The organism is Rhodopseudomonas sp. BR0G17 (assembly GCF_010907025.1).
Taxonomy (GTDB): domain Bacteria; phylum Pseudomonadota; class Alphaproteobacteria; order Rhizobiales; family Xanthobacteraceae; genus Rhodopseudomonas; species Rhodopseudomonas palustris_H.
Genome location: NZ_QUML01000001.1, coordinates 1 through 56872 on the forward strand (window position 1 = coordinate 1; position 56872 = coordinate 56872).

Sequence of the window (56872 nt, forward strand, 5' to 3'; positions counted from 1 at the left end):
CCGGGCGCCGGCGATGGCGAGCGCCGTCGGGAGGCCGCGGACGCTGCCGATCCGGCTCGGATCGCCGAGCGCGGTCTGGCAGGCAGACAGCACGACGAGATCGGCGGCTGACAAATTCCAGTCCATCAGTTCGCGAGCGTAGATCACGCCGTCGTCGCCGTCGCGTCGCGGCGGGCGGTCGAGCAGGGGACGGGCGGCGACGAGGCCGCTGCGCCACAGCGCGTCTGTGCGATCGGTCGCCGCCTTGTAGAAGCCGTGGGTGGCGAGATGTAGCAGCGCGGCGCCTTCGGCCTTGCCACGGATCGCGGTTTCGCCGGCATCACCGGTCATCGTCGTGCTGGCGATATCCCTGCGCTGCAGATCGGGCGCGATGCGATCGATCTCGGTCTTGGTCGAGGGTAACTGACTGGCCGCGCCGGCATAGTCGAGCCCGCCGACCAGCAACGCCTTACTTCCCGCGATCAGTTTGTCGTCCTGCTCGGCGAACACGATCGCGTCGGCGCGGGTCAGGATCCGGGTGTCGTAGATCTCGTCGAGATAGCGGCCGTTGGCATCCTGCAGCATCGCAAACGGCAGGCTGTAGAGGTCTGCATCCGGCACCAGAAACAGCCGCGTGACGCCCGCGAGCTGCGGCTTCAGCGGCCCGATCAGCGTCGCGTACAGTCGCCGGAACGGCTGGGTGCGATCCGCGTCGGCCACGCTGGGGGCGGTGAAGCTGTCGAGCGGGCCGAGGTCGATCACCTGCGGCGGCTTGCCGTGACGGTGGATCACCGCCTGCAGCCGTGCGGCCGGTTTCGGTTCGGCAGGATTGATCCGGCTGCCGCGGCCGCTGACGAAGAAATCGACCAGCGCGTCGGTCGCGCCGAGTTTGTCGGCGACCGAGGGCAGTTGCACGTCGACCGGCGGCTTGGTGCCGGCGCGTGCGGCTAGCTGCTGCCGCGCCTCCTGCAGACGCTTCAGCACGTCGCGGGCATCGTCGTCGAGCTTGCCGGAGGACAGCATCTCCTGCTGCTGGCCGGACAGCCGCAGCACGGTGCGCGCAAGTTCGCGCGTCGGCTCGTCCGGCAACCGGTCGAGCGTCAACCGCAGCAGCGTGCGCTCGCCGTCCTCCATGGTCTTCCAGCGCGACACGGCGTCCGCATAGGCGACCGCCGCCGCCGGATCGATCAGCGCGTAGCGGCCGTATTCGTAGAGGATATCGTCGGCGAGCTTGCGCATCGTCTCGGCGACGTAGCGGTTGCCGGCGGTGCCGACCTCGCGCAGCATCCAGTTGAAGGATTGCTGCTCGACGTCCTTGAATGTCGCCAGCGCATCAGGATCACCGCGCTTCAAGCGTGTCACGGCGACGCCGAGCAGGGCGTCGAACGTGATCGGATGCTGGCGCGCGATGGTTTCCTGCGAGCGGTGATACGCGTCGAGCCGCAGCGCCAGTGCACGCGCGCTATCGCCGCGACGTTCGTAGTGATCGGCGGCAAGTCGCGCGGATTTGATCCGCAGCAGGTCGGGCGCGCCGTTCCAGTCCTTTACCCGTGCCATCGCTTCCAGCTCGGCGGTGCTCAGCGCGCGGTCGGGGTGAAAGTAAGCCTTGGCATAGGCGATCCAGGTATCGGCTTGGGCGACGTGCTCGGAGGTGGGATCGGCGAGCTCCGCGGCGCAGCGCTTCTGCAGCGCGAGCGCCTGCATGGTCTCGGCCTCGTTGCCCATCGCCAGATGATCGAGCGCGAGATTGCTCGCGCTGACCAGCGCCTGGATGCTGCCGACGCCGTAATGGGCGATGCGCTTCTTCAACAGCGGCGCGTCGATCTTGGCGGCGAGGTCGGGATGGCCGACCATGCGCAGCGCTTCGGCGTAGTTGTTCTCGGTGCGCCAGGTCAGCGGCTCCTTGTCGCCGAGCGCCCGGCGCGCCCCGAGATAGGTCTCTTCCGACAGGTTGAGCCCGGCTGCCACGGCGCCGTTGTTGGTCAGCAGCGTCGCGAGGATGTCGCTGCCGGCGATGTCCTGTGCGGTGTTCGGCCCATAGCTTTCGCGCATCCGCTTGCGCGCCTCAACCGCGACCGGAATGCCGCGCTCGTACTGGACCGTGCGTTCGAGGAAGCGGGCGTATTCGAACCACAGCGAGGTGGCCTCAGGGCTTGCCTCGCGCGCGGCGCGGGTGTTGGCGGCCTCGGCGAACAGTTCAGACGCTGTTGCGGTGTCGCGCCGGCGCTCAAACAAAGTGACGGCGCTGAGATAGGCCTGGATGGTCAGCGGGTGATAGCTGCTATCACGCACGGCGCGCAGCGCGGCGGTGAGACGCTGGCGACCGCCGTCGCGATCTCCGGCCTGCAGTGAACGGAATGCATCGTTGATCTTCGCCACCAGTTCGCGCTCGGTCGGCGCCCCGCGCTGCTGCGCTTGGGCTTGCGCGGCGAAGGTCGGAACCAGCACAGGGGGAAGGGCGAGCGCTGCGAGGAGCAGGCGAGCGACAAAACGACTACCGATGAATAGGCGTGGCGGTAACGAAACTGGCATGCCGGACCGGGCGGCCTCGTTACTTGCAGTTCGCGGTGCTGTCGCCCGCGCGTGCCACCGGCTTGCCGTTGATGAATACGCCCGAGCCGCTGCCGATCACCACCCCGCCGCAGCCGGTGCGGCTGCCGCCGATCGCCGCCGGCTTGCCGTTGATGAAGACGTTTTTTGAGCCTTCGACGATGGCGCCGTCGCTGGTGGTGTCGCCCGCGCGGGCCGCCGGCTTGCCGCCGACCATCACGTCCTGACTGCCGCCGGTGACAACGCCCGGCGCCCCGCTTCCCGGCGATTCGGCCAGCGCCGACGCTGTGCTCAGCATCAGCAGCAAAACGACCGCCGACGCTGCGCCACAAGCAGGGCACAGCGCGGCGCCGGCGCTACGCTCGGGTGGTGTGGCCATACCTGACTCCTTGGTGGTTCGGCGATTTCCGTGAATGACCATGACTTGCGATGGACATTCCCCCAGCGGTGGATGATGCTTTCATCGCAACCGTAACGTGTCCGGCGACTTCTCTTCAGGGGAATGGAAATGACACCTTCGGTCAACCTCTACGCCTGGGCGATCCCGGCCTGGTCTTCCGAATCCCCGGTCGACCACACCTGGGTCACCAGCTACGACAACCAGGTTCATCCCTACAGCACCATCGCCGACGTCGTCGTGGCAGGGCAGTCGTTCTGGTACTGCTGGGGATCGTTTCATCCGCAAGGCGGAACGCCGATCAATCCGACCGGCGCGCTCGGCCAGCAGTCCGGCAATCTCAAGCTGGCGCAGTGCCTGGTGCAGCCGAATGCAGACTCCAACACCACGGCGGCGGCGCGCGGCACGATCTACACCTATGGCGTCGACGGCGTGTGCCACCAATTGGCCAATCAGGTGCTGTATGCGACGGCCAACGGCAGCGTTCCGCCGCTGACGGTCAGCAAGGCGCGGGGCTACCCGCTGTCGAGCTTCATCTACGGCACCTACGGGCTTCAGCACACCGCCTGGGCCGCCAAGGTCGCTTCGTGCAGCGGCGCGCAACTGGTGGCGCGGCTGGCGCGGCCGGGCGGGCTGACGGTGGTGGCGGGCGGCGAGGGCATCGCAGTGGACGAATTCGAACGACGCGCGACCGAAGTGCTGGCGACGGAGCCGGCCAAACTGGCCAGCCTGCTGCGGCTGCGCGGCGAGGTGCAGCGCTTTGCGGCGCAGCCTTGGCCCGGCACCGGGCAGCCCAGCGCCGAGGCGCTGAACGCCCGCAATCAGCACCTGATCGACGAAGCGGCCAAACTGCTCGGGCCGGAGCATTTCAGAAAGCTGTTCGGCGCCGAACCCGGCGCCAAGGTGACGCTGGTCGACCCGCGGACCGCGGCCACCGCCGGCGAAATTCCGCCGCCGAAGCCGCGCTGACGCCGCGCCGTTTGCGTCAGCGGACCGGCAGCAATTAGCTGGCCTTCAGCTTCGCTGCCTTGCGCAGCGTCTCGTCGATCCGGGACTGCCAGCCCGGGCCGGTCGCCTTGTAGTGCTCCACCACGTCGGCGCTGAGCCGGATCGACACCGGGACTTTGGTCGGCGCCTTTTGCGGACCGCGGGTGTTCTTGAACTGCGCCAGGATCTCGGGCGGTAGAATTTCTTCTGGCGGCCGCGCGTTGGCGAAGTCCTGTTCGGTCCACTCAGGATTATCGTCGTCGAAGACCGGTTCTTTCGATCTAGGTGACATAGCGGCTAATCTCCTTCATGTGAGCACGACGAAGACTGATGGGCCGGACCTTTCCATGTCGGTCGGCGAAGACCAAACAGTATGGCAGGCCGTCGATATAGCCGTAGGCACGATAGCGATCTTCGCCATAGTCGCGCCGTTTATCCTTGATGGTCACCTGCATATCGATATCGACCCAACGCGCCAGGGAGATGCCGTGCTTGGCACGGTTGATCGCATCCTTGGCCGGGTCGAAATCCGACATTGCTGTATATACAATTTGCTATGGCAATGCGCAACTCTGCTCCTTGCGCGGCGGGCAAGACAACCCCCGTCGCTTACCGCTATAAGCGCCACAACGATGTGGAGGGCGTCATGATCTACGAGTCGCGAGTCTATCGCTGTGTGCCGGGCAAGCTGCCGGCGATCCTCAAGCGGTTCGAGACCATCACCTTAAAGCTGTTCGAGAAGCACGGCATCCGTCAGGCCGGATTCTTCACCACGCTGGTCGGCGCTTCCAACCAGGAATTGACCTATCTGCTGGCCTGGGAGAGCCTTGCCGAGCGCGAGCAGAAATGGACCGCATTCGCCACCGATCCGGAATGGCTCGCCGCCAAGGCCGAAACCGAGAAGGATGGCCAGATCGTCGACACCATCACCAATCAGCTGTTGGTGCCGACCGCGTTCTCGGCGCTGAAGTAATTCGGATGAGTATCAGTTTCGATCGTCATTGCGAGCGAAGCGAAACAATCCAGCGCCGAGCACGGGGCTGGATTGCTTCGTCGCTGCGCTCCTCGCAATGACGGCCTCGTTGATGTCCACCGGTTTCGACCATATCGTTCATGCGGTGCGCGATCTCGATGCGGCCGCGGATCTGTATCAGCGGCTCGGCTTCATCGTCGGCGCGCGCAACGTTCATCCCTGGGGAACACATAACCGTATCGTCCAGTTCGATCGCTTCTTCATCGAGCTGCTGACGATCGGCGAGCCGGACAAGATTCCGCCGCACCGCGACGGCGCGTTTTCGTTCGGGGCGTTTCAACGCGATTACCTGGTGGCCCGCGAAGGCCTGTCGATGCTGCTGCTGGCGAGCGACGATGCGGCAGCCGACCTGTGCCGGTTCAGCGCCAGCGGCATTGCGGCCGGCGAGGTGTTCACGTTCGGACGGGAAGGGCGGCGTCCCGACGGCAGCGTGGTGAAGCTGCAGTTTTCGCTGGCGTTCGCGCGCGATGCGCTGTCGCCGCAGGCCGGCTTCGCCACCTGTCAGCATCACTACCCGGAGAATTTCTGGAATCCGGCGTTCCAGGCGCATGCCAATGGCGCGCGCGCTGCGACGGCGGTGGTGATGGTCGCCGACAATCCGACCGATCATCACATCTTCCTCGAAGCCTTCACCGGCAGCCGCGATCTGCGTTCGACGTCGATCGGCGTCACCGCGCCCACCAAGCGCGGCGAGATCGATATCGTCGAACCGGTGTCGCTGCGCGACCAATACGGCATCTCCGTTCCATCCGAAGGCGAGGGCGCAAGCTTCGTCGGATTACGGATTGCCGCCGATGATCTCGGCGTGGTTGAACGGCTGCTGCAAGACCACAAGATCCCGGCGGCGCGCCATGTCGGCCGCCTGGTGGTGCCGAATGTCTGCGGCGCGACCCTGATCTTCGAACAAGGAACAGTGCGGTGAACAAGAGCATTGCGCCCGCGACCAGCGTCGTGGCGGGCAACGTCAAATTCGGCAACGCTTTGCCGCTGTCGATCATTGCCGGCCCGTGCCAGCTCGAAAGCCGCGCACACGCGCTGGAAGTCGCCTCGGCACTGAAGGAGATCGCGACGCGGCTCGGCATCGGGCTCGTCTACAAGACCTCGTTCGACAAGGCCAACCGGACCAGCGCCGCCAGCGCCCGTGGTCTCGGCCTCGACGCCGCGCTGCCGATCTTCGCCGAGATCCGCGACAGCCTCGGCCTGCCGGTGCTGACCGACGTGCACGAGAACGAGCAATGCGCCCGCGCCGCCGAAGCGGTCGATATCCTGCAGATCCCGGCTTTCCTGTGTCGGCAGACCGACCTGCTGCTCGCGGCCGCGGCGACCGGCAAGATCGTCAACGTCAAGAAGGGGCAGTTCCTGGCGCCGTGGGACATGGGCAATGTGGTGTCCAAGATCACCTACGCCGGCAACACGAAGGTGCTGGTGACCGAGCGCGGCGTGTCGTTCGGCTACAACACGCTGGTGTCGGACATGCGCGCGCTGCCGATCATGGCCAAGACCACCGGTGCGCCGGTGATCTTCGACGCCACCCATTCGGTGCAGCAGCCCGGCGGCAAGGGCACCTCGTCGGGCGGCGAGCGTGAATACGTCCCGGTGCTGGCGCGCGCGGCGGTCGCGGTCGGCGTTGCCGGCGTGTTCATCGAGACCCATCCGGATCCGGATCACGCGCCGTCAGACGGGCCGAACATGGTGCCGCTGCGCGAATTCGAAGCGCTGATCAAGACGCTGATGGAATTCGACGCGCTCGCCAAGAAGCGGCCCGCGGTCGGGGCCGTTTGATGCCGTCAGCCGGTGGTGCAGCCTCCTCATCGCGGCTGCCGCCGGCGCTCAACATCATCGCTCTATCAAGCTTCGCCGCGTCGCTGTCGACGCGCGCGCTCGATCCGGTGCTGCCGCGGATCGCCGAGGAGTTCTCGGTGACGATCACCACCGCGGCGGGTCTCGCCGCGGTCACCGCGTTTACTTTCGCGGTGGTGCAGCCGGCGATCGGTGCGCTCGGCGATCTGTTCGGCAAAGCGCGGCTGATGATCGTCTGCCTGGCACTGCTCGGCTTCGCCAGCCTGCTCGGCGCGTTGTCATCGTCGTTCACCGTGCTGTTCGTCTGCCGCATCCTCGCCGGCATCGGCTCGGGCGGGGTATTTCCGGTGGCGCTGGGCCTTGCCAGCGATCTCGTCACCGTCGATCGCCGACAGATTGCGATCGGCCGTGTGCTCGGCGGCTCGATGGCCGGCAATCTGCTCGGCGCGTCAGCCTCGGGCGTGATCGGTGATTTCCTCGGTTGGCGCGGCGTGCTGGCGATCCTCGGCGTGCTGGTGATCGTCGCCGCCATCGCGGTGGCGTTCGGCGCCCGCGGCGCCAAGATGCCGCCGCGCAGCGCCGAGATGGACCTGCCGGCGCTACGCCGCGGCTATCGCACCATCTTCAGTAATCCCAACGCGGCGATCTGCTTCACCGCGGTGCTGATCGAAGGCACCTGCGTCATGGGCGTGTTTCCTTATGTCGCGGCGTTCCTGCACGAGCAGGGCGAGCAGAGCCTTGCGATCGCCGGCCTGGTGATCGCCGGTTTTGCGATCGGCGGGCTGATCTACACGCTGACGGTGTCGCAACTGCTGCCGCGGCTACGCACCACCGGCATGATGATCGGCGGCGGTCTTCTGGTGGCGCTGCAGCTCGCGGCGATCATGCTCGGCCCGCATTGGCAGGCGCAGATGTTCGCCTTCGTCCTGATGGGGATGGGGTTCTACATGCTGCACGGCTGCATCCAGGTGTTCGCCTCCGAACTCACCGAGACCGCGCGCGGCACCGCGATGTCGCTGCACTCGTTCTTCTTCTTCATCGGCCAGACCACCGGCCCGATCGCCTACGGCTTTGGCCTGTCGCATCTCGGCAAGACCGCAACGCTCACCCTGACCTCGCTGACCATGGCCACGCTCGGAATCGTGCTGGCCCGCATCCTCAAACCGCGCCCGCCGGCGGATGCGATCGGGGCGGTCGAGGTCGGCGATTAGAATGGACGCTCGTTAGTCGGAGCTTCCGACGCCGACTCAGGTCGATCGCCGCCACCACAAGTCGCAGGTTCGTCAGCTCGCCGATTATCTCGGCGTGCCGCACGACGTCCGGCGGTGGTCGCCGGCCACTGAGGCTTGGTCAAGTATCTCGCGAGAGGCGGATCAGTCCCGTGGAGCGCGTTCAGAGCGACAGGCGCCCTGCGGCATTGGCCAGAGCGCAAAACCCGCGACGCGGTTGATGTCGGCAAGCCTCCGCTCGGAATCGCCGTGCAGTTCAAGTGACGCCAACAATTGTAGCAGCCGATGATGCACGTCGCGTGCAAGCTCGGCCGGCAGAGGCGCTTCATCGAACGCCTCGATGTAATCCTGCACCAGATGAGACAGCACACGGCACAGACCGCGTTGCGCCGGATGATCTTCGGCGAACTGCTCAAGCTTGTCTTGGAATGATTTGAAGGTGTGCAAGCCGTGGTGCTGATGCGCAGTCCACGAATATAAATCGTTCATGTCAGCCTCTTCAGATAACAGAAGAAGCTGCAATTGATTACCTGTTCTTGCGCCGCTGCGCAACCCCGCGGGCGAAACGCTATTCGCGGCGGGGGGCGCATAGCGCCCCCCGAATGCTAAGGCTAACCCCGTCCGCGATACGGCTGCACGCCCTGATCGGGCACCCAGACGTCCTTCGGCAGATTGCCGGTCTGCCAGAACACGTCGATCGGGATGCCGCCGCGCGGATACCAGTAGCCGCCGATGCGCAGCCATTTCGGCTTGATCTCGGCGGCGATCCGTTTGCCGATCGCCACGGTGCAGTCTTCGTGGAAGGCGCCGTGGTTGCGGAAGGAGGCGAGGTACAGCTTCAGCGATTTCGACTCGAGGAGCCACGGGCCCGGAACGTAGTCGATCACCAGATGCGCGAAATCCGGCTGGCCGGTCACCGGGCACAGCGAGGTGAATTCCGGCGCGGTGAAGCGCGCCAGGAAGTTGGTGTCCTTCTGCGGGTTCGGCACCCGGTCGAGCTTGGCGGCTTCCGGCCGGTCCGGCCATTCGACGGCCTGGCCGAGTTGCAGGGATGGGGAGGCGGCGGATTTGCGAGGTGTTTTCGACATGGCTTGAACTTGTGGTCTCCGTTACCGCCGTCCTAAAGCATTTTCCGGGGCAGGGGAATCCGTTGCAAAACCGGTGCGTTCGCCGTTGGTCGGGCCCCATGGAGCGGCCGGGCGGCCTTTTCGTGCCCGGAGCCATGCTGTAGAAGCGGCGCAACTCCATTCCCTCCATCCGATCAAGAGGCATTCATGACCGCCATCGTCGACATCATCGGCCGCGAAATTCTCGACAGCCGCGGCAATCCGACCGTCGAAGTCGACGTGGTGCTCGAGGACGGCTCCGTCGGCCGCGCCGCGGTGCCGTCGGGCGCCTCCACCGGCGCCCATGAGGCGGTCGAGCTGCGCGACGGCGACAAGGCCCGCTATCTCGGCAAGGGCGTGCAGAAGGCGGTCGAGGCGGTCAACGGCGAGCTGTTCGACGCTCTCGGCGGCATGGACGCCGAACAGCAGGTGCAGCTCGATCAGACCATGATCGAGCTCGACGGCACCCCGAACAAGGGCCGGATCGGCGCCAACGCCATCCTCGGCGTGTCGCTGGCCGCGGCGAAGGCGGCGGCGGCGTCCTACGACATGCCGCTGTATCGCTATGTCGGCGGCACCTCGGCCCGCACCCTGCCGGTGCCGATGATGAACATCGTCAACGGCGGCGTGCATGCCGACAATCCGATCGACTTCCAGGAATTCATGATCATGCCGGTCGGCGCGCCGACCTTTGCCGACGCGCTGCGCTGCGGCTCGGAGATCTTCCACACCCTCAAGGGTGAGTTGAAGAAGGCCGGCCACAACACCAATGTCGGCGACGAAGGCGGCTTCGCGCCGAACCTGCCGTCGGCCGATGCGGCGCTCGACTTCGTCATGGCTGCGATCGGCAAGGCCGGCTACAAGGCCGGTGACGACGTGATGCTGGCGCTCGACTGCGCCGCCACCGAGTTCTTCAAGGACGGCTCCTACGTCTATGGCGGCGAGAACAAGACCCGCTCGCGCTCGGAGCAGGCCAAGTACCTCGCCGATCTCGTCGCGCGCTATCCGATCGTGTCGATCGAAGACGGCATGAGCGAAGACGACATGGACGGCTGGAAGGAGCTGACCGATCTGATCGGCGGCAAGTGCCAGCTCGTCGGCGACGACCTGTTCGTTACCAACGTCACCCGGCTCGCGGACGGCATTAAGAACGGCCGCGCCAACTCGATCCTGATCAAGGTCAACCAGATCGGCACGCTGACCGAGACGCTCGCCGCCGTCGAGATGGCGCACAAGGCCGGCTACACCGCGGTGATGTCGCATCGCTCGGGCGAGACCGAGGATTCCACCATCGCCGACCTCGCGGTCGCCACCAATTGCGGGCAGATCAAGACCGGCTCGCTGGCGCGCGCCGACCGCACCTCGAAGTACAACCAGCTGCTGCGCATCGAGCAGGAGCTCGGCTCCAGCGCGCACTACGCCGGCAAGGCGGCGCTGAAGGCGTTCCGCTGAACTAGAACCGCGTCATTGCGAGCGAAGCGAAGCAATCCAGAGGCTGGATGTCGGAACTGGATTGCTTCGTCGCGGAGCCTGTACTCGGACGGCGCGAAGCGCCGATCCGGGTGCTCCTCGCAATGACGGATAGGTTATCAGCGCGGCCTTGAACCCTGCGCGCGGCTGCCCCAAGGTGCGGCCGCGCTGACAACAAGCAGGGAGACGACGCGTGAGTGAGACCACCGGACTGCAACTGCGCTCGCTGATCAAGGCGAGCGGTGACCTCGAAGTTTCGCTGCTGCCGGTGAGCATTCCCGAGCCCGGCCCCGACGAGGTCGTGGTCCGGGTCGAAGCCACCCCGATCAATCCCTCCGATCTCGGCCTGCTGTTCGGCGCCGCCGACATGTCGACCGCAAAAGCGTCTGGCACGGCGGACGCGCCGGTGATCACCGCCAAGGTGCCCGAAGCGGCCATGAAGGCAATGGCCGCGCGGCTCGACGAGTCGATGCCCGTGGGCAATGAAGGCGCCGGCACGGTCATCAAGGCCGGCAGCTCGGATGCAGCGCAGGCACTGCTCGGCAAGACCGTGGCGATGATCGGCGGCGCGATGTACGCGCAGTATCGCCTGATCAAAGCGGCCGACTGCCTGAAGCTGGCGGACGGCACCACCGCGGCCGAAGGCGCCTCGTGCTTCGTCAATCCGCTGACCGCACTCGGCATGACCGAGACGATGAAGCGCGAGGGCCACAAGGCGTTGGTGCACACCGCCGCGGCGTCGAACCTCGGGCAGATGCTGAACCGGATTTGCCTCAAGGACGGCATCGATCTGGTCAACATCGTCCGCAGCGAGGCGCAGGCCAAGCTGCTCCGCGATATCGGCGCCAAGTACGTGGTCGACTCCACGGCGCCGACCTTCCTCGATGATCTCACAGACGCCCTGGTCAAGACAGGTGCCACCATCGCGTTCGACGCGATCGGCGGCGGCCGGCTTGCAGGCCAAATCCTGAGCTGCATGGAAGCTGCGGTCGGCAAGACCGCGACCGGACCCTACAGCCGCTACGGCTCGAACGTGATGAAGCAGGTGTACATCTACGGCAGCCTCGATACCAAGCCGACCGAGATCGTGCGGAATTTCGGATTTGCCTGGGCGGCCGGCGGCTGGCTGCTGTTCCCGTTCCTGCAGAAGATCGGTGCCGCCGACGCGGCCAAGCTCCGGGCCCGCGTCGCCGCCGAGCTGAAGACCACCTTCGCCAGCCACTACACCAAGATCGTGTCGCTGAAGGAAGCTCTGACCCTCGACGCCATCGCCGCCTACAACAAGCGCGCCACCGGCGAGAAGTACCTGATCGATCCGACCAAATAATCGCCGCGATCGCCTGCGAAACATGCTGGCTCTGGTTGAGAACAAGAGTTAGTCTCAACCAGAGCGGCAAGCAGGGAAAGCAGCATGGATCAGATGGCTGAGCAGCGCCCGTCGGAACTGGCGGAGGCGACCGCTGCGTTGATCAACCACATCGTCGGTGCGATCGAGGCCGCCGCTGTGGTGATGGAGCCGTTCTATCACCTCGAATTTGTCGGGATCTTTCCCGCGCTGGTGTACGCGGCGATGCTCCAGGCGCTGCCGCGCAACACCGACTACCGGCCGATGCACGGCCGCAGCAAAGGCAACGATCTTGCCGACGGCACGCATACCCGCGTGAAGATCGATTTGTTTCCCGAGTACATCCGGCACCTGCCGCCGCAGCAGCGCTCGGTCTGGCGCGTGGTCGGAGATGCGCTGTGTTCGGAGCCGGTGAAGAACGCATTCCGCCGCAAGCTGGCCCCGGCGCTGGAGAAGCGATTTGGCCCAGACGCGCAGGACGTCGGAATGTTTCCGATCCCGATCCTGACCCGCGATGTGCCCGGCTACAAAATTACGCCGCACACCGACACGCATTGGAAGGGCATCACCGTGCAGCTGTATCTGCCGCGGGACGAAGCCCACACCGACATCGGCACGATCTTCCATGATGTTCTGCCGGACGGGTCGATGCCGAAGGCGCGGCAAATGAAGTTCGCGCCGAATTCGGGCTATGCTTTCGCGGTCGACAAGCACAGTTGGCATTCGGCCGACACCGTGCCTGCTGGCGTCGAGACGCGGGACAGCATTCTGCTGACCTATTTCGTCGATCAGGGCGTCCTCAAGGTGCTGCGCAATCGCGGCAAGCGGCTCGGCAACTTCCTGCTCAACGAAATCCGCGCGCGGACGTGATACACTTCGTCATTGCGGGGCGGCGTAGCCGACGAAGCAATCCAGCGGGCAGTGCGCCGGATTCCTGGATTGCTTCGCTTCGCTCGCAATGACGCTGGATGAGCTCACCGCTCCGCGGTCGCCAGCTTGGCGCCGAGCGCCACGAAGGCGGCGGCGAAGCTGCGGCGGAGCCAGGTCATGACTTGCGGCCGGGTGATGACATGGTCGCGCAGCCACGCGGCGAACAGGCCGTAGATCACGAACACCACGAACGTCATCAGCATGAAGATGCCGCTGAGCTCGATCATTCGGCCGAGCGGATGGGCGTCATCGGCGGAGACGAACTGCGGCAGGAAGGCGAGGAAGAAGATCGACAGCTTCGGATTGAGGATGTTGATCAGCACGCCGGTCACCGTCATCTGCAGCGCCGACGGTGCTCCGACATCGCTGTCGACGCTGAGCGGCCCGCGCTCGCCGAGCGTCTTCCACGCCATGTACAGCAGATAGGCGACGCCGAGATACTTGAAGAGCTGGAACGCCACCGCGCTGGTGTGGAGCAGGGCGGCCAGGCCGAGGATCGCCGCCGCCATGTGCGGCACGATGCCGATGGTCGAGCCGAACGCTGCGATGGCGCTGGCCCGCGGCCCGCGGGACAGCCCGGTGGCGACTGTGTAGAGCACGCCGGTTCCGGGCGAGGCGACCACGATCAGCGAGGTGATGAGAAATTCGGCGGTCACCATTGCACGCTCCGCTCCTGCCAGACACTTGCAATTTGCCTCGCACCCCTGAAACAGTGCGCGCCAACAGACATAACACGAAATCGGAGACCGCAATGGGTGGACCGCTCGCCGGCATCAAAGTGATCGAGATCGCGCAGGCGATCGCCGGGCCAATGGCCGGTATGATCCTCGGCGACATGGGCGCCGAAGTGATCAAGGTCGAGAAGCACGACGGCGGCGACGATGCCCGGCACTGGGGCCCGCCCTTCATCGACGGCGACTCTCTGCTGTTTCACACCTACAACCGCAACAAGCGCTCGGTGACTCTGGACATCAAGAACCCGGATGATGTCGAGCGGCTCAAACGGCTTGTCCAGGATGCGGATATCCTGATCCAGAACCTGCGCTCCGGCGTGGTCGCGTCGTGCGGCATCGGGCCGGACGTGATGTGCGCGGTCAATCCACGTCTGATCTATTGCTCGGTCTGGGCGTTCGGCAAAGCCGGTCCGCTGAGCAAGGAGCCGGGCTTCGATCCGCTGCTGCAGGCCTATGGCGGGGTGATGTCGCTCACCGGCGGTCCCGAGCATCCGCCGACCTTCTGCGCGCCGCCGATCAACGATCGCGCCACTGCGCAGTGGTGCGTGATCGGCGCGCTGGCGGCGCTTCAGCAGCGCCACGTCACCGGCAAAGGCTGCGTGATCGACACCTCGCTGTTCGACACCGCGGTCGGCTGGGTCGACATGTCGCTGAGCGGCTATCTGCTCGACGGCGAGCCGCCGGCCCGCCATGGCACCGCCAGCGGTACGCTGGCGCCGTATCAGGTGTTCGAGACTGCCGATCGTCCGATCGTGATCGCCGCCGGTAACGACCGGCTGTTCGCGCGCTGTGCGGCCGTGCTCGGCCATCCGGAATGGAGCGCCGACCAGCGCTTTGCGCGGGTGCGCGACCGGCAGGCGCATCGGCCCGTATTGATCCCATTGATGCAGGAGGTGCTGAGAACCCGCGGTGCCGCCGATTGGCTCGCGGCCTTCAAGAGCGCGGGCGTGCCGGTCAGTCCGGTCAATGACATTCCCGAGCTCGCCGCCACCGAACAGCTCGCCGCGGCCGATCTGCTGCGCACGATGCCGGACACCGGCCTCAAGGTCGCCGGCCTGCCGATTCTGTTCGACGGCCAGCGGCCTGATCCCGAACTCGCCACGCCCAAGCTTGGCGCGCACAACCATGAGGTGCTGGGTAACCGCGCTGCGGCCGAATAGGGCGGCGCGCGCACCGAGTTAGGTGAGGGGACCATCAAAACCGCGTCATCGCCACACGACTGTCGCATGTTGCGCTTTCTCCGTCATCGCGGCGGGCTAGGCTCGCCGCGACTGTTCGTGGCTTACGGAGGATTTTGAATGGCCCCACCATATCGCGTCGCCGCCGTCGTCGGCAGTTTGCGCAAGCAGGCGTATTCGCTGCGCACTGCACAGGCCCTGAGCAAGCTCGCGCCGGACACGCTGAAGCTGGACATCGTTACGCTGCACGGCCTGTCGATGTACAACCAGGATCTCGAGACCGACGCGCCGCCTGCCGACTGGACCGCGTTCCGCGACAGCATCAAGGCCTCTGATGCGGTGCTGTTCGTGACGCCGGAATACAACCGCTCGATCCCGGGCGTGCTGAAGAACGCCATCGACGTCGGTTCGCGTCCGTACGGCAAGAGCTGCTTCGACAAGAAGCCGGCGGGTGTGTTGTCGAATTCGCCCGGTGCGATCGGCGGCTTCGGCGCCAACCACCATTTGCGGCAGTGCCTGGTGTTTCTCAACATGCCGACGCTGCAGCAGCCGGAGGCTTATGTCGGCGGCATCGGCGATGCGTTCGGCGAGGACGGTGCGCTGGTCAAGGACTCGCTGCGCGAGTTCCTGCAGAAGTACATCGACGAGTTCGCCGGCTTTGTCGCCCAGCAATACAAATAGCGTCCGACACCTGTCCCGCCGGTTGTAAAGCTGGCGGGACAGGTGCGCGCGTTAGCCGCGCGTTAACCGCGCTGTCCCATGGTCCGGCCATGGTCACCCGCAGTCGCCTCAAATCGATCCTCGCCGGCATCGCGCTGTACGCGATCGCTGCGGCCGTGATCGGCTATTTCGGCGTCAACGCCTACACCGGCCGCTACGGCCTGACGGCGCAGCAGGAGCTCGACCAGGAAATCACCGCGCTCACTGCGGAACTGGTGCAACTCCGTCAGCAGCGCGCCGAGGCCGAGCAGCGAGTCTCGCTGCTGCGCTCCGACCGGATCGACCCGGATATGCTCGACGAGCGCGTGCGCTATCAGCTCGACTTCGCCAATCCGGCGGACTTGGTGCGGATGCTGCCCGAGCGCTGAGTGCGCAAATTCCAAAAATCTGGACGAACGATTTCGAAAGTTTCGTGTCGCTGCACTGCGGCATATTGATTTGCGCGCAGCGACATAGCGATCCTTTCAAGCCGCTATAAGTTACGATAGAGAGGCTCATCTCATCTCTAATCGGAATCGCCATGGCCGCACCCAAGAAGAGCGCCGCGAAGGAAACAGCACAGGACAAGGCTGGAGGAGCGACACCATCGAACGTGCCGCCTTTCACCAAGGAACAGGAGCTCGGCGCTTTTCGTGAAATGCTGCTGATCCGCCGCTTCGAAGAGAAGGCCGGTCAGCTCTACGGCATGGGTGCGATCGGCGGTTTCTGTCATCTCTATATCGGTCAGGAAGCCGTCGTCGTCGGCATGCAGATGGCGTTGCGCGAAGGTGATCAGGTGATCACCGGTTATCGCGATCACGGCCACATGCTCGCCTGCGGCATGGAAGCCAACGGCGTGATGGCCGAACTCACCGGACGCCGCGGCGGCTACTCCAAGGGCAAGGGTGGCTCGATGCACATGTTCAGCCGGGAGAAGAGTTTCTTCGGCGGACACGGCATCGTCGGCGCGCAAGTCTCGCTCGGCACCGGCATCGCCTTCGCCAACCGCTATCGCGGCGATGGCCGCGTCTGCCTCGCTTATTTCGGCGACGGCGCCGCCAATCAGGGCCAAGTGTACGAGAGCTTCAACATGGCGGAGTTGTGGAAACTCCCCGTGGTGTACGTGATCGAGAACAACCGCTACGCGATGGGCACCTCGGTGACGCGCTCCTCGGCGCAGACCGATTTCTCCAAGCGCGGCGTGTCGTTCAACATTCCGGGCGAGCAGGTCGACGGCATGGACGTGCGTGCGGTGAAGGCCGCCGGCGACACGGCGGTTGCACATTGCCGCGCCGGCAACGGCCCGTTCATCCTCGAGATGCAGACCTATCGCTATCGCGGCCACTCGATGTCGGACCCGGCGAAGTATCGGTCGCGCGAAGAAGTCGACAAGATCCGCAACGATCAGGATCCGATCGAGCAGGTCCGCAAGCGTCTGCTCGCGCTGGATATGACCGAAGACGATCTGAAGGCGATCGATGCCGAGGTACGCAAGGTCGTCAACGAGTCGGCGGACTTCGCGCAGCACGATCCCGAACCCGATCCGTCCGAACTGTACACCGATGTGTATCGCTGATCCCCGCCTTGCCGTGTCGCGGCTGCTTCCCGCCTGACTGAATGACTGCGGAGCCCCAATGCCAATCCAAGTTCTGATGCCCGCGCTGTCGCCGACCATGGAGAAGGGCAACCTGTCGAAATGGCTCAAGAAGGAAGGCGACAAAGTCAAAAGCGGTGACGTCATCGCCGAGATCGAGACCGACAAGGCGACGATGGAAGTCGAAGCCGCCGACGAAGGCACGCTCGGCAAGATCCTGATCCCGGAAGGTACCAACGACGTCGCGGTCAACACCCCGATCGCCACCATTCTCGGTGACGGCGAAAGCGCGGCTGATGCCGACAAGGCGTCGGACCCGGCCGCGCAGAACAAGGCCTCGCAATCGGCCCCGCCGGCGGCGGAGCCTGAAGCCTCACAGGCCAAGTCCGCAGCGACGCCGGCGCAGCACGCTCCCGAAGCACCGACGGTGTCGGCTGCTGCCGATCCGGAGATTCCGGCCGGCACCGAGATGGTGACTGTGACGATCCGCGAAGCGCTGCGCGACGCGATGGCCGAGGAAATGCGCCGCGATCCCGACGTGTTCGTGATGGGCGAAGAGGTCGCCGAGTATCAGGGCGCCTACAAGGTCACGCAGGGACTGCTGCAGGAATTCGGCGACCGCCGCGTGATCGACACTCCGATCACCGAGCACGGCTTTGCCGGCGTCGGCGTCGGTGCCGGCTTTGCCGGGCTGAAGCCGATCGTCGAGTTCATGACCTTCAACTTCGCCATGCAGGCGATCGATCAGATCATCAACTCGGCGGCGAAGACGCTGTACATGTCGGGCGGCCAGCTCGGCTGCTCGATCGTGTTCCGCGGCCCGAACGGCGCCGCCTCGCGCGTCGCCGCGCAGCACAGCCAGGACTACTCGGCCTGGTACGCGCAGATCCCCGGCCTCAAGGTGGTGGCGCCGTATTCGGCCGCCGACGCCAAGGGCCTGCTCAAGGCGGCGATCCGCGATCCCAATCCGGTGATCTTCCTCGAGCACGAAATGCTGTACGGCCAGCACGGCGAAGTGCCGAAGCTCGAGGACTACGTGATCCCGATCGGCAAGGCGCGCATCGTCCGCGAGGGCAAGGATGTCACGCTGATCTCGTGGTCGCACGGCATGACCTACACGCTGAAAGCCGCCGACGAACTGGCGAAGGACGGCATCTCGGCCGAAGTGATCGACCTGCGCACGCTGCGTCCGCTCGACACCGAAACGATCATCGCCTCGGTGAAGAAGACCGGGCGCGCCGTGACGGTCGAAGAGGGCTGGCAGCAGAACGGCGTCGGCGCCGAACTCTCCGCCCGGATCATGGAGCACGCGTTCGATTACTTGGATGCGCCGGTGACGCGCGTATCCGGCAAGGACGTGCCGATGCCGTATGCCGCCAATCTCGAAAAGCTGGCACTGCCCAGCGTCGCCGAGGTGGTCGAGGCCGCCAAAGCCGTCTGCTATCGGTGAGCCAATGACCGGACCCAAGCAACAGCCGCTGCCGCCCGACGTCGCAAACCGCGAAGACGCGATCGAGGTGCTGCGCGCCTTCGTGCTCGACGGCGGTCTGTCGATCGCTTTCATGCGCGCGTTCGAAGATCCGGAGATGTGGGGGCTGCTGCTGGTCGACATCGCCCGCCACGCCGCGCGCGCCTATGCGCGCGAGAGCGAATACACCGAGGACGAGGCGCTGGAGCGCATCGTCGAGATGTTCGAGGCCGAGCTGTCGCGCCCGACCGACACCGGCGCCACCACCGAACGGCCGCAGTAAGGTTCTGTCCTCATGCCGATCAACATTCTGATGCCCGCGCTGTCGCCGACCATGGAGAAGGGCAACCTTGCGAAGTGGCTGAAGAAGGAGGGCGACAAGGTCAAAAGCGGCGACGTCATCGCCGAGATCGAGACCGATAAGGCGACGATGGAAGTCGAGGCCGCCGACGAAGGCACGCTGGCCAAGATCATCGTGCCCGAAGGCACCCAGGACGTTCCGGTCAACGACGTGATCGCGGTGCTGGCCGCGGACGGCGAGGACGTGAAAGCGGCTGGGGCAGGAGCCGGCAAGGCCGAGGCGCCGAAGCCACCAGCATCATCCTTCGAGACGCCCGCTGCGCGGGCTCCTCAGGATGAGGGCAGTGCGGGCGGCAAGACAGAGGCTCCGACAAAGCCAACAACAAACCCAGCTCCTCGCCCTGAGGAGGGCGCGCCAGCGCCGGTCTCGAAGGGCGAAGCCACGCATAACGGCGCCCGCGTGTTCGCCTCGCCGTTGGCGCGGCGGATGGCGAAGGATGCCGGCATCGATATCGCCCGCGTCACCGGCACCGGCCCGCACGGCCGCGTCATCGCCCGCGACGTCGAGCAGGCCAAGAGCGGCGGCGGCCTGAGGTCGCCGGCGGCAGCCCCTGCGGCCGGTCCGGCGATCGCGCCGGCGATGTCGGATCAGCAAATCCGCGCGCTGTATCCGGAAGGCTCCTACGAAGTCGTGCCGCACGACGGCATGCGCCGGACCATTGCGCAAAGGTTGACGCAGTCGACCCAGACCATTCCGCATTTCTATCTGACGATCGACTGCAACCTCGATCGGCTGCTCGCCGCGCGCGAGGACATCAACGCCGCCGCGCCGAAGGACAAGGACGGCAAGCCGGCCTACAAGCTGTCGGTCAACGACTTCATCATCAAGGCGATGGCGATCGCCCTGCAGCGCGTCCCCGACGCCAACGTGTCGTGGACCGAAGGCGGAATGCTGAAGCACAAGCATTCCGATATCGGCGTCGCGGTGGCGATGCCGGGCGGGCTGATCACCCCGATCATCCGCAGTGCGGAGACAGCGTCGCTGTCGTCGATCTCGGCGCAGATGAAGGACTTCGCCGCGCGCGCCCGCGCCCGCAAGCTGAAGCCCGAAGAGTATCAGGGCGGCACCACCGCGGTGTCCAATCTCGGCATGTTCGGCATCAAGGACTTCACCGCGGTGATCAACCCGCCGCACGCCACCATCCTGGCCGTCGGCACCGGCGAGCAGCGCCCGATCGTCAAGGACGGCAAGATCGAGATCGCCACCATGATGAGCGTGACGCTGTCTTGCGATCACCGCGCCGTCGATGGTGCGCTCGGCGCCGAACTGATCGGCGCCTTCAAGACGCTGATCGAAAATCCCGTGATGATGATGGTGTGAACGTCTTCCCCTCTCTCCTTGTGGGAGAGGGTGCCACCTGTGGCCGGGTGAAGGGAAGAAGAGCGAGTAGTTATGTCCGACACCTCCTTCGACGTCATCATCATCGGCTCCGGACCAGGCGGCTATGTCGCGGCGATCCGGGCGGCGCAGCTCGGGTTCAAGACTGCGATCGTCGAGAAGTCGTATCTCGGCGGCATCTGCCTGAACTGGGGCTGCATCCCGACCAAGGCGCTGCTGCGTTCGGCGGAAATCTATCACTACATGCAGCACGCCAAGGATTACGGGCTGTCGGCCGACAACATCTCGTTCGATCCGAAGGCGATCGTGCAGCGCTCGCGCGGGGTGTCGAAGCGCCTGAACGACGGCGTCGGCTTCCTGATGAAGAAGAACAAGATTTCGATCATCTGGGGCCAGGCGACCATCGAGGCGCCGGGCAAGCTCACGGTCGCTGCCTCCAAGACCGAGGTGCCGAAGGGCGCGCTGCCGCCGGGCAGCTATCAGGCCAAGCACATCATCGTCGCCACCGGGGCGCGGCCGCGGGTGTTGCCGGGGCTCGAGCCGGACAAGAAGCTGGTCTGGACCTATTTCGAGGCGATGGTGCCGGAAGTGATGCCGAAGTCGCTGCTGGTGGTCGGCTCAGGCGCGATCGGCATCGAGTTCGCCTCGTTCTTCCACACCATGGGTGCCAAGGTCACCGTGGTCGAGGTGTTGCCGCAGATTCTCCCGGTCGAGGACGCCGAGATCGCCGCGCTCGCCCGCAAGCGGTTCGAGAAGCAGGGCATCAAGATCCTGACCGGCGCCAAGGTCACCAAGCTCGACAAGAAGGCAGATAGCGTCGTTGCCACCATCGATCCCGGCAACGGCAAGCCGGAGACTGCCGAATTCGACCGTGTGATCTCGGCGGTCGGCGTGGTCGGCAATGTCGAGAATCTCGGCCTCGACAAGCTCGGGGTGAAGCTCGATCGCGGCACCATCGTCACCGACGGGCTCGGCAAGACCAATGTCCCCGGCATCTATGCGATCGGCGACGTCGCCGGGCCGCCGATGCTGGCGCACAAGGCCGAGCATGAGGGGGTGATCTGTGTCGAGGCCATCAAGGGCCTGCATCCGCATCCGCTCGACAAGAGCCTGATCCCGGGCTGCACCTACTGCCAGCCTCAAATCGCCTCCGTGGGCCTCACAGAGGCCAAGGCGAAGGAGCAGGGCCGGGAGATCCGGGTCGGCCGCTTCCCGTTCACCGCCAACGGCAAGGCGATTGCGCTCGGCGAGGACCAGGGCCTGGTCAAGGTGATCTTCGACAAGAAGACTGGGCAGCTCTTGGGCGCGCACATGATCGGCGCCGAAGTCACCGAGCTGATCCAGGGCTACGTGGTGGCGATGAACCTCGAAACCACCGAGGAAGAGCTGATGCACACCGTCTTCCCGCATCCGACCCTGTCGGAGATGATGAAGGAAGCCGTGCTCGACGCCTACGGCAAGGTGCTCAACGCCTGACCCCAGCGGCTACTAAGTGCACCTGAAAAGGGTGTCCGCCAGGACACTCTTGTTGCTATGTCGCAACAGTTCCGCATCATTTAACCGTCTTTGACGGTCGCTCTTGCACACGCCGCTTTTTGGCCACACCGGTCAATGAGATCATCAGACCTAAGCCGAGCGCAGGTCGATGGTCTTACCGGGAGGGTCCGGAAGCCCGATAGCGAGGCGGCCGGAAAGACGAGTTCGCGAATGTTCGCCACGACGCCGATGAGGTCGATGCCGACGAGCCACCAGGTCACTGGCGGCGCCGCGAACCTGTCGGGAGCGGTTAGTGCGGGCCTGCTCGGCCTCGGCTCCCAACTTCACGTCTTCAAAAAGTCACTGTCTGCCGCGGATTTGCAGCGGCTCGGCCGTCATCTCGCCAAACAGCAGGGCGATGGTGAGGTTGCCCAGCTCCCGGCGACGATCTTGCGCAATCATGGCCACATAAGGTGCGATCACCTGACCGTCGAACAGCCGACGGCCGGTCGCGGCCGTGACAGAAATTTGACCGCCGCAGCGTTGGCAACCGACCCGTCCGAAACGGGTGTTGCCGCGACAGAGGAGAGGGCGGGAGCGTGTTGGATGGAAAGCCGGCGGGTCGTTGCGACCACACCGGGGGTGACCCGCGAGATGTGCGATGCGGAATTTTAAGAGTAGCGTTTTTGCCGCGTTGCTGATCGGCGCAGGAGCGAGCGCCGTCCCGGCGGCTGCGTTCGAAGGCACCCCGGTTCGCCCGGAGGACACCGCCATCCCGGTCGCCACCAGCCAGCCGGCCACCGCGCCGGCGCTGAAGAAGGCGCTGCCGGCGGCGCCCTCGACCACTTCGCTCACCGCCTTGCAGTATGCCGCCGAAGGCGGTCACCCGATCGCGCAGTGGCGGCTCGGGAAGATGTATGCCGACGGCAACGGCGTCGACCAGGACGATCTGCGCGCGTTCGACTATTTCAGCAAGATCGCCAACGCCCACGCCGAGGACAGCCCGTCGGCGCCGCAGGCCGCGATCGTCGCCAACGCCTTTGTGGCGCTCGGCCGCTATTATCTCGACGGCATCCCGAATTCGAAGGTCAAGCGCGATCCGGAGCGGGCGCGCGAGATGTTCTCCTACGCCGCCTCGTATTTCGGCAATGCCGACGCTCAGTACGATCTCGCGCGGCTGTACATCGACGGCGTCGGCGTGCCGCGCGACTTCCGCTATGGCGCGCGCTGGCTCGGCCTCGCCGCCCAGAAGGGCCAGCACCAGGCTCAGGCCATGCTAGGCCAGCTGCTGTTCAACGGCGAGAAGCTGCCCCGCCAGGCCGCCCGCGGCCTGATGTGGCTGACCCTGGCCCGCGATGCCGCGACGCCGGAAGAGGCCTGGATCAAGGACAGCTACAACAAGGCCTTCTCCAAGGCGTCCGACGACGACCGGGTGATGGCGCTGCAGATGCTCGAGCACTGGGTCCAGGGCCGCCGGGACTGATTGATCCCGCCACGTTCGCCGTCTCCAGAGGTGGCGAACGACGCGAGCCGTCGATAGCGACGGTGAGCGCAGGGCCTTCGGCCATCCTTCGAGGCCGCCGCTGCGCGGCGGCGCCTCCGAATGCCACTCAGATTTGCGCGTACGTCGTTACGGTGCTTCGAGGTCGAGATCCGCCCAGACCGGGACGTGGTCCGAGGGCTTTTCCCAATTGCGCACATAGCTGTCGATGCCGACGTGGCGCAGCCGGTCGGCGGCCTGCGGCGACAGCAGCAGGTGGTCGATCCGCAGCCCCCAGTTCTTTTGCCAGGCGCCGGCCTGGTAGTCCCAGAAGGTGTACTGGCCGGGCGCATCGGTGGTGGCACGCAGGGCGTCGGTGAGGCCGAGGCCGAGCAGGGTCTGGAAGCTCTCGCGGGTCTCCGGGCGGAATAGCGCGTCCTCGGTCCAGGCGGCCGGATTATGGACGTCCTCCGGCTGCGGGATGACGTTGAAATCGCCGGCCAGGATCAGCGGCTCCTCGGTCTTCAGCCGCTGCTGGGCATAGTCGCGCAGCCGCGCCATCCAGCTCAGCTTGTAGGGATACTTCTCGGTGCCGACCGGGTTGCCGTTCGGCAGGTACAGGCAGGCGACGCGGACGACGCCGCGCTTCAAAGACACCACACCTTCGAGAAACCGGGCATGGACGTCGGCGTCGTCGCCGGCGAGGCCCGGATTGGCTTCTTCCAGCGGATATTTCGACAGCAGCGCCACGCCGTTGAAGGTCTTCTGGCCGTGGGTGACGACGTTGTAGCCGAGCGCCTCGATCGGCTCGCGCGGAAACGCCTCGTCAACGCATTTGATTTCCTGCAGGCAGACCACGTCGGGCTGGCAGTCCTGCAGCCAGCTGACCAGATGGTCCAGCCGCTGCCGGACCGAGTTGACGTTCCAAGTCGCAATCCGCATCGCGCCGTCCGTTGCCCGGGATGATTTGCGCCGCGGCAGATCGTGCCGTGCAGCGCTGTGATAGAGCAATCCGCGTCGGACGCAAATCCAGCGCGGCAGTCGCTTTAAGCGCTGCGCGATCGTCCACGGCAGCGCGAACAGCCGAGAGCGGAGCGCCGGGCATGTCGAGTCGCGGAGCACGGATGGTCGAAGCCATGCAGCTCAGGGGCATGACCAAGCAACATGCCTTGGCCTTCGCCATGGGCGTCAACGAAAGCACCGTGACCCGCTGGAAGAACAACGGCCCGATCTCGGTCGATCACGCCGTGCTGCTGTGCGGCGTTCTCGACATCTCGCTGGACTGGTTCCTGACCGGCCGCGGCCGGATCGACGGCCACGCCCTCCAGCCGCGTGCCGAGCCGGCTGATTCGAGACTCGTCAGCTGCGTCCGGCGAGCCGAGATGCGGATGTCGGAGCGCTCCAAGACGCTCCTGATTGCCTTCATAGCCTCGTTATTCCCCGAGGTCACGGACCTCTGAGCGCCCGAAGTTGCCGCCCGCGCAAGTTGAGCGGCTGTAGTTTGCACGCAATGCAATCATAAGTTGCATTTCGCGATGCCTGCCTGCGTTACGGTTACACAACCCCCGGTTGCAAAAAGTCCGAGGGTTCAACCCCACCCCGTAGCCCGCCAGGAGGGACCATCATGGCCACCAAGATCACCATCAACGTCACAAACAACAGCGCTTCGACACAGAATTTCTTCTTCTTCCAGCAGCCGGCCGTCTATTCCGGCGGCCCCAAGGTCTACACCAACAGCCTCTACAGTCAGACGCTGCTGCCGTATGCGACCTCGGGGTCGGTGCTGAGCTTCACTATGATCCTGCAGTACTACGCCGGCGTGCAGCAGCAGGTGGATCCGCCGCAGGTAGGGCAGCCGTCCGGGCAGCTCGGCGCGATTCAGCCGATCGAGCTCACGCCTGCGTCCGGCGGTACGCCGACGAAGAACACCACAAACATGACGGTTGATCCATCACTGGGCCTGACCGTACCGACTTCGACCGATGGTCCGCAGGCCGGTTCGTTCCGGATCATCACGCCGGTGTACGACCCGGTGCTGATGAACTACAGCGCGGGCTCGGCGGTGCAATCACTGACCGGCGCCATCACGCTGTCGAACTTCGTCACCGCTCAGCCGAACACCAATCTGGACTGTCAGCCGATCATCAAATTCTACGTTCAGACCGGCACCTACACCGCCGGAACGGTGATGAACTTCACCTCGTCGTCGGTGGGCGCGGCGCTCTGCGACGCCACCCCTGGCTTCACCACGTTCAACGTCAGCTACAACAACAACGGCACCTGGACGGTGAAGAACATGGCGGTGTCTCAGCTCGCCAACGGCAGCCGCGGTCTGCTCGAGAAGTCTTCCTTCACGACCGAGCTGAACGCGGCGGCCCAGGCCGCGGAGGTTCTCAACGAGGCAGGTACGGCAGTTGTGTCGACGGGCCAGGCGGCGAACTTCCTGCGCCCGATTACCGTGACCAACCTCACGGCGCCGGGAGCGATCATTCTGAATCGCGACTACCAGGTCGGCCCGGCCGGTGGCCGGTATCAGGGTTTGACCTGCACGGATATCACCGGAAATACCGCGGTGTTCGACTAAGAGCGAGCTAAGCTCTTGGTCGGTTAAAGCCTGAACCGGCGGTACTGCTTAGTCACGGCCGGAGGCGATGGCGCCTCCGGCCATTCGCGTTGACGAAGACGACGGAAGCGACGCGACAGTCATGGCGACGACGATCACCATCAATCTCAAGAATAACAGCGATACTTCGCAGGATTTCTGCTTCTTCCAGCAGCCCGCGCAGTATTCGACCGCCGTTCAGGTCTATGTCAGCAGCCTGTGCGGTCAGCCTTTGCTGCCTTACACCACGTCCGGCGCGGTGCTCAGTTTTATGTTCACGCCGAAATCCTTTGCCGGCGTTCAGCAGCAGATTGCCCCGCCAACGCCGGGCCAACCGGTCGGGCAGGCGGGCGCTCTTCGCGCGATCGAGCTGACGCCGGCGCAAGGGACGCCGATCAACAACACCACGACGATGTCGGTGTCGCCGTCGCTCGGCCTGTCGATGCCGACGTCGACAGACGACGTGCCGGTCGGCGCGTTCCGGATCGTCACCGCGGTGTTCGACCCGACGCTGACCAACTACAACGCCGGCGTGGCCATGCAGTCGCTCGCCGGCGGGGTCCTGCTGTCCAATTTCGTGACAGCGCCGCCGAATGCTCGGCTCGACTGCGCCCCGTCGCTGAAATTCTACGTCCAGACCGGCAAGTACGTCGCCGGCACGGTGTTGAGCTTTGCATCCCTGTCGCCGACCGCAGCGCTGTGCGATGCCGCGGCGGGCTACACGGCGTTCGATGTCAGCTACAATGCCGATGGCACCTGGACGGTGAAAAACATGGTGGCCGCGCGCCTCAAGGACGGCAAGCTCGGTCTGGTCGTGAAGTCCGAATTTACAACGTCCTGACGCGCGCGCCGCGCGAAAACGCTCTGCTATCCCGGCAGTCCCCGCAACACCAGCGCGAGGCAGACGATCACCATGATCGACGGTAGCGCCCAGCGGCAGTGCGAACGCAGTCCCATGGCGAGGACGTGATAGCGCGAGGCCGGATCGCTGCGCGGCTTCCATAGCAGCGCGTCGATCAGCACGACCACCACGAGATAGAAATAGCCGAGCGAAATGATCTTCGCGATCGGCGTGTTCAGCGAGATCGAGCCGGGGAAGCTCGCCTCGTAGGTGAAGCTGATCGCGGCCAGCGCCAGCAGGGCGGAGAACACCAGGCTGCCGTGATCCTTGGGGGCGGTACCGGGGATCCACAGCACGAACAGCGACACCGCCAAGGTCGAGACGATCGGGATGAACAGCCGCAGCAGATAGCGCTCCGACAGCCGCTCGATCCCGACGGTCGCGTTCAGCCGCGAATACGCCCGCGCGTTCCAGCCGGCTGCTTCGTCGTAGAAGAACGTCAGGTCGAGCGGGCGCCAATCGATCACCGATAGTTTCGGTTCGATCCGCGAGAACAGCCGGTCGGTCTCGGTGGTCACCAGCATCGCGTCCTGCTTGGCGTAGCGCGGCAGCGAGAACGACAGCGACAGCCGCTGGCGGTCGAATGGAAACGCCGCCATGTCGACGCCGACCCGGAAATCGGCCTCCTAGCGTTCCACCAGCACGACGCTGCCGTCCGAATAGACCGAGACGGCGTCGGCCTTGGCACGGGGCTCGCCGAGCTGATTGTCGATCGCCAGACCCGGCGTCCAGATCCCGGCGATATACTGCCGCGCTTCGGCGCCGACGCGGTCGATCCGCGAGGTGCCGGCGTCGAGCGGATCGAACCGCCGGCGCGGATCGGTCCAGCGCTGGGTGACTTCGATGTACAGCCGCGCGCGGCCGATCACCTCGCGGATTTCGGTGATGTCGAGTACGCGCAGGCCGATGCGGACCTTGACCGGCAGCTCGACGCCTTCGGGCAGCCCTTCCGACTGCGCCCCAGCGGCGGATGCGGGTGCTCCGCACAGCGCAACGAAAACGATCAGTAGAGCCGCGAGCAGTGACCTCATGCCTGCGCCTCATCGCGCGGCCTCAGCATCCGGGCCAACACCGAGAAGGCGACAAAGGCGAGCACGGTGCCGATCAGCGCCGCCGCGATCAGTTCGATCCGGGTCCGCTGCAATGCTGCGCCGTGCGACGGGAAGCTCTTTACCGCTGCGATGTTGCCGATCATCCGGCCGGAGAAGTCGATCAACGGCTGCACCAGGATCGCGCCGGTTTCGCCACCGATCCGATACGGGCTGATCTCGCGGGTTCGGGCGAGGCGGATCGCGCCGTCGCGCAACAGACCGGTGAACAGCGGCGTATCGGTCGAGGCGAGTGCGATCAGGTCGCCGAATTGTTCTCCCTTGTCGCCGGGCCCGCGCGGCGGCAGCTCGGCGAGCGACTGGCTCAGCACCACCGCGATGTCGGCATTGGTCAGCGTCTTCACCTGTTCGAGGATCGGCTCGAGGTTGAGGCCGGCCTCGACGGTGCCGACGAAGCGGTCGCCATCGTTGATCACCGCGATGCCGCGTACGAAGGTGCCGGCGACGCCGATCTCCAAGCCGACCTGCGAGCGCCGCGTCTTGTTGGCGGCGAGCACCATCTGCCGAAACTTCGTCAGGTCGTCGCCGAACTTGTCCGGCAGATGCAGCCGCAACAGATAGGTCATGTCGGCGGCGTGAAAGCCGAATACCGGCACGCCCTGGCTTTTCAGATACGCATAGGGCGCGGCCGTGAGCTCTGTCAGCGCGGCGCGGTCACCGGCGGCAAGCGCGCGCGCGACGGCGCGCTGCCGCGCCGTGGTCTCCGCCTGGGTCAGCGCGAACCGTCCGGCTTCGTCGAGCGCGGCGGTGATCGCCTGGCTGACCGCCGCCATCTGGTGATCGCGGTCGCGCGCGATCACGTCGTTCTGCATCGAGAAGGTGAGGGCGAGCATCGCGCCGAAGCTCAGCGCCAGCACCAGCGCTGTGATCATGCCGGCTTGGACGCTGGAGACGCGCAGAGGCACACGGGGAACGCTGAGAGGCGACGACATCGAGGTTTCCGGGGGCTGTTGACCCATCCTCGACATGGCGCGCAGCGCGCGGGGCATCGCGCGCTGCCAAAAGGTCGTTCGGAGGGTTCTTTGGCCGCGCCTTAGCGGAATTGGGAACCGGAACCAAGAGCAGAAGGTACGGCAGGGGACGTTTGTCTTGACCTAGCGTCTCAAAGCCAACGGCTGCGGGTGCCACCCAGCCGCCGCAACCGTCCTGTCGGTAAGGTCGTCAGATCGAGAAGCTGGTGCCGCAGCCGCAGGAGGCGGTGGCATTCGGGTTGTTGACCCGGAACGAGGCGCCGATCAGGTCGTCGACGAAGTCGACTTCCGAGCCGGCGAGGAACGGCACCGAGGCGGAATCGACCAGCACCACCGCGCCATCCCTGGCGATCACCAGATCGTCCTCGGTCTTGGTGCGGTCGACGTCGAATTTGTACTGGAAGCCGGAGCAACCGCCGCCTTCGACGCTGATCCGCAGCATCGCGCCCTGGCCTTCGCCCTTGAGGATTTCGCCGATCCGGCGCGCCGCGCGTTCGCTGATGGTGACGCTCGATTCCGTCATCTCGCCGCTCCGTGTCGTTGGGCAGGGCCCGTCATTGGATTTCTTTGCCAACAATAGTTAAGTGCGCCGCACCGCAGAATCAAACGTTGAAGGACGAGTCGCGCGCGTGTCGGTCGGTATGGCAGCTCCCCGTGCAGCTTTTGGCTGCGATCCGGACCACAGCCGCGGCCGGCAATTCCATGAGCCGCCGAGCCGGACCCGCAGTGCGTTTCGCCGCGATTGCGACCGCGTCATCCATTCCAACGCGTTTCGCCGGCTGAAGCACAAGACCCAGGTCTTCGTGTTTCACGAAGGCGATCACTACCGAACCCGGCTGACCCACAGCCTCGAAGTGGCGCAGATCGCCCGCGCGCTGGCGCGTCAGCTCGGGCTGGATGAAGATCTCACCGAAACCCTCGCGCTCGCCCACGACCTCGGCCATCCGCCGTTCGGCCACGCCGGCGAGCGGGCGCTCGATGCCTGCCTGAAGGATGCCGGCGGCTTCGACCACAATGCGCAGACGCTGCGGGTGCTGACGGCACTCGAACACCGCTATCCCGAGTTCGACGGGCTCAACCTGACCTGGGAGACGCTGGAAGGCGTGGTCAAGCACAACGGCCCGCTGACCGACCGCGCCGGCGCGCCGCTGCCGCGTTATGCCGAGCATGGCGTGCCGCGCGGCATCACCGAGTTCAACCAGCGCTTCGATCTGCAGCTGTGGAGCTTCGCCTCGCTGGAGGCCCAGGTCGCGGCGATTGCCGACGACATCGCCTACGACGCCCACGACATCGACGACGGCCTGCGCGCCGGGCTGTTCGGCATCGACGATCTGGTGGAGGTGCCGCTGGTGGCGCGGATCATCGCCGCGATCGATAAGCGCTATCCGGGACTTGACGACGGCCGGCGCGGCGCCGAGCTGGTGCGCGAACTGATCTCGCACTTCATCGGCGCGGTCGCGGCCGAGGCGGAGCGCCGGATCAGCGAAGCGGGGCCAGGTTCGGCGGACGACGTTCGCCGTGCGGAGCGGGCGCTGGTCGCGTTTCCGGCCGAGACGGCCAAAGCCGAAGCCGAGATCAAGGCGTTCCTGTGGACCCGGATGTACCGCGCCGAGCGGGTGATGAAGGTGATGCGCGACGCCGAGGCGATCGTCGCCGACCTGTTTCAGCGCTATTGCGACCATCCGTCGGACCTGCCGCCGGACTGGCTGCCGGCCAACGGCCCGGTGGCCGAGTGCGAAGCCGACCGGCTGCTGCGGATTCGCAATTTCATCGCCGGGATGACCGACCGTTACGCGCTCGCCGAGCATCAGCGGCTTTTTGACTCGACCCCGGATTTGCGTTAGGCGGCGCCTCGACCGGCCCGAAACGGCCGCTCCATTTTCCCCTTGTCAGATATGGCCGAGCTCCCGATGTCCACGCATCTTTTCGCCCGTCTCCTGTCGCGCGTGCACGCTGTGTGCGGGGCGCTGATCGAAGAGGGCGCGCTGCCCGCCGGGATCGACCTGTCGCGTATCGTGGTCGAGCCGCCCAAGGACGCCTCCCACGGCGACATGGCGACCAATGCGGCGATGGTGCTGGCCAAGGACGCCAAGGCCAAGCCGCGCGACCTCGCCGACAAGATCGCCGACAAGCTGCGCGCCGAGGAGCTGATCGATCAGGTGGCGATCGCCGGCCCTGGCTTCATCAACCTGACGCTGAAGCCGGCGGTGTGGGCGGAGGCGCTGCGCGCCGTGCTCGACGCCGGCACAGGTTACGGCCGCAGTAGCATCGGCGGCGGTGAGAAGGTCAACGTCGAATACGTCTCGGCCAATCCGACCGGGCCGATGCATGTCGGCCACTGCCGCGGCGCGGTGTTCGGCGATGCGCTGGCCAATCTGCTCGATACCGCGGGCTTTGCCGTCACCCGCGAGTACTACATCAACGACGCCGGCGCACAGGTCGATGTGCTGGCACGCTCCGCCTTCCTGCGCTACCGCGAAGCGCTCGGCGAGGCGATCGGTGAAATTCCCGAAGGGCTGTATCCGGGCGATTACCTCAAGCCGGTCGGCGAGGCGCTGAAGGCCGAGCACGGCGCGGCGCTCAAGGAGCTGCCGGAAGCCCAGTGGCTGCCGACCGTCCGCGCCAAGGCGATCGCGATGATGATGGAAGCGATCAAGGGCGACCTTGCCGCGCTGAACATCACCCACGAGGTATTCTTCTCGGAGCGCTCGCTGATCGAGGGCGGCCGCAACCGCGTCGCCGAGACAATCGAGTTCCTGCGTGCCAAGGGCGACGTGTATCAGGGCCGGCTGCCGCCGCCGAAGGGCGCACCGGTGGAGGACTATGAGGATCGCGAACAGACGCTGTTCCGCGCCACCGCCTATGGCGACGACGTCGATCGGCCGCTGCTGAAGTCGGACGGCTCCTATACCTACTTCGCGTCCGACATCGCCTATCACAAGGTCAAGTTCGACGCCGGCTTCGCCAACATGGTCGACGTCTGGGGCGCCGACCACGGCGGCTACATCAAGCGGATGCAGGCCGCGATCCAGGCGGTGACGGCCGGGAAGGGCGCGCTCGACGTCAAGATCGTTCAGCTCGTGCGGCTGCTGCGCAACGGCGAGCCGGTGAAGATGTCGAAGCGGGCCGGCGACTTCGTCACGTTGCGTGAAGTGGTGGATGAGGTTGGTTCCGACGCTGTCCGCTTCATGATGCTGTTCCGCAAGAATGATGCGGTGCTCGACTTCGACCTCGCCAAGGTGATCGAGCAGTCGAAAGACAATCCGGTGTTCTATGTTCAGTACGGCCACGCGCGCGGCCATTCGATCTTCCGCAACGCGCGGGAGGTTGTACCGGATCTGCCCGAGGATTCGAAGGCGCGGGCGGCGATGCTGCGGCAGGCGCCGCTGGAGCGTCTGAACGATCCTGCCGAGCTCGAACTATTGAAGCGACTTGCGCTCTATCCGCGGATCGTCGAAGCCGCCGCCCAGGCTCACGAGCCGCACAGAATCGCGTTTTATCTCAATGAGCTCGCGAGCGAGTTTCATGCGCTTTGGACGCATGGCCGCGATTTGCCTCATTTACGCTTCATTATCAATAATGATGCAGAGATTACCAGGGCGCGCTTGGCGATGGTCCAAGGCGTCGTCTCGGTTTTGGCCTCGGGGCTCGCCATTCTCGGCGTCACTGCGCCGGACGAGATGCGATAGGGGATCGGCCGTCAGATGGGGATCTGGAGCGGCTTGTGAGAGCGGCCGTGTCGTCTGCGAGGGCGCCTTGGGCAGCTTTCCCGAATGGGACGCGACATCACGATGACGGATCGATATCAGAGCCGACCTTTTCCGCTGGACGATGACGACAGCCGGGCGTCGTCCCGCTATCCGCAGAAGCCGGAAAACGATCCGCTCGCCGAGCTCGCGCGCCTGATCGGTCAGACCGATCCGTTCGGCCAGACCGCTCCGCGCACCGAGCCGGCACCGCCGGTTGCGCCGCAGACGCGCTCCACCGATTTCCGCGCCAGCCGTCCGGTGCCGTCGCAGGCCGAGGACGAGTTGTCGCCGCCGCCGATGCCGTCGTGGATGCAGCATCGCCAGACGCCGCGCGCGCCTGAGCCGGCGCGCACCCAGGAACCGACCTTTGCGCCGGAGCCGGATTTCAGCCGGCCGCCGTCGTTCATCAATGCGGCACCGCCGCGCCGCGCTGAGGCTCCGAGCTTCGAGCGCGCGCCGGCGATCCAGCCGCCGATCGATCCGAACCCGCTGCAGATGCGGCCGATCGAGCAGCCGGCGATGGATCTGCGCTCGCTCGATCCGCGGTTCGATCCGGCGCCGCCGGAGCAGCGTCAGCTCGATCTGCCGCCGCCGGATCGCGTGCACTACGACCCGCCATTCGAGCCGCTTCCCGCGACGTCGCTGGAGCCCGATCGCTACGACGAGGCGCTGTATGGCCAGCTTCCGGCCGACCCCGCGCCGATCGGTGGCTATCAGGAGGCGCCGTACGGATACGAAGACGGCTACGACGATCAGGCCGATCAGCGCGCGCTGAAGCCGCGCCGCAATACGATGCTGACGGTGGTGGGGATCCTCGCGCTCGCGGTGGTCGGCACTGGTGGCGCGCTGGCGTATCGTACCTTCGCCGGCACGACCCGCACCGGCGAGCCGCCGGTGATCAAGGCTGATACCAGCCCGACCAAGATTCCGGGCCCGTCCAACGACAACGCCGGCAAGCCGATCCAGGATCGCCTCGCGTCCAGCAATGGCGTCGAAGCGCTGGTGTCGCGGGAAGAGCAGCCGGCCGCCGATCCGTCGCGGATGCCCGGCTCGGGCCCGCGGGTCGTGCTGCCGCAGCTCAACCAGAACCCCAATCCGCCGCCGGTCGCCAGCGTTGCGCCCGGTGCCAAGCCGAACCTGACGCCGCCGCCGAACAACGGCACGCTGGCGGGTGACGAGCCGCGGAAGATCAAGACCTACAGCATCCGCCCGGATCAGGCCGATGCGGCGGCTCAGCCAGCCGGTGCGGCCCGCACCGCGGCGCCTGCCGCCCGGACGCCCGCACGCGGCGTTGCCGACGCCAACGCCTCGGCCGGTAATGCGCCGCTGTCGCTGTCGCCGAATTCAGCCGAGACCGCAGCGCCGCGACCGCAGCGCGTCGCCTCGGCGCCTGCGTCAGAGCCGGCCGCCACCTCCGGCGGGTACGTCGTGCAGGTGTCGTCGCAGCGCAACGAGGCGGACGCCAAGGCGTCGTACCGCAGCCTGCAGAGCAAGTTCCCCTCCGTGCTTGGATCGCAGCCGCCGCTGATCAAGCGGGTGGATCTCGGCAGCAAGGGCACCTACTACCGCGCGATGGTCGGACCGTTTTCGTCCGCCGAGCAGGCCCAACAGGTCTGCGGCAACCTAAAAAGTGCTGGCGGACAGTGCGTCGTCCAGAGGAATTAACGGCGGTTTCCTTGACCCTGGAGGCGCGCGCGGGCTAAGCGGCCATGTATGGCACCGCGCGCTTTCATCACCGGTATTGCCGGCTTAAGCCTCAGCGACGATGAGCGCGGATTTCTCCGCGAATCTCGTCCCTGGGGCTTCATCCTGTTCAAGCGTAATGTCGACAACGCGGCGCAAGTCAAAGCGCTGGTTGAAGAATTGCGTGGAACCGTGGATTCCCCGGACGCGCCGGTCCTGATCGACCAGGAAGGTGGCCGGGTGCAGCGGCTGGGACCGCCGCATTGGCCGGTGTATCCGCCGGGCGCAGTGTTCTCCGCGCTCTACGACATCGATCCCGAGGCCGGGTTGACCGCGGCGCGGCTGAGCGCCCGGCTGATTGCGGACGATCTCGCCGCGCTCGGTATCACCGTTGACTGCCTGCCGCTGGCCGACGTGCCGATCGCCGGCGCCGATGCGGTGATCGGCGACCGCGCCTACGGCACCAGCCCGGACAAGGTCGCGGCAATCGCCCGCGCCGTCACCGACGGCCTGGCGCAGGGCGGCGTGCTGCCGGTGCTCAAGCATATCCCCGGTCATGGCCGCGCCACCGCCGACAGCCATCATCGCCTGCCGACGGTGGACACGGCGCGCGAGGAACTCGACCGCACCGACTTCGCCGCGTTCCGGCCGCTCGCGGATCTGCCGATGGCGATGACTGCACATGTTGTGTTTAGCGCGCTCGATGCCGCCCAACCCGCGACCACTTCTGCGACAATCATCGACCAGGTGATTCGCGAATCGATCGGGTTCCAAGGATTGCTGATGAGCGACGACGTCTCGATGAACGCGCTGGCCGGCAGCATCGCCGAGCGTACCCGCGCGATCGTCGCGGCGGGGTGCGACGTCGTCCTGCATTGCAACGGCAAGCTCGACGAGATGCGCCAGGTGGTGGCCGAGACTCCGGAGCTTCAGGGCAGGGCGCTGGCACGCGCCGAGGCGGCGCTGGCCGCCCGCCATGCTCCCCAGCCGTTCGACCGCGCGGCGGCGCGTGCCGAACTCGACGCATTGATCGGCCGCGCAAAGGTGGGCGCATGACCGCTGAGATTCTGCAATTCGAGACTGGCCGGCCTGTCGAGCAGCAGGCCGACCAGGACGACGCGCTCGTCATCGACGTCGAGGGCTATGAAGGCCCGCTCGACCTTCTGCTCACGCTGGCGCGGCAGCAGAAGGTCGACCTGCATAAGATCTCGATCCTGGCGCTCGCCGATCAGTATCTGCTGTTCATCGAAGAAGCGCGGAAGATCCGGCTCGAACTCGCCGCCGACTATCTGGTGATGGCGGCGTGGCTCGCCTTCCTGAAGTCGCGCCTGCTGCTGCCGGAGCCGCCGGCCCAGGAAGGTCCGAGCGCCGAAGACATGGCGAACGCGCTGGCCAACCGGCTGCGCCGCCTCGAAGCGATCCGCGAAGCCGCCAACCGGCTGATGACCCGCGCCCAGCTCAATCGCGACATCTTCCCGCGCGGTCAGGTCGAAGAGATCGCCGAGATCAAGCATCCGAAATTCACGGCGACGCTGTACGACCTGCTCAGTGCCTACGCGTCGCAGCGTCAGTCGCGCGTGCTCACCACCGTGCATCTCGCCAAGCGCACGGTGTGGTCGTTGAGCGAAGCGCGCGCGTCGCTGGAGCGCCTGGTCGGGCTCGCCGAGGATTGGAGCCGGCTCGACGAATATCTGCTGCGCTACATGCCCGATCCGACCCAGCGCGCCACCGTGCTGGCGTCGAGCTTCGCGGCCGCGCTCGAACTGGTGCGCGAGGGCGAAGTCGAGCTGCATCAGTCGGGCCCCTTGGCGCCTTTGTATTTTCGTAAGCGTCCGCCGTCTCCAGCGATGGAAGCGGCAGCCTTACCGGATGCTCCGGTCGGGTAGTGGAAGAAGGAGACCGAGCCATGGCAAGTCTGGCGGAGAAGCGCATCGTGGAGTTCGAACAGCCGGTCGAACATCTCGCTGATGACAGCGCCGAACAGCAGCCGCAGTCCCGGCCCGAGGAGCTGCGTCTGCTCGAAGCCCTGCTGTTCGCGTCCCCTGAGCCGCTCGATCAGGCTGCGCTCGCCAAGCGCATGCCGGAAGGCGTGGACGTCAAGGTCGCGCTGAAGCAGTTGCAGGAGGACTACGCCGGTCGCGGCGTGAATCTCGTCCGCATTGCCAACAAGTGGACGTTCCGCACCGCCGGCGATCTCGCCTGGCTGATGACGCGCGAGTCCACCGAAACGCGGAAGCTGTCGCGTGCCGCGATCGAGATGCTGGCGATCATCGCCTATCACCAGCCGATCACCCGGGTTGAGATCGAAGAGATCCGCGGCGTGGCGACCTCGAAGGGCACGCTCGACGTGCTGCTGGAGACCGGCTGGATCAAGCCGCGCGGCCGTCGCAAGACGCCGGGCCGGCCGCTGACCTTCGGCACCACCGAAGCGTTCCTGTCGCAGTTCAGCCTGGAGTCGCTTACCGACCTGCCGGGCCTCGAAGAACTCAAGGGCACCGGCCTGCTCGACACCCGTCTGCCGACCGGCTTCAGCGTGCCGACGCCGTCGGACGATCCGGCGCTGCGCGAAGACGAAGACCCGCTCGAGCCCGGCGATCTCGATCTGGCGCTGGCGCCGCAAGCCGACCCCGAGCTGGATCTGGAGGGCGAAGCCGCGGCCGCCGAAGCTGCCGCGCCGGAGACCGCCGAGGCCACCGGCACCGCGGAGACCGGCGAAGCCCAGCTGGGCGTTGCCGAAGCCGCAGAGCAGGATGCGGCCGCGCCGGAGGTCGGTTTCGCCGAGACCGCGGATGACGACGCCGAACAGGTCGAAACCGGCTTTGCCGAGACCTCCGACGATGAGGCCGAGGCCGAAACCGGCTTCGCCGAGACCGAGGAGGCCGACGAGACCGGCGAGATCGACCACGCGGCCGAAGTCGGCGAAGTCGACGATCCCGAGCTGGAAGCCGAACAGGCCGACTCTGGCGATTTCGATGCCGAGGAGGACGTCAGCATCGAGATCGAGACCGTCGAAGTGGAACTGGTCGCGTCTGACGACCTCGAAACCGACGAAGACGAGGCCGACCAGACCGAGGCTCCGGAACTCGATACCGCTGAGCCGGAAGGCTCCGACGAGGGCGCCGAGCACGACGCCCACGGCGAGGATGATCAGCACCAGTAAGTCGGCGCTACGCCTCGAAAGGAACTGGATCAGCGGCGATCAACTCGCCGTTGCGACAGCTTAAATCCTTGTTTCGGGCGGCTCTTTCACCTAGCTTCGCAAGTGAATAGGGCTGGCGCGCCGGTCGAGTTTCGGGAGAAGGCAGGATGGGTTCACTCAGTATCTGGCACTGGATCGTCGTTATCGCGGTCGTCCTGCTGCTGTTCGGTCGTGGCAAGATTTCGGACCTGATGGGCGACGTCGCCCAGGGCATCAAGTCCTTCAAGAAGGGCTTGCAGGACGATGAAAAGACGGCCGAAAAGTCCGAGCCGGTGAAGTCGATCGACCACACCTCGACGCCCGGCGCGACCAACCGCACCGACGTCGGCAGCAAGGCGGTCTGAAGCGCGGTCGCAACGCGCCTGATCCGTCTTCGAGCCCCGTGCGGCATCGCCGCGCCGGGGCCGCTTGATCCGGCGACGGCACGCGCCGCCGGATGACCCAAGGGTGAGCGCATCGCGGGGACGGCGGGGCGCGCCCGGAAGCGTCCCGGCAGTTGCGCGGGCGCATTGAGGCATAGTCGGCACGTTTCATGTTCGACATCGGGTGGAGTGAACTGATGGTGATCGGGGTGGTCGCGCTTATCGCGATCGGCCCCAAGGAACTGCCGGGCGTGCTGCGCACGGTCGGGCAGTGGATGGGCAAGGCGCGCCGGCTCGCCACCGAATTCCAGGGTCAGTTCCAGGAAGCGATGCGCGAGGCCGAGATGGCCGACCTCAAGAAGTCGTTCGACGAGGTCAAGGAAGCCACCAGCGGGCTGTCGACCAACAACATGCTCACCAAGCTGTCGAGCCAGGTCACCGACGCCATGGCGCTCGACAAGGCCACCAACATCGATACCCCGCCGACCGAGCCGACGACGCCGGCCCAACCGACTGCGGAGACCTTCGTCGAAGCGACCCAGCACGATGCAGCGGCGTCCGAGCCGCTGGCGATCGTCAGCGAGGCGCAGGCCGCCGAGCCGGCGAACCTGCCGGTCGCCGCCGAAACCCATGCGCTTGCCACGCCTGATGCCGCGCCGCCGGATCTTGCGCATCCCGAGCCGGCCAAGGACGCCAAAGCGTCATGAGTGCCGAGGATATCGAGGCTTCCAAGGCGCCGCTGATGGACCACCTGATCGAGCTGCGGTCGCGGCTGATCAAGGCGCTGCTCGGCTTCGGCGTCGCGTTCATCTTCTGCTTCTTCTTCGCCAAGCAGATCTACAACGTGCTGGTCTGGCCGTTCGTCTGGGTCGCGGGGCCGGAGAACTCCAAGTTCATCTACACCGCGCTGCTCGAATACTTCCTCACCCAGCTCAAGCTGGCGATGTTCGGCGCCGGCTTCATTTCGTTTCCGATCATCGCCACCCAGATCTACAAGTTCGTCGCGCCGGGCCTCTACAAGCACGAGCGCAACGCTTTCGTGCCGTACCTGATCGCCACGCCGGGCTTCTTCCTGCTCGGCTCGCTGGTGGTGTACTTCCTGGTGCTGCCGATGCTGGTGCGGTTCTCGCTCGGTATGCAGCAGATGGGCGGCACCGAAACCGCGCAGATCCAGCTGCTGCCCAAGGTCGGCGAATATCTGTCGCTGATGATGTCGCTGATCTTCGCGTTCGGCCTGGCGTTCCAATTGCCGGTGATCCTGACGCTGCTCGGGCGGATCGGCGTGCTCACCGCCAAGCAGCTCAAGGAGAAGCGACGCTACTTCATCGTCGGCGCCTTCATCATCGCCGCGGTGCTGACGCCGCCCGATGTGATCAGCCAGGCTTCGCTCGCGATCCCGCTGCTGCTGCTGTACGAAGGCTCCATCATCGCGGTTTCGATGGTCGAAAAGAAGCGCGCTGCGGCGGAGGCGTCGAACACCTCGGACTCGTCGACCCCGGCGGCTTGAGCCTTCCCCGCTCGTGATTGTTAGTTGCCGCTTTGGCGGTCGTGCCGGGCAGGGCTGGTAACCCGGTCAGCATTGCGCGAGTTTCCGAATCGACCGCATGTTGACGCATGCAGCGAGGCTTCGTCGGTTGGCCCGTTTGCTCCACCGCCGAGCGCCGTTATGCGCCTTGTCCAACATGCGATCCTGGTAGTCCTGGCGCTGGTGCCGTCGATCGACGCAGCGCGGGCGCAGACGAGCTGCACGGGGCGCTGTGCGCAGCAGGCCGCCGACCAGGAAGCGCTGCTGGCCCCATTCAACAGTCTGCTGTCGACCGCGCAGGGGCGGGCGGTGCTCGACGCCAATCTCGCCAAGCAGGTCGAGATCTATCTGAACTCGACCCAGGCCGAGAAGATCGCCGCGGGCACGGTGCTGATCCTGCCGGCGGTGCCGGCCAACGTGCTGCTGCGCGCGTTCCCGGGCAATCCCGCCTACGGCTACAATGCGCAAGGCATTCCGACCGCGCCGACGCTGCCGGCCTCGATCCTGCGGATGGAAGCCGCGATCATCGGCAGCAATCAGATCGTGGCGATGAAGCCGTATTTCGGCACCAGCGACGTCTATGGCAACGCTTACGGCTATCTGCCCGGCCAGACCGACAGCTACGGCAATCCGCCGCCGTATCAGGTTTCCGCGGCGATCTTGAACAACCCGTTCACGCCGCAGAACTCGTCCTATTTGGCGTGGCAGAACCAGCAGACGCCCGGCGCGTACAACATCAACTGGGTGCTCGGCGACTCCAATGTCGGCGATTTCCCGAGCGCCCATACGATGCTGGCGACCTCCAACGCGGTGCCGTTCGCGATCCTGGCGCCGGGCTATTATCAGCAGTTCGTCATGGCGGCGGCGCAGTTCTCGTACGACCTCAACGTCTATGCGGCGCACTATCCGCTTGACGTGATCGGCGGCCGGATCATGGCGACCTACGTCACCGCCAACATGCTGGCCGGCAATCCGCTGTACGCCTCGGCTGATTTCAACACCACGAACCTGTCGTCGCTCGCGACCGAGATGCAGACCTATCTCGGCGGCGGTGCCAGCTCGCCCTATGCGTCGGCGTGCGCCAATCTGATCGCCTGCCTCAGCAGCGGGGTGATCCCGACCGCCGCCAGCTATCAGCAGCAGGCGCAGGCCTATCGGCATTTCCTGACCTACGATCTGCCGTCGGTCGGCCCGACCGATCTTGCGCCCGTGGTGCCGGCGGAAGCGCACTATCTGATCGCGACGCGCTATCCGTATCTGACGACCGCTCAGCTCGACGAGATCCTGGCCACCACCGAGCTGCCGTCGGGTGGTCCGCTCGACAACGGCACCGGCTGGGCGCGGCTTAATCTGTATGCGGCGGGCGGCGGCTACGGCGCGTTCCGCAGCAACGTCACCGTGACGATGGACGCGTCGCGAGGCGGCCTCAACGCGTTCGACGTCTGGAGCAATGACATCTCCGGCCCAGGTGGACTGACGCTGGCAGGTACCGGCACGCTGGTGCTGGCGGGGGCCAACACCTACACCGGCGGCACCCGGGTCCAGAGCGGCAGCACGCTCGGCCTCAGCGGCAGTCTGCTCGGGCCGCTGTGGGTGGCGTCTGGGGCGAGCTTCGTCGTCGGCCGGACCGGCACGTTCACCGGCGCGCTAAGTAACGACGGCACCGTTTACAATGCCGGCGTGGTCGATGGCAGCTTCAGCGGCAGCGGCGCCTTCACCAACGCCGGCTGGCTCGGCGGCACCGGCACGTTCGGCTCGCTCGATCTGCGTGGCGGCTCGATCGTGTCGCCCGGTCATTCGGTCGGCACCATTCAGGTCTCCGGCAATCTCAGCGTGTCGGCGGGCGCCGCTTACTTCGCCCAGGTCGAGGGGAGCACCGCGGATCTGATCCAGGTCGGCGGCACCGCGAACTTGTCGGGCGGCACCGTCATCGCCGGCTTGATCGGACACAGCCCGATCCTCGGCCAGGCCTATCCGATCCTCACCGCGGCCGGCGGCATCACCGGCAGCTTTGCGAGCGCGGTGACCAACGATCTGCCGTTCCTCGCAGCGTCGTTGAGCACTTCGGCCAACGCGGTGACGCTGACGCTGACCCGCAACGCCGTTCCGTTCGCCAGCCTGGCGACCAGTGCTAATCAGGCCGCCGTCGCCAATGCGCTCGACGCCGGCCCGGCAGCTAGCGGGCTTGGCCTGCTGATGGCCACGCAGTCGACTGCCGGGGCACCGCGCGCGTTTGATGCGCTATCCGGCGAGGTTCATGCCAGCGCCCAGTCGGCGCTGCTCGACGACGGCCTGCTCCTGCGCGAGGCGGTACTCGGGCGGATGCGGCAGAGCGTAGGCGCCGACACGGTGCTCGCCACCGGCCCCAGCGTGTGGGCGCAGGGCATCGGGACCTGGGGCCGCAATGGCAGCGACGGCAATGCGGCAGAGGCGACCAGTTCGGTCGCAGGCTTCGTCAGCGGCGTCGACTATCGCTTCGGCTCGGGCTGGCAGGTCGGCCTCGCGGGGGGCACAACGAGCTCCACCGTCACGGTCCGCGACCGCGCTAGTTCGGCCGATATCGATACCGCGCATCTCGCCGGCTACGCGTCCGGCGAAGCCGGCCCGTGGCGGCTGCGTGCGGCGGCCGCCGCCAGCTTCAGCACGCTGTCGACCAGCCGCTCGGTGAGTTTCCCCGGCATCACCGACGTCGCCGGCGCGCGCTATGAAGCCACCACCGCGCAGGCGTTCGGCGAGATCGGCTACCGCGTGCCGGTCGGGCAGGCCGTCGCCGAGCCGTTCGGCGGGCTGGCGCTGATGCATCTGCATCGCGACGCCTTCACCGAAGGCGGTGGCATCACCGCGCTGGCGGGGACCAGCCGCAACGACGACATTGGCTTTTCGACGCTGGGCGGCCGGCTGACCACCAGCTTCACGTTGTCGCCCGGTCTGGTGGCAATGCCGCGGCTGGCGGCGTCCTGGCAGCATGCGTTCGGCGCCGCGGCTCCGATCGCGGATCTGGCGTTCCGCAGCACCGCCGAACCGTTCACGGTCGCCGGCGTGCCGCTCGATCGCGACACTGCGCTGGTCGAATGCGGCTTCGATCTGCAGCTCGGTCCGCAGGCCTGGGCCGGACTATCGTACGCTGCCCAGCGCGGCGAGCGGGGCCGGCGCGACCAGGTCCGCGGCCTGTTGAGCTGGCAGTTCTGACCTGTCTCCGTTGCCGTCCCCGGCCTTGTGCCGGGCATTGCCGTCTTCTACAGACGTTGCTCCGCAAAACGGAAATGGCCGGGACGGGCTCGGCCATGACGAGGCGATTCCATGCACGACATCAAAGCGATCCGCGACAATCCGCAGGCCTTCGACGCAGCGTTCACGAGGCGCGGTCTGGCGCCGATCGCCGATAGCCTGATCAAGCTCGACGAGGCCCGCCGCGCTGCGGTGCAGGCCGCCGAGCAGGCGCAGGCGCGGCGCAATGCGGCGTCGAAGGAGATCGGCGACGCCAAGAAGGCCAAGGACAACGCCCGCGCCGAGGCGCTGATGGCCGAGGTCACTGAACTGAAGACCACGATGCCGGCGCTCGACGCCGCGGTGAAGGAGGCCGACGAGGCGCTGAAAAAGGCGCTGTCGGAGATCCCGAATCTGCCGCTCGCCGAGGTGCCGGAAGGCGCCGACGAGCACGGCAACGTCGAACACCATCGCTTCGGCGAAAAGCCGAGCTACACGTTCACGCCGAAGCCGCATTACGACCTCGGCGAAGCGCTCGGCATGATGGATTTCGAAGCCGCTGCCAAACTCTCCGGCGCGCGCTTCACGGTGCTGAAGAAGGGCCTCGCGCGCCTCGAACGCGCCATCGGCCAGTTCTTCCTCGACGTTCACACCGGCGACCACGGCTACACCGAAGTCAATCCGCCGCTGCTGGTCAAAGACGACGCGATGTTCGGTACCGCGCAGTTGCCGAAGTTTCGCGAGGATCAGTTTGCCGCCGGCGCAATCGGTAGCGGCGGCGAGGGCTACTGGCTGATCCCCACCGCCGAAGTCTCGCTGACAAATCTGGTGCGCGAGTCCATTCTCGACGAGAAAGAGCTGCCGATGCGGCTCACCGCGTTGACGCCGTGTTTCCGTGCGGAAGCGGGCGCGGCGGGGCGTGATACCCGCGGCATGATCCGGCAGCATCAGTTCACCAAGGTCGAGCTGGTGTCGATCACCACCCCGGAGCAGTCCAAGGACGAGCACGAGCGGATGCTGAGCTGCGCCGAGGAAGTGCTGCGACGCTTGGGTCTGCATTATCGCGTGATGACGCTGTGCACCGGCGACATGGGCTTTGCCTCGCAGAAGACCTACGACATCGAAGTCTGGATGCCGGGGCAGGGTGAGGGCGGTGCGTACCGCGAAATCTCCTCGTGCTCGGTGTGCGGCGATTTCCAGGCCCGCCGCATGGACGCGCGCTCGCGGGGCCCGGACGGCAAGCCGCGTTTCGTTCACACGCTGAACGGCTCGGGCACTGCCGTCGGTCGTGCGCTGATCGCGGTGATCGAAAACTATCAGCAGGAAGACGGCTCGATCGCCGTGCCCGACGTGCTGCAGCCTTACATGGGCGGGCTGAAGGTGATCGCGAAGGCGTAAGGCTGATGACTCTCTCCGTCATTGCGAGCCAACGGGTCGGCGCAAAGCGTCGCCCGATGAAAGGATCGGCGAAGCAATCCAGCTCCGTGCACCGGGCTCTGGATTGCTTCGCTGCGCTCGCAATGACGTTGATACTTGCGGTGACCTTCTTCGTTTCAGTTTCTGTGCTGCCTGCCTTCGCCGCCGGGCCTGCCGAAATGATTTCCGATTTCCGCGCCAAGAATGGCGAGGGCAAGGTGGTGATGGACGCGACGCTGAATGCGATCGCGCAGCGGCAGGCGGTCGCGATGGCGTCGAAGGACGTCCTCAGCCACGAAGCCGGGGGCTCGTTCACCTCGCGCGTTGCGCCGGCCAAGGTGTCGCGCGCCGCCGAGAACATCGCTTACGGCTATCCGGATTTTCCGAACACGCTGAAGCAGTGGATCAACTCGCCCGGTCATCGCGCCAACCTGCTGCTGAAGGGCGCTTCCAAGGTCGGCGTCGCCAGCGTCCGGTCGAGCGCGAGCGGACGGACCTATTGGGCGATGGTGATCGCCGGCGGCGACGAAAAACCGAAGCCGAAGGCAAAGCCGCCGGCCAAATCCGCGAGCAAGCAACCGGCGAAATCGGCCGCCGGCGCCAAGGCCGCGGCCGAGCCGCCGGCCACTTGGAGCAAGCAGCTGCCGAAGCCTTCCGCCGCACGGGATTGCACGGTGCGGATGCTCGGCCTCTGCCTCTAAAACTGATTGCAGAGCGCGTCGTGCGCGACTTTCCGAACCGTTCGGCAACACGCCGCATCCGGAAATAATTGGAATCGTTCGAACAGTCCGCGGCGCCAGGCGCCCACGTGCTCGCGATGGCCAATTATCGTGGGTTTTCCAAGTCATGCGCGTCGACGTCGCTGTCGCGTTTGGACCCATTCAAATTGTTCCAGAGCGCCTCGCCCTCCATAAGCCGTTTCCAGTTGTTACAGCTGGGGACTTGGAATGCCGGGTTGGGAAATATCGCGAAAGGTTGCGCTCGCGAGCTGTAGTTTGTTGATCATCGATGGCTGCTTGAGCCGAGAGGGACATGCTCAGACGAGCCTGCCGTCGGTGACGGTCGATGCGCCGAAGGCGGCGCAGGCGCGAACCGTACGCGCCGATCGCCGTTCGACCGCCACGCAGCAGCGCCGGACCACGCAACGCGTGACGCCGGTTCAGCCTCCGGCTGTGATCGTGCCGGCTTCCGCCACTACGCTGTCGAGCGCGACCGGACCGGTCAATGGCTTCGTCGCATCTGGCAGCGCTACCGGCACCAAGACCAATACGCCGCTGATCGAAAGTTCGCAGTCGGTCTCCGTCGTGACCCAGGACCAGATCCGCGACACCGGCGCTCGCACGGTCGGCGAGGCGCTGGCTTATACGGCTGGCGTGCAGACCCAACCGTTCGGCTACGACGCACGCTATGATCAGTTCATGATCCGCGGCTTTTCGTCGACGCAATACGGCAATTATCGCGATGGTCTGCGCCAGGGTAACGGTCTCTACGCGTACTTCCGCAACGAGCCGTACGGTGCCGAACGCATCGAGGTTCTGCGTGGGCCATCGTCGGTGCTGTACGGCGCCAACGACGCCGGCGGGCTGGTGAACTACGTCAGCAAGATGCCGCTGCCGTATCGGCTCAACGAAGCCGGCTTCGACGTCGGCAATTTCAACCGCTATCAGGGGCGGTTCGATTTCAGCGGGCCGGTGCCCGGCCATGACGATCTGCTGTATCGCTTCACCGGCCTGGTGCGCGACAGCGGCACGCAGATTCCCGGTACCTGGGACGACCGCGTCTACCTCGCACCGAGCGTCACCGCGAAGCTGGGCGAGGATACGACCCTTACCATTCTTTCTGAGTACACGCACAGCAAGGCCTCGATGTGGCCGTACTACATGCCGAACCCGATCACCGGGCAGGCTACCAACATCCGGCTCGGCGATCCCGCGTTCGATGCGCTGAAGATATCGCAGGCATCGGTCGGCTACCGGCTGGAGCATCGCTTCAATCCGGCGCTGACGTTCAGGCAGAACGTGCGCATCGGCCATGCGCGGCTCGACGGCGACATGATCGACGGGCTCGGCCTTTCGGACGACGGACGCACGCTCAACCGCTATGCGTCCAATTTCAAGGAAACCCTGAACACGTTCGCCATCGACAGCCAGATCGAAGCCAAGCTGGCGACCGGGCCGGTCAGGCACACCGTGCTGGCGGGTGTCGATTATTTCCGGCAGGCGACGAATTTCGGCTACTCGGTCGGGACGGCCCCGCCGCTGGACCTGACCAATCCGGTGATCGGCGTCGGATTTCCGACCTCAGCATTGTCGCTGGCCGCCGCCAATCGGCAGACGCTCGGGCAACTCGGCCTCTATGTGCAGGATCAGCTCGCGCTCGGCGGCTGGCGCCTGACGATCGGCGGCCGGCAAGATTTCTCCGAGCTGTCGCAGTACAACGAACTGTCGAGCACGACCACCGACAGCAAGCCGGATCGCTTCACCGGGCGCGCCGGGCTGCTGTATCTGTTCGACAGCGGCGTCGCGCCTTACGTCAACTACGCGACGTCGTTCCTGCCGCAGGCCGGAACCACGGCGCCGGGGCGGGGTGCATCGCCGTTCGCGCCGACCACCGGCGAGTCGATCGAGGCCGGAATCAAGTATCAGCCGCGCGGCTGGAATAGCTATTTCACCGCGACCTGGTTCAACCTGACCAAGGACAATGTGCTGACGGTCGATCCGGTGTTTGGCGCGATGTATTCGGTGCAGACCGGTCAGATCCGGTCGCGCGGCACGGAATTGGAGGCCGTGCTGTCGCTCGCTGAGGGTCTCAAGGGGATCGCGTCGTACAGCTACACTAGCGCCGAGGTGACGCGCAGCAACGATGCCGATCTCGGCAAGGTGCCGATCGGCGTCCCGACCCAGCAGGCGGCGGTGTTCATGGACTACACGTGGCAAACCGGTGCGCTTGCCGGGTTCGGCCTCGGCGCTGGCGTGCGCTGGATCGATCGGACCTGGGCGGATTCGATCAATACCGTGCGCAATCCGGCGATCACCGCGTTCGATGCGGGCGTGCATTACGATTTCCGCGGCATGCGGCTTGCGGTGAATGCGCGCAATCTCGCCGACGAACGCGTCGGCATCTGCAACGGCGGCAATTGCACCTTCACGCAAGGCCGCACCGTGCTCGGCAGCGTCACTGCGCGCTGGTGACGTTCGGCGCCACCTTGGCAACCCCGCGTCTCGGGCGGGCCGGCCGATTCCGGCCGGCTTGGGCCGAATTTGCCTCTCGGGGCTGGGCCGGATATGACGACGGCCTCAAGAAAGACCTTCAGAGAGGCGGCCCAGCGACATGCGGATTCTGTGCACCAACGACGACGGCATTCATGCGCCCGGCCTGAAGACGGTCGAACAGATCGCCCGTGCGATTTCCGACGACGTCTGGGTGGTGGCGCCCGAGCTCGACCAGTCCGGGGTGTCGCATTCGCTGTCGCTGAACGATCCGCTGCGTCTGCGCGAAGTCGGTCCGCGGCACTTCGCGGTGCGCGGCACGCCGACCGACTGCGTGATCATGGGCTCGCGTTTCATCCTCAAGGACAAGGCGCCGGATCTGGTGCTGTCGGGCGTCAACCGCGGCCGCAACGTCGCCGAGGACGTGGTCTATTCCGGCACCATTGCCGGCGCGCTGGAAGGCACCATTTTGGGCCTGCCGTCGTTCGCGCTGTCGCAGGAATTCACCATCGAGACCCGTAACGCGCCGCTGTGGGAGACCGCGCGGACTCACGCGCCCGACATCATCCGCAAGGTGATGGCCGCGGGCGTGCCGAAGAACACCGTGGTCAACATCAACTTCCCGGCCTGCACGCCCGACAAGGTCAAAGGCGTGGTGGTGACGCGGCAGGGCAAGCGCAATCCCGGCTTCCTGCGCATCGACGAGCGTCACGACGGCCGCGGCAATCCGTACTACTGGATCGGCTTCGAGAGGATCAAAGTCGAAGACATGCCGGCCGAAGGCACCGATCTCGCCGCGCTCGCCGCCAACTTCGTCTCGGTGACGCCGCTCAAGCTCGACCGCACCGACGAAACGTTCTCCGCAGCGCTGACCAAGACGCTGGCGTGAGATCGAGCGTGTAGGATGGGTTGAGCGCAGCGAAACCCATCAAGAGGTGCCCGAGTCGACGGGGAGCGGCGTTCAATGGCGCACGGTTGAGAGGTAGCGCGGCGAAGCGGCGAGGAGGAGTGGCCGCGCAGGGCCCCCGTCGCACGTCCATAGTCGGACGCGTGGGCATGCCGCTACGCGCTGTCGTTCAATTCTGCGGTCAATGCAAATGCCCCTCCCTGATCGGTTCCACATTGCCGCGGATCATGAGTACGCCCGTGCTGCCGCAGAACGTCTGTTTGCTGCTGTTGAGCAGCAGCTTGTCGCCGTTCTGCCCAAGACCTGTGAGCTCCTGCACATTGGTGCGACGTCAGTTCCGGGATGTCTCACCAAGGGCGACCTCGACATCGTGGTCCGGGTGGAGCGCGAAGACTTCCAGGCCACGGAGGCCGCGCTCGCCGCCCGGTACGCGCGCAATTCAGGTTCGGTGCGGACCAACGAGTTCGCCGCCTTCGAAGACGACGCCAGCACGCCCCATCTCGGCATCCAGCTCACCATCAAAGGCGGAGCGTTCGACGTTTTTCACCGCTTCGCCGACGCGCTACGCGCCGATCCGGCTCTGGTGAGTCGCTACAATGAGCTTAAGCTGGCGTATGACGGGCAACCGATGGACCGTTACAGGGCCGCAAAGGACGCTTTCGTGACGGACGCGCTGCGTGGTCGCTCGGCTGAACCCGGGGACGAGCGCGGGGAGTGACGCGGCAGCTACGCCGCGCCGCGCAGTGTGGCGTCGAGGGCCTGCTTCAGGGACTCGATCTGGAACGGCTTCTGCAGTGCGGGGCGGTCGCGATAATCTTCCGGCACGCCCTGGGTGCCGTAGCCTGTGGCGAAGATGAAGGGGCGGTTCCGCGCCTTCAGCAGATCGGCGACCGGCGAGATCACCTTGCCGTTGACGTTGACGTCGAGGATCGCGATGTCGAATTCGGTGGCTTCGGCGAGCTGCAGCGCCTCGTTGATTTCGCCGGTCTCCGCGGCCACCGAGAACCCCAGCTCCTCGAGCATGTCGACGACCATCATGCGGATCATCGCTTCGTCCTCGACCAGGAAAACGGAGCCGCCGGTCGGACTCGGTGTCGTCATCGGGTGATGTCCTCGAGAAGGTGCTGTCGCGCCGGCCGATAGCACCGGCGCTTTCAACGAACACCGTCGCAAATAAGCGACGCGATGGCAATTGCAAGCTCGGCGCGCGCGTGCGTGACGGTCCGCACTTGCAAGGTTTCGTTCCGCACGCCAACACTCTGCTGAGAATCGCGCCAACTGGAACCCGACCGGGCGAGGCGCACGACCGATCGCGAGACCCGAAATGCCGAGCCCCGCGGCGCCGCCGCCCGAAAAGATGATGTTCCAGCTCAGCCTGCGGCGGCGTGGCATCAGCGATCAGGCGGTGCTGCGGACGATGGAGGCGGTGCCGCGCGACCAGTTCGTCGACCCCAACTATCGCGACGGCGCCTGGCGTGACACCGCGCTGCCGATCGCCTGCGGTCAGACCATCAGCCAGCCGTTCGTGGTCGCCTTCATGACCGAGCAGCTCGAGCTGCGGCCGCGCGACCGCGTGCTCGAGATCGGCACCGGCTCCGGCTACCACGCCGCGGTGCTGTCGCGGCTCGCGGCGGACGTGCTCAGCTTCGAGCGCTTCAAGACGCTCGCCGACCGCGCCCGAAAACGACTCGCCGAGATCGGTTGCCGCAATGTCGAGGTGGTGTTCGGGGACGGATTCGATCTGCCGGAGACCGCCGGCACCTTCGACCGAATCCTGGTGACCGCCGCCGTCCCCGAGCTGCCCGAGCGGCTGCTCGAGCGACTCGATCCCGGCGGTGTTCTGATCGCGCCGGTCGGACCACCGAACGGTCGACAGAAGCTGCTTCGTGTGCGCCACACGCCGACCGGCGATGAGCACAAGGTGCTGGGCGAGGTCCGTTTCGTGCCCGCGCTCCGCGGCACTGCACGCGAACTCTGAGCGCGCTCGGTTTTTCGATTTCTCAGCGTCAACAAGCGGTTTCCTCGCAAGGTTAAACGGTTGTTTACTGGCGCGGTGTTTACTCAATTTACCAATCGTATTGCGTATGAGTGAGTAACCATGTCCCGCGTTGCCGCGTTGCTTTGCTCGCGCCGCGCCCCGCAGATGGCGGTGCTGGCGTTGATGTCTGTCGGTTTCAGTGCGTGCAGCGCCGACATGCAGACACGCTTTCAACAGGCCCCGTTCGGGCCGGTTGAGACCACCGGATCGGTGGCGCCCCCACAACACCGCCAGGAACTGCCGCAATACGCGCGGCCCCAGTATCAGTCCCAGCCGCAATACCAGTCGCAGGCGCTGCCGCCGATCACGGCGCCGTCGTCCTATCCGGTGGCGAACGGGGGCGGGGGCTACTCCGGCGGCGGTCGCGGTGTTGCGTCCTACGAACCGCCGGCGCGTGCGCCGCTCGATCAGACCGGCACCGTGCAGGCGCCGCGCTCGGTCGCTGCAGCCCGGCCGATGCCTGCCGCTGCTCCCGCCGCCGCGCCGGTGCATGCGCCCGGCACCACGATCATCGTCGGCACCAGCGACACGCTGGAAATCCTGGCGCAGCGCTACAACGTCTCGACCGCCGAGATCCTGCGCGCCAATGGCTACAAGGGGCCGCGGCGGCTGCAGCCGGGCCAGCAGCTGGTGATCCCGAGCCGCACCACGGCGACCGCCCAGGTCGCGGCTCCGATCGCCGCGCCGGTGGCTGCTCCGCCGGCTCCGCGTCCGGTCGCGACCGCTGCGCCGGCTCCAGCCCGGGTGCACTACGTCAACAACGGCGACACGCTGATGAATATCGCGCGCCGCAACAACATCTCGCTCGGCGAGCTGGCGCGTTACAACAACCTCACCACCACGACCAAGCTGAAGCCGGGCATGAAGATCAACGTGCCGGGCGCTCAGGTCGCTGGTCTCGCGCCGGCACAGCCTCCGATCCAGGCCCCAGCCGCCGCGCCGATGGCTGCCGCGCCGATGGCTGCCGCGCCGGTGCGGATGGCCAACGTCGCTCCGACTGCGCCGGCCGAGCCGCCGCAGAAGGCCCGGATGGTCGCGCCGACCGAAACGCCTGAAGCCGCTGCGCCCGCCGAAGCTGCGCCGGTGAAGGCGGCCGAAGCAACTGGCGCGCTGCCGAGCTTCCGCTGGCCGGCCCGTGGCCGTGTGATCGCGGCCTACGGCGCCAAGACCAACGGCAAGTCCAACGACGGCATCAACCTGTCGGTGCCGGAAGGCACGCCGGTGAAGGCCGCCGAAGATGGCGTTGTCGCCTATGCCGGCAGCGAGCTGAAGGGCTACGGCAATCTGGTGCTGATCCGCCACTCCAACGGCTACGTCTCGGCCTACGCCCACGCCAGCGAACTGATGGTGAAGCGCGGCGAGACCATCAAGCGCGGTCAGGTGATCGCCAAGTCGGGCCAGAGCGGCGAGGTGTCCTCACCGCAGCTACACTTCGAAATCCGGAAGGGATCGACCCCGGTCGACCCGCTTAAGTTCCTCAACGGCGCCTGAGCAACGCGGTTGAGCGATACTGGGGAAGAAGAAATGCCCGGCCCGAATGGCCGGGCATTTTTATTTGATGCCGCGATCCATGAAGCCGAACTAACAATCTTTAGGGACGAGGCCTCGTCCGCTTCGGATTCGTGGGGCGAATGAGGCCGCTGACGAAAGGCCTGATCGCGTCGAGCACCGGACGTTGGTCACCTGCGAAGAACCAATGGTCGTCGCCATCGAGCTCGACAAATTCGGAACCGGCGATCCGAGCGGCCATGTCGCGTCCCGCTGCGATCCGGACAGCGCGGTCGCCGCGGCGATGCAACACCAAGGTCGGCACAGTGAGTTGGGGCAGCAGCTCCAGGACGTCGGCGTCGCGCAAAGCTGCCAGCACCGCCCAAATGCCGCCGGGACTGGAAGCCGCGCGGAGCAACCCGGCCCACCACGCTTTGGATTTGGCGTCGTGCGCGAGGCTGGGGCCGAAGGTCTCGATGCCGGCTGCGCTGCCCCATGCGCCGATCAGCTGCCGGCGCCAAACCTCGTACTGCTCGACCGTCAACGCATACGGGTAGTTCGGGGCACGGCAGCCTTTGGCAAGCGAGCCGAACAGGATCAGGCCGGCGACGAGGCGGGGATGACCGACCGCGAATTTGATGCACGCCGGCCCGCATTCGGACGCACCGAACAGCACGACGCGGCGCGCCCCTGCGGCCCGCAGCACGGTGCCGATATCTTCGGCGGTGACGTCGACGTTCGGAGCCGAGCCGACCCGGTCGGACAGCCCGACGCCGCGGCGGTCAAAGATAATCAGCCGGCCGAGCGCCATCATCGAAACGAGAAAGGCCCGGCACGACGGATGCTCCCAAACCCGTTCGACATGCGAGACGAACCCCGGCATGACCATAATGTCGAGCTCGCCGCTGCCGAAGGTCTGGTACGCCAAGTGGATGCCGTCGCCTTCAGCATAGCGCGTCGCCGGGACAGTGAGAGCGGCGGGCGTCGCCGCCTCATGCATCAACTCCTCGGTTTCGGTCTCGGGCGTCACACCGAGTTCATCGCGCAGGCGCCGGGTCAGCGCGGCGTGATGGCGTTCCGCAGCCCGCCGGTCGCCTGCCAGCAGCAGACTGCGGATCAGATGGCGGCCGTAGATCTCGCTGAGCGGGTCTAATTCAACCAGACGCGTCGCGCGAGCTGCGGCTGCGGCGTGATCGCCGGCGGCGTTGCTGTCCTGCACCAAGCGCTCCAGTGCGTGCAGGTAGCGTCCGCGCAGCGCCTCGCGGCGGAAGAACGCCCACTCCTCGAACTCGGCGCAGTCCGGCAATGCGAATCCGGCGAGAAAATCGCCGTGATAATAGCCGCAGGCTTGCGCGAAATCTCCGCGCTCACAGGCGGTTTCGAACAGCTGCGTATCGACGCTGAGTTCGATCGAGGGCGACCAACGCAGGCTGGTGCGGTCGGTCTCGAACACCGGCTGACCCAGCGCCTGCTCGATGCGGTGCAGCAAGCGCCGCAGCCGCGCGCGGGCAACGTCGATGGCGCTGTCCGGCCACAGCAGGGTGGCGACGACGTCGCGGGACACGACTGCGCGCGCTTCTGCGAGATGCACCAGCAGCGCAAGCCCCTTGCGAAGATTGAGCCTCACAGGACCGTCGAAGCTGCGGATCTCGGGAAACCCGAAGGTTTGGAGCTGAAATCCGGTCAAGACATCAGCCTCAGTGCGACCCGGCGCGGGCCGAGGGGACGGGCAGGGGACGGTGCCGCGGTAGCAATCGTGCCTGATCGCCGTCGAATGGCGGTCGTGACCGCATCGCCTGCCGCCGTCGGCGGCGGCCCAACCGGAAACGCACTCATGATCAAACGCCTCCTGATCCCGACCTACGGTCTGTTGAGCTATGCCGTGTTCCTCGTCTCGATGATCTACGCGCCCGGCTTTTTCGGCAACACGCTGGTGTCGAAATCAATCGACGTCGGCGGCGCGTCCAGTCCGGGCCAAGCCGTCCTCATCAATCTGCAACTGATCGGTCTCTTCGCGATCCAGCACAGCATCATGGCGCGCCAGCGCTTCAAGCAGTGGTGGGCAAGGCATCTGCCCGCATCGTGCCAGCGCAGCACCTACGTGCTGCTGACGAGCCTGCTGCTTCTATTGCTGTTCTGGCAGTGGCGGCCGATTCCAGTCTTGGTCTGGAGCACCAGCGGCATCGCGGCTTGGCTGCTGGTCGTGCTGTATTGGCTGGGATGGGTGCTGGTCTTGGCGTCGACCCACATGATCGATCACCTCGATCTGTTCGGGCTTCGCCAGAGCTTCTCAGCGCTGCGCGGCACCGAGCCTTTGCGCCCAACGTTCCGGACGCCCATCCTGTACAGGTTGGTACGGCACCCGCTGATGCTCGGTTTCTTGATCGTGTTCTGGGCGACGCCTGAGATGACCGCGGGTCATCTGCTGTTCGCGGTCGTCATCACGATCTACATCCTGATCGCGCTGCAATTCGAAGAGCGCGATCTGATCGCCGAATTCGGTGCGACCTACCAGCAGTATCGCGAGCGCGTTCCGATGCTGCTGCCTGGTGTCCTCCGCCGAACCGCACGACGGCGCCCCGCTGGACAAGGCGGCGCCGTGCGCGATGAGAGCGGAGCGGCTGTTTCGCCACCATCCGGCGGCTGAGCCGCCGGATGGTGGTAGATGAACCGCTAGGCGTTCCGACCGGAGTTAGCGATCGAACTTGTAGGATGCCTGCACGAAGGTGCCGTAGCGCTCGACGCGGATCGGCAGCAACTGGGTCGGCACCGGGCTGCCGAAGCCTGCGGTGTCGACGTCGGTCGCCCACATCGCCCAGTAGCGGCCACCGACACCGACGTTGAACCTCGAGGTGATATCGTAAGTCAGAATAGCTTCGAGCTGAACTCCGCGGCCGGTGCCCCAGGCCGGCGAATTCTTATCGGCGACGTCGGTTCGGTTGTGATGGATGTCGAGCGCTGAAATATGTGTGTAGGGCAGGTACGCCGCGTCGACGACCAGCTTGGTGTTCGGCGCGACAGCCAAAGTGCCGTTGGCGCCGATCCGCAGCGAGTGCCAGTCTTCGTACTGGCTGATCGAAATTCCATCCGACGATCCGCAGAATGCTGTCGGAACAGCAAGCGCGATCTGGTGGCAATTGAACGCGTCCTTGCGGTCGCGGTAGAAATTGTAGCCGGCGAACACGCCGAGCTTGCCGAGCGTGTCGCTGAACAGATCAATGCCCACGTCCAGCGTCGCGTACCCAATCGTGCCGGTGACTTTGTTGTGATCCGTGTTCGAATACGCCGTCGCGCCGTTCGGATCGGTTGGGAACCAGTCTTCGTCGTTCATCTTGCCGGCCACCAGCCCGCCGCCGCCGGCAAATCCCTTCAGAAACAGCTTTTGCGGACCGTCGATCCGCCAGAACACTTCGCCGGAATGACCGTCGCTCTCGTAGGTGAGGCGTGACACCAGATGCTCCTGGAGCGCGCTGTTGGTGCTCATCGTCAGATCGTTCTGATAGCGGCCGTGGCTGTACCAGTAACGGGCGCCGACTTCGAACTGCCAGGCCGACCAGCGATCGGCCGCGTGCGCTTTCACCGGCAGCAACGGCGCCTGATCGAAACCGCCGTCGCCGCGGCCGAAGTAATAGTTCAGCCCGAGCTTGATCAGGTGCATGTCCTGATGCACCTGCGTGGGTGCGCCGGCGGTGTCGACCAGGGTATTGGGGTTGAACGGTGTCTGCAGAAAGCCGCCGCCGGGCGTATCGATGCCGCGGTGACCGAAATTGGCGTAATCGTATTCGGCGCGCACCGCCCAGCGCGACGACAGCGCGTACTCGATCCCGGCGCCGACGGTCCAGCCCCACCGCGTGGTGTCGAGCTCCGCCGCCGGCTGATTGAGATAGTCGGAGGCGTTGGTCGTCATCCGGAAGTTGCCGACCAGAACCGCGCCGCCGCCTTTGACGTACATCAGCGAGCGCCCGTCGGGCCCGAAACTGTGGCCAAGCCGGCCGGTGAGGGTGCCGAGCATGTGCTCGCGCACGCGGCAGTTAGCCGAGACGAACTGACCGGAATACGCAAGGCAGGTGTCGGTGCCGTCGGCGTCGATCGCCGACGCATCGACTTCGACACCAAACACCCAGGGCGAGCCGGGAGCCTGCCAGTTGTAGCCGGCCTGCAGACCGGCCAGGGCTTTGGGGGCGCGCACGGTGTCGCCGTAGATCGACGGTCCAAACGGGTTGTCGACCTTCGCGGTTCCAAATCCGGCGCCGAGATGGCCGCCGAGATAGAAGCCGGTCCAGCTCCAGGTCGGAATGGCTTTGACGGCCGGAGGCCGCGACAGATCCGCAGCTTGCGCAGCGCCGCAGGATGCGGCGAGCACGGCAGAAACACAGATGATGGACGTGCGCACGGCCTTTGCCCCCAAGGTCGCATGATCGACGCGGTAACACGACCGCCAGCGCGGCGGCGCGTGTCCGCGAATCGAGACTGCAGTTTAGGGACGAGATGTTGGGTTTGCGAACTCGGTAAGCTCCGAGTTCGGTTCGCCTGTTGATCGAACCGAACTCGTGAAGGCAGTTACTTGGTTCCGAGTCGCACTTTGAGACGGCCGGCGAGATCCTGCACGAACTGCCAGGCGACGCGGCCGGATCGGGAGCCGCGCGTCGTCGACCATTCCAGCGCTTCGCGCTCGAGCTGCTCGTCGTCGATCGCGATGTCGTAGTGCGCGCAGTAGCCGCGCACCATCGCCAGGAATTCATCCTGGCTGCATTTGTGGAAGCCGAGCCAGAGGCCGAACCGGTCGGACAGCGACACCTTTTCCTCGACCGCTTCGCCCGGATTGATCGCGGTCGAGCGCTCGTTCTCCATCATGTCGCGCGGCAGCAGATGCCGCCGGTTCGAGGTCGCGTACAGAATGACGTTGTCGGGACGGCCCTCGATGCCGCCTTCGAGCACGGCCTTGAGCGATTTGTACGAGGCGTCGTTGCCGTCGAACGACAGATCGTCGCAGAACACGATGAATCGGAAGTCGGAGGCGCGCAGTAGCGTCATCAGCGCCGGCAGGCTCTCAATGTCCTCGCGGTGAATTTCGATCAGCTTCAGCCGGCCGGCGACGTCGGGCCGCGCGTTGACATGCGCGTGAGCGGCTTTGACCAGCGACGATTTGCCCATCCCGCGCGCGCCCCACAACAGCGCGTTGTTGGCGGGCAGGCCGGTCGCGAACCGCTCGGTATTTTCGATCAGCGTGTCGCGCATCCGGTCGACGCCCTGCAGCAGCGACAGATCGACCCGGCTGACCCGGGGAACCGGTGCGAGACGCCCCTCGGGCTGCCAGATGAACGCATCCGCCGAATTCAGCGCGGCATCGGC

Annotated in this window: 53 protein-coding genes and 1 pseudogene (1 of these 54 cut by a window edge); 39 read left to right on the forward strand and 15 right to left on the reverse strand. The window is 65.9% G+C overall.

The features are described 5' to 3' along the window. Together DY467_RS00005 and DY467_RS00010 are read right to left on the reverse strand one after the other, a co-directional pair. On the reverse strand, positions 1 to 2427 hold a 2427-nt coding region (locus DY467_RS00005), incomplete at its 3' end, for a CHAT domain-containing protein (protein WP_164633541.1). A 103-nt stretch (positions 2428 to 2530) separates the two neighbouring features. After that, the gene (locus DY467_RS00010; protein ID WP_164633542.1) at positions 2531 to 2908 is read right to left on the reverse strand and encodes a PAAR domain-containing protein; all 378 of its coding nucleotides are present in this window, start codon (positions 2906 to 2908) and stop codon (positions 2531 to 2533) included. A 129-nt stretch (positions 2909 to 3037) separates the two neighbouring features. On the opposite strand from DY467_RS00010, the gene DY467_RS00015 reads away from it, so the two are divergent. Continuing rightward, positions 3038 to 3895, forward strand: coding sequence for a hypothetical protein (locus tag DY467_RS00015; protein WP_164633543.1), 858 nt, complete (start codon positions 3038 to 3040; stop codon positions 3893 to 3895). A 34-nt stretch (positions 3896 to 3929) separates the two neighbouring features. On the opposite strand, the gene DY467_RS00020 is transcribed toward DY467_RS00015, so the two are convergent. After that, positions 3930 to 4205 carry a BrnA antitoxin family protein gene (locus tag DY467_RS00020; RefSeq protein ID WP_164633544.1) on the reverse strand — a complete coding sequence of 92 codons (276 nt, stop codon included), beginning with the start codon at positions 4203 to 4205 and terminating at the stop codon, positions 3930 to 3932. Beyond that, a complete protein-coding gene (locus DY467_RS00025; RefSeq protein WP_164633545.1) occupies positions 4195 to 4449 on the reverse strand; it encodes a BrnT family toxin in 255 nt (84 codons plus the stop codon). The genes DY467_RS00020 and DY467_RS00025 overlap by 11 nt, the downstream gene beginning before the upstream one ends. Positions 4450 to 4559: 110 nt before the next feature. On the opposite strand from DY467_RS00025, the gene DY467_RS00030 reads away from it, so the two are divergent. From DY467_RS00030 to DY467_RS00045, 4 genes are all read left to right on the forward strand, one after another. Beyond that, positions 4560 to 4886 carry an NIPSNAP family protein gene (locus DY467_RS00030; RefSeq protein WP_164633546.1) on the forward strand — a complete coding sequence of 109 codons (327 nt, stop codon included), beginning with the start codon at positions 4560 to 4562 and terminating at the stop codon, positions 4884 to 4886. A gap of 112 nt (positions 4887 to 4998) precedes the next feature. After that, positions 4999 to 5868 carry a VOC family protein gene (locus tag DY467_RS00035; RefSeq protein ID WP_164633547.1) on the forward strand — a complete coding sequence of 290 codons (870 nt, stop codon included), beginning with the start codon at positions 4999 to 5001 and terminating at the stop codon, positions 5866 to 5868. Then, positions 5865 to 6728, forward strand: coding sequence for a 3-deoxy-8-phosphooctulonate synthase (gene kdsA / locus DY467_RS00040; RefSeq protein WP_107355876.1), 864 nt, complete (start codon positions 5865 to 5867; stop codon positions 6726 to 6728). The genes DY467_RS00035 and kdsA overlap by 4 nt, the downstream gene beginning before the upstream one ends. Continuing rightward, positions 6728 to 7957, forward strand: a complete 1230-nt coding sequence (locus DY467_RS00045; protein WP_164633548.1) for an MFS transporter — start codon at positions 6728 to 6730, stop codon at positions 7955 to 7957. Before kdsA ends, DY467_RS00045 begins: the two co-directional genes overlap by 1 nt. Positions 7958 to 8119: 162 nt before the next feature. Here the strand turns inward: DY467_RS00045 and DY467_RS00050 are convergent, their stop codons facing one another. Together DY467_RS00050 and queF are read right to left on the reverse strand one after the other, a co-directional pair. Next, a complete protein-coding gene (locus DY467_RS00050; RefSeq protein WP_164633549.1) occupies positions 8120 to 8464 on the reverse strand; it encodes a hypothetical protein in 345 nt (114 codons plus the stop codon). Positions 8465 to 8586: 122 nt separating this feature from the next. Then, the gene (gene queF / locus DY467_RS00055) at positions 8587 to 9063 is read right to left on the reverse strand and encodes a preQ(1) synthase (protein ID WP_164633550.1); all 477 of its coding nucleotides are present in this window, start codon (positions 9061 to 9063) and stop codon (positions 8587 to 8589) included. A gap of 186 nt (positions 9064 to 9249) precedes the next feature. On the opposite strand from queF, the gene eno reads away from it, so the two are divergent. From eno to DY467_RS00070, 3 genes are all read left to right on the forward strand, one after another. Further along, a complete protein-coding gene (gene eno / locus DY467_RS00060) occupies positions 9250 to 10533 on the forward strand; it encodes a phosphopyruvate hydratase (protein ID WP_107344776.1) in 1284 nt (427 codons plus the stop codon). Between the two features lie 211 nt (positions 10534 to 10744). Then, positions 10745 to 11878, forward strand: coding sequence for a zinc-binding dehydrogenase (locus DY467_RS00065; protein ID WP_164633551.1), 1134 nt, complete (start codon positions 10745 to 10747; stop codon positions 11876 to 11878). An 84-nt stretch (positions 11879 to 11962) separates the two neighbouring features. Then, on the forward strand, positions 11963 to 12766 hold the full coding sequence (locus tag DY467_RS00070) for a hypothetical protein (RefSeq protein ID WP_164633552.1): 804 nt from the start codon (positions 11963 to 11965) through the stop codon (positions 12764 to 12766). 104 nt (positions 12767 to 12870) lie between these two features. On the opposite strand, the gene DY467_RS00075 is transcribed toward DY467_RS00070, so the two are convergent. Then, positions 12871 to 13485 carry a LysE family translocator gene (locus DY467_RS00075; RefSeq protein WP_011158420.1) on the reverse strand — a complete coding sequence of 205 codons (615 nt, stop codon included), beginning with the start codon at positions 13483 to 13485 and terminating at the stop codon, positions 12871 to 12873. Positions 13486 to 13577: 92 nt separating this feature from the next. Here DY467_RS00075 and DY467_RS00080 point away from each other — a divergent pair, with 92 nt between their 5' ends. From DY467_RS00080 to DY467_RS00125, 10 genes are all read left to right on the forward strand, one after another. Continuing rightward, complete coding sequence (locus tag DY467_RS00080) at positions 13578 to 14720, forward strand: CaiB/BaiF CoA transferase family protein (RefSeq protein ID WP_164633553.1); 1143 nt, start codon at positions 13578 to 13580, stop codon at positions 14718 to 14720. Positions 14721 to 14858: 138 nt separating this feature from the next. Further along, entirely contained in the window at positions 14859 to 15419 is a 561-nt protein-coding gene (locus DY467_RS00085) for an NADPH-dependent FMN reductase (RefSeq protein ID WP_164633554.1), read from the forward strand. Between the two features lie 89 nt (positions 15420 to 15508). After that, positions 15509 to 15826, forward strand: coding sequence for an FtsB family cell division protein (locus DY467_RS00090; protein ID WP_107344770.1), 318 nt, complete (start codon positions 15509 to 15511; stop codon positions 15824 to 15826). A gap of 152 nt (positions 15827 to 15978) precedes the next feature. After that, positions 15979 to 17013, forward strand: a complete 1035-nt coding sequence (gene pdhA, locus DY467_RS00095) for a pyruvate dehydrogenase (acetyl-transferring) E1 component subunit alpha (protein WP_164633555.1) — start codon at positions 15979 to 15981, stop codon at positions 17011 to 17013. A 58-nt stretch (positions 17014 to 17071) separates the two neighbouring features. Next, positions 17072 to 18481, forward strand: a complete 1410-nt coding sequence (locus DY467_RS00100; protein WP_164633556.1) for a pyruvate dehydrogenase complex E1 component subunit beta — start codon at positions 17072 to 17074, stop codon at positions 18479 to 18481. Positions 18482 to 18485: 4 nt separating this feature from the next. Continuing rightward, on the forward strand, positions 18486 to 18782 hold the full coding sequence (locus DY467_RS00105; RefSeq protein WP_107344767.1) for a DUF5076 domain-containing protein: 297 nt from the start codon (positions 18486 to 18488) through the stop codon (positions 18780 to 18782). Between the two features lie 12 nt (positions 18783 to 18794). After that, entirely contained in the window at positions 18795 to 20180 is a 1386-nt protein-coding gene (locus DY467_RS00110; RefSeq protein WP_164633557.1) for a pyruvate dehydrogenase complex dihydrolipoamide acetyltransferase, read from the forward strand. 72 nt (positions 20181 to 20252) lie between these two features. Next, the gene (gene lpdA / locus DY467_RS00115; RefSeq protein WP_164633558.1) at positions 20253 to 21674 is read left to right on the forward strand and encodes a dihydrolipoyl dehydrogenase; all 1422 of its coding nucleotides are present in this window, start codon (positions 20253 to 20255) and stop codon (positions 21672 to 21674) included. A 231-nt stretch (positions 21675 to 21905) separates the two neighbouring features. Continuing rightward, complete coding sequence (locus tag DY467_RS00120; RefSeq protein ID WP_164633559.1) at positions 21906 to 22349, forward strand: hypothetical protein; 444 nt, start codon at positions 21906 to 21908, stop codon at positions 22347 to 22349. Beyond that, positions 22336 to 23157 carry a tetratricopeptide repeat protein gene (locus tag DY467_RS00125; RefSeq protein WP_164633560.1) on the forward strand — a complete coding sequence of 274 codons (822 nt, stop codon included), beginning with the start codon at positions 22336 to 22338 and terminating at the stop codon, positions 23155 to 23157. Before DY467_RS00120 ends, DY467_RS00125 begins: the two co-directional genes overlap by 14 nt. Before the next feature lie 147 nt (positions 23158 to 23304). On the opposite strand, the gene xth is transcribed toward DY467_RS00125, so the two are convergent. After that, complete coding sequence (xth, locus tag DY467_RS00130) at positions 23305 to 24096, reverse strand: exodeoxyribonuclease III (protein WP_164633561.1); 792 nt, start codon at positions 24094 to 24096, stop codon at positions 23305 to 23307. A gap of 182 nt (positions 24097 to 24278) precedes the next feature. Here xth and DY467_RS00135 point away from each other — a divergent pair, with 182 nt between their 5' ends. The 3 genes from DY467_RS00135 to DY467_RS00145 all read left to right on the forward strand — a co-directional run bounded on the left by DY467_RS00135 (position 24279) and on the right by DY467_RS00145 (position 26597). Further along, positions 24279 to 24614, forward strand: a complete 336-nt coding sequence (locus DY467_RS00135; RefSeq protein WP_164633562.1) for a helix-turn-helix domain-containing protein — start codon at positions 24279 to 24281, stop codon at positions 24612 to 24614. A 164-nt stretch (positions 24615 to 24778) separates the two neighbouring features. Next, positions 24779 to 25738, forward strand: a complete 960-nt coding sequence (locus DY467_RS00140) for a hypothetical protein (RefSeq protein ID WP_164633563.1) — start codon at positions 24779 to 24781, stop codon at positions 25736 to 25738. Positions 25739 to 25859: 121 nt separating this feature from the next. Continuing rightward, positions 25860 to 26597: a hypothetical protein gene (locus tag DY467_RS00145; protein WP_164633564.1), complete on the forward strand. Its 738-nt coding sequence runs from the start codon at positions 25860 to 25862 to the stop codon at positions 26595 to 26597. Between the two features lie 26 nt (positions 26598 to 26623). Here DY467_RS00145 and DY467_RS26740 read toward each other — a convergent pair. The 3 genes and pseudogenes from DY467_RS26740 to erpA form a co-directional block, all read right to left on the reverse strand. Next, positions 26624 to 27688: pseudogene (locus DY467_RS26740) on the reverse strand (ligand-gated ion channel). Then, positions 27685 to 28698 (reverse strand): cache domain-containing protein, encoded by a 1014-nt coding sequence (locus DY467_RS00155; RefSeq protein ID WP_164633565.1) that lies wholly within the window; start codon positions 28696 to 28698, stop codon positions 27685 to 27687. The pseudogene DY467_RS26740 and the gene DY467_RS00155 overlap by 4 nt, the downstream one beginning before the upstream one ends. Before the next feature lie 229 nt (positions 28699 to 28927). After that, positions 28928 to 29260: an iron-sulfur cluster insertion protein ErpA gene (erpA, locus tag DY467_RS00160; protein ID WP_164633566.1), complete on the reverse strand. Its 333-nt coding sequence runs from the start codon at positions 29258 to 29260 to the stop codon at positions 28928 to 28930. A 106-nt stretch (positions 29261 to 29366) separates the two neighbouring features. Between erpA and DY467_RS00165 the strand changes: the two genes are divergently transcribed. From DY467_RS00165 to DY467_RS00235, 15 genes are all read left to right on the forward strand, one after another. Beyond that, a complete protein-coding gene (locus DY467_RS00165; RefSeq protein ID WP_164574228.1) occupies positions 29367 to 30581 on the forward strand; it encodes a deoxyguanosinetriphosphate triphosphohydrolase in 1215 nt (404 codons plus the stop codon). 51 nt (positions 30582 to 30632) lie between these two features. After that, positions 30633 to 32426, forward strand: a complete 1794-nt coding sequence (gene argS / locus DY467_RS00170) for an arginine--tRNA ligase (protein ID WP_164633567.1) — start codon at positions 30633 to 30635, stop codon at positions 32424 to 32426. A gap of 102 nt (positions 32427 to 32528) precedes the next feature. Beyond that, positions 32529 to 34151 (forward strand): SPOR domain-containing protein, encoded by a 1623-nt coding sequence (locus DY467_RS00175; protein ID WP_164633568.1) that lies wholly within the window; start codon positions 32529 to 32531, stop codon positions 34149 to 34151. 48 nt (positions 34152 to 34199) lie between these two features. Further along, positions 34200 to 35225 (forward strand): beta-N-acetylhexosaminidase, encoded by a 1026-nt coding sequence (gene nagZ, locus DY467_RS00180; RefSeq protein WP_164633569.1) that lies wholly within the window; start codon positions 34200 to 34202, stop codon positions 35223 to 35225. Further along, positions 35222 to 36055 carry a segregation and condensation protein A gene (locus DY467_RS00185; RefSeq protein ID WP_107344754.1) on the forward strand — a complete coding sequence of 278 codons (834 nt, stop codon included), beginning with the start codon at positions 35222 to 35224 and terminating at the stop codon, positions 36053 to 36055. The genes nagZ and DY467_RS00185 overlap by 4 nt, the downstream gene beginning before the upstream one ends. A gap of 20 nt (positions 36056 to 36075) precedes the next feature. Continuing rightward, the gene (gene scpB / locus DY467_RS00190) at positions 36076 to 37329 is read left to right on the forward strand and encodes an SMC-Scp complex subunit ScpB (protein WP_164633570.1); all 1254 of its coding nucleotides are present in this window, start codon (positions 36076 to 36078) and stop codon (positions 37327 to 37329) included. Positions 37330 to 37475: 146 nt separating this feature from the next. Continuing rightward, positions 37476 to 37712 (forward strand): twin-arginine translocase TatA/TatE family subunit, encoded by a 237-nt coding sequence (locus tag DY467_RS00195; RefSeq protein WP_011158398.1) that lies wholly within the window; start codon positions 37476 to 37478, stop codon positions 37710 to 37712. A gap of 188 nt (positions 37713 to 37900) precedes the next feature. Then, positions 37901 to 38437 (forward strand): Sec-independent protein translocase protein TatB, encoded by a 537-nt coding sequence (gene tatB, locus DY467_RS00200; RefSeq protein WP_164633571.1) that lies wholly within the window; start codon positions 37901 to 37903, stop codon positions 38435 to 38437. Beyond that, positions 38434 to 39237 carry a twin-arginine translocase subunit TatC gene (gene tatC, locus DY467_RS00205; protein WP_164633572.1) on the forward strand — a complete coding sequence of 268 codons (804 nt, stop codon included), beginning with the start codon at positions 38434 to 38436 and terminating at the stop codon, positions 39235 to 39237. Before tatB ends, tatC begins: the two co-directional genes overlap by 4 nt. Before the next feature lie 159 nt (positions 39238 to 39396). Then, positions 39397 to 42444 carry an autotransporter domain-containing protein gene (locus tag DY467_RS00210; RefSeq protein WP_164633573.1) on the forward strand — a complete coding sequence of 1016 codons (3048 nt, stop codon included), beginning with the start codon at positions 39397 to 39399 and terminating at the stop codon, positions 42442 to 42444. Positions 42445 to 42555: 111 nt separating this feature from the next. Beyond that, on the forward strand, positions 42556 to 43860 hold the full coding sequence (gene serS, locus DY467_RS00215) for a serine--tRNA ligase (protein WP_164633574.1): 1305 nt from the start codon (positions 42556 to 42558) through the stop codon (positions 43858 to 43860). Positions 43861 to 43982: 122 nt separating this feature from the next. Next, positions 43983 to 44579 carry a CAP domain-containing protein gene (locus DY467_RS00220; RefSeq protein ID WP_246701418.1) on the forward strand — a complete coding sequence of 199 codons (597 nt, stop codon included), beginning with the start codon at positions 43983 to 43985 and terminating at the stop codon, positions 44577 to 44579. A gap of 354 nt (positions 44580 to 44933) precedes the next feature. Continuing rightward, positions 44934 to 47069 carry a TonB-dependent siderophore receptor gene (locus tag DY467_RS00225; protein ID WP_164633576.1) on the forward strand — a complete coding sequence of 712 codons (2136 nt, stop codon included), beginning with the start codon at positions 44934 to 44936 and terminating at the stop codon, positions 47067 to 47069. A 139-nt stretch (positions 47070 to 47208) separates the two neighbouring features. Beyond that, positions 47209 to 47976, forward strand: a complete 768-nt coding sequence (surE, locus tag DY467_RS00230) for a 5'/3'-nucleotidase SurE (protein WP_164633577.1) — start codon at positions 47209 to 47211, stop codon at positions 47974 to 47976. Between the two features lie 208 nt (positions 47977 to 48184). Next, positions 48185 to 48712, forward strand: coding sequence for a GrpB family protein (locus DY467_RS00235; protein ID WP_164633578.1), 528 nt, complete (start codon positions 48185 to 48187; stop codon positions 48710 to 48712). A gap of 8 nt (positions 48713 to 48720) precedes the next feature. Here the strand turns inward: DY467_RS00235 and DY467_RS00240 are convergent, their stop codons facing one another. Continuing rightward, a complete protein-coding gene (locus DY467_RS00240) occupies positions 48721 to 49095 on the reverse strand; it encodes a response regulator (protein ID WP_011158390.1) in 375 nt (124 codons plus the stop codon). Positions 49096 to 49318: 223 nt separating this feature from the next. Between DY467_RS00240 and DY467_RS00245 the strand changes: the two genes are divergently transcribed. Then, on the forward strand, positions 49319 to 49972 hold the full coding sequence (locus DY467_RS00245; protein WP_164633579.1) for a protein-L-isoaspartate(D-aspartate) O-methyltransferase: 654 nt from the start codon (positions 49319 to 49321) through the stop codon (positions 49970 to 49972). A gap of 120 nt (positions 49973 to 50092) precedes the next feature. After that, positions 50093 to 51523: a peptidoglycan DD-metalloendopeptidase family protein gene (locus DY467_RS00250; RefSeq protein ID WP_164633580.1), complete on the forward strand. Its 1431-nt coding sequence runs from the start codon at positions 50093 to 50095 to the stop codon at positions 51521 to 51523. Between the two features lie 100 nt (positions 51524 to 51623). Here DY467_RS00250 and DY467_RS00255 read toward each other — a convergent pair whose 3' ends face one another. Further along, positions 51624 to 53207, reverse strand: a complete 1584-nt coding sequence (locus tag DY467_RS00255; RefSeq protein ID WP_164633581.1) for a bifunctional AfsR/SARP family transcriptional regulator/alpha/beta hydrolase — start codon at positions 53205 to 53207, stop codon at positions 51624 to 51626. A 147-nt stretch (positions 53208 to 53354) separates the two neighbouring features. Here DY467_RS00255 and mddA point away from each other — a divergent pair, with 147 nt between their 5' ends. Continuing rightward, positions 53355 to 54167, forward strand: coding sequence for a methanethiol S-methyltransferase (mddA, locus tag DY467_RS00260; protein ID WP_164633848.1), 813 nt, complete (start codon positions 53355 to 53357; stop codon positions 54165 to 54167). Between the two features lie 45 nt (positions 54168 to 54212). On the opposite strand, the gene DY467_RS00265 is transcribed toward mddA, so the two are convergent. Together DY467_RS00265 and DY467_RS00270 are read right to left on the reverse strand one after the other, a co-directional pair. Continuing rightward, the gene (locus DY467_RS00265) at positions 54213 to 55913 is read right to left on the reverse strand and encodes an outer membrane protein (protein WP_164633582.1); all 1701 of its coding nucleotides are present in this window, start codon (positions 55911 to 55913) and stop codon (positions 54213 to 54215) included. Positions 55914 to 56080: 167 nt separating this feature from the next. Beyond that, positions 56081 to 56872 carry the 3' portion of an ATP-binding protein gene (locus DY467_RS00270; RefSeq protein WP_164633583.1) on the reverse strand. 198 nt of this gene lie beyond the right edge of the window, so the window shows 792 of its 990 coding nt (coding positions 199-990); its start codon lies off the right edge, out of view; the stop codon is at positions 56081 to 56083.

Coding starts and splice junctions, on each gene's coding strand:
- DY467_RS00010 (WP_164633542.1), bottom strand. CDS start 2,908: ATGGCCACACCACCCGAGCGTAGCGCCGGCGCCGCGCTGTGCCCTGCT.
- DY467_RS00015 (WP_164633543.1), top strand. CDS start 3,038: ATGACACCTTCGGTCAACCTCTACGCCTGGGCGATCCCGGCCTGGTCT.
- DY467_RS00020 (WP_164633544.1), bottom strand. CDS start 4,205: ATGTCACCTAGATCGAAAGAACCGGTCTTCGACGACGATAATCCTGAG.
- DY467_RS00025 (WP_164633545.1), bottom strand. CDS start 4,449: ATGTCGGATTTCGACCCGGCCAAGGATGCGATCAACCGTGCCAAGCAC.
- DY467_RS00030 (WP_164633546.1), top strand. CDS start 4,560: ATGATCTACGAGTCGCGAGTCTATCGCTGTGTGCCGGGCAAGCTGCCG.
- DY467_RS00035 (WP_164633547.1), top strand. CDS start 4,999: ATGTCCACCGGTTTCGACCATATCGTTCATGCGGTGCGCGATCTCGAT.
- DY467_RS00045 (WP_164633548.1), top strand. CDS start 6,728: ATGCCGTCAGCCGGTGGTGCAGCCTCCTCATCGCGGCTGCCGCCGGCG.
- DY467_RS00050 (WP_164633549.1), bottom strand. CDS start 8,464: ATGAACGATTTATATTCGTGGACTGCGCATCAGCACCACGGCTTGCAC.
- queF (WP_164633550.1), bottom strand. CDS start 9,063: ATGTCGAAAACACCTCGCAAATCCGCCGCCTCCCCATCCCTGCAACTC.
- eno (WP_107344776.1), top strand. CDS start 9,250: ATGACCGCCATCGTCGACATCATCGGCCGCGAAATTCTCGACAGCCGC.
- DY467_RS00070 (WP_164633552.1), top strand. CDS start 11,963: ATGGATCAGATGGCTGAGCAGCGCCCGTCGGAACTGGCGGAGGCGACC.
- DY467_RS00075 (WP_011158420.1), bottom strand. CDS start 13,485: ATGGTGACCGCCGAATTTCTCATCACCTCGCTGATCGTGGTCGCCTCG.
- DY467_RS00080 (WP_164633553.1), top strand. CDS start 13,578: ATGGGTGGACCGCTCGCCGGCATCAAAGTGATCGAGATCGCGCAGGCG.
- DY467_RS00085 (WP_164633554.1), top strand. CDS start 14,859: ATGGCCCCACCATATCGCGTCGCCGCCGTCGTCGGCAGTTTGCGCAAG.
- DY467_RS00090 (WP_107344770.1), top strand. CDS start 15,509: ATGGTCACCCGCAGTCGCCTCAAATCGATCCTCGCCGGCATCGCGCTG.
- pdhA (WP_164633555.1), top strand. CDS start 15,979: ATGGCCGCACCCAAGAAGAGCGCCGCGAAGGAAACAGCACAGGACAAG.
- DY467_RS00100 (WP_164633556.1), top strand. CDS start 17,072: ATGCCAATCCAAGTTCTGATGCCCGCGCTGTCGCCGACCATGGAGAAG.
- DY467_RS00105 (WP_107344767.1), top strand. CDS start 18,486: ATGACCGGACCCAAGCAACAGCCGCTGCCGCCCGACGTCGCAAACCGC.
- DY467_RS00110 (WP_164633557.1), top strand. CDS start 18,795: ATGCCGATCAACATTCTGATGCCCGCGCTGTCGCCGACCATGGAGAAG.
- lpdA (WP_164633558.1), top strand. CDS start 20,253: ATGTCCGACACCTCCTTCGACGTCATCATCATCGGCTCCGGACCAGGC.
- DY467_RS00120 (WP_164633559.1), top strand. CDS start 21,906: ATGTTCGCCACGACGCCGATGAGGTCGATGCCGACGAGCCACCAGGTC.
- DY467_RS00125 (WP_164633560.1), top strand. CDS start 22,336: ATGCGGAATTTTAAGAGTAGCGTTTTTGCCGCGTTGCTGATCGGCGCA.
- xth (WP_164633561.1), bottom strand. CDS start 24,096: ATGCGGATTGCGACTTGGAACGTCAACTCGGTCCGGCAGCGGCTGGAC.
- DY467_RS00135 (WP_164633562.1), top strand. CDS start 24,279: ATGGTCGAAGCCATGCAGCTCAGGGGCATGACCAAGCAACATGCCTTG.
- DY467_RS00140 (WP_164633563.1), top strand. CDS start 24,779: ATGGCCACCAAGATCACCATCAACGTCACAAACAACAGCGCTTCGACA.
- DY467_RS00145 (WP_164633564.1), top strand. CDS start 25,860: ATGGCGACGACGATCACCATCAATCTCAAGAATAACAGCGATACTTCG.
- DY467_RS00155 (WP_164633565.1), bottom strand. CDS start 28,698: ATGTCGTCGCCTCTCAGCGTTCCCCGTGTGCCTCTGCGCGTCTCCAGC.
- erpA (WP_164633566.1), bottom strand. CDS start 29,260: ATGACGGAATCGAGCGTCACCATCAGCGAACGCGCGGCGCGCCGGATC.
- argS (WP_164633567.1), top strand. CDS start 30,633: ATGGCCGAGCTCCCGATGTCCACGCATCTTTTCGCCCGTCTCCTGTCG.
- DY467_RS00175 (WP_164633568.1), top strand. CDS start 32,529: ATGACGGATCGATATCAGAGCCGACCTTTTCCGCTGGACGATGACGAC.
- nagZ (WP_164633569.1), top strand. CDS start 34,200: ATGGCACCGCGCGCTTTCATCACCGGTATTGCCGGCTTAAGCCTCAGC.
- DY467_RS00185 (WP_107344754.1), top strand. CDS start 35,222: ATGACCGCTGAGATTCTGCAATTCGAGACTGGCCGGCCTGTCGAGCAG.
- scpB (WP_164633570.1), top strand. CDS start 36,076: ATGGCAAGTCTGGCGGAGAAGCGCATCGTGGAGTTCGAACAGCCGGTC.
- DY467_RS00195 (WP_011158398.1), top strand. CDS start 37,476: ATGGGTTCACTCAGTATCTGGCACTGGATCGTCGTTATCGCGGTCGTC.
- tatB (WP_164633571.1), top strand. CDS start 37,901: ATGTTCGACATCGGGTGGAGTGAACTGATGGTGATCGGGGTGGTCGCG.
- tatC (WP_164633572.1), top strand. CDS start 38,434: ATGAGTGCCGAGGATATCGAGGCTTCCAAGGCGCCGCTGATGGACCAC.
- DY467_RS00210 (WP_164633573.1), top strand. CDS start 39,397: ATGCGCCTTGTCCAACATGCGATCCTGGTAGTCCTGGCGCTGGTGCCG.
- serS (WP_164633574.1), top strand. CDS start 42,556: ATGCACGACATCAAAGCGATCCGCGACAATCCGCAGGCCTTCGACGCA.
- DY467_RS00220 (WP_246701418.1), top strand. CDS start 43,983: ATGACGTTGATACTTGCGGTGACCTTCTTCGTTTCAGTTTCTGTGCTG.
- surE (WP_164633577.1), top strand. CDS start 47,209: ATGCGGATTCTGTGCACCAACGACGACGGCATTCATGCGCCCGGCCTG.
- DY467_RS00235 (WP_164633578.1), top strand. CDS start 48,185: ATGCCCCTCCCTGATCGGTTCCACATTGCCGCGGATCATGAGTACGCC.
- DY467_RS00240 (WP_011158390.1), bottom strand. CDS start 49,095: ATGACGACACCGAGTCCGACCGGCGGCTCCGTTTTCCTGGTCGAGGAC.
- DY467_RS00245 (WP_164633579.1), top strand. CDS start 49,319: ATGCCGAGCCCCGCGGCGCCGCCGCCCGAAAAGATGATGTTCCAGCTC.
- DY467_RS00250 (WP_164633580.1), top strand. CDS start 50,093: ATGTCCCGCGTTGCCGCGTTGCTTTGCTCGCGCCGCGCCCCGCAGATG.
- mddA (WP_164633848.1), top strand. CDS start 53,355: ATGATCAAACGCCTCCTGATCCCGACCTACGGTCTGTTGAGCTATGCC.